The sequence below is a fragment of the Mariprofundus micogutta genome, assembly GCF_001895085.1.
GTDB lineage: Bacteria > Pseudomonadota > Zetaproteobacteria > Mariprofundales > Mariprofundaceae > Mariprofundus > Mariprofundus micogutta.
On the sequence record NZ_BDFD01000012.1, the window covers coordinates 1 to 57,671 of the forward strand.

At 48.6% G+C, this 57,671-nt stretch carries 44 protein-coding genes (1 of these 44 running past the window's edge); 15 read left to right on the plus strand and 29 right to left on the minus strand.

Features of this window, described 5'->3' with window-relative positions; genetic code table 11:
* Window positions 1–207, plus strand: a 207-nt coding sequence (locus MMIC_RS07470; RefSeq protein WP_143144910.1) for an IS3 family transposase, incomplete at its 5' end; no start/stop codon positions are given.
* 38 nt (window positions 208–245) lie between these two features.
* On the opposite strand, the gene MMIC_RS07475 is transcribed toward MMIC_RS07470, so the two are convergent.
* The 12 genes from MMIC_RS07475 to MMIC_RS07525 form a co-directional block, all read right to left on the minus strand.
* Window positions 246–530 (minus strand): PilZ domain-containing protein, encoded by a 285-nt coding sequence (locus MMIC_RS07475; protein ID WP_072659847.1) that lies wholly within the window; start codon window positions 528–530, stop codon window positions 246–248.
* A 247-nt stretch (window positions 531–777) separates the two neighbouring features.
* Window positions 778–2,085: a methyl-accepting chemotaxis protein gene (locus tag MMIC_RS07480; protein ID WP_072659848.1), complete on the minus strand. Its 1,308-nt coding sequence runs from the start codon at window positions 2,083–2,085 to the stop codon at window positions 778–780.
* A 12-nt stretch (window positions 2,086–2,097) separates the two neighbouring features.
* Complete coding sequence (locus MMIC_RS07485; protein WP_072659849.1) at window positions 2,098–2,940, minus strand: CheR family methyltransferase; 843 nt, start codon at window positions 2,938–2,940, stop codon at window positions 2,098–2,100.
* A complete protein-coding gene (cheB, locus tag MMIC_RS07490) occupies window positions 2,937–3,980 on the minus strand; it encodes a chemotaxis-specific protein-glutamate methyltransferase CheB (protein WP_072659850.1) in 1,044 nt (347 codons plus the stop codon). The genes MMIC_RS07485 and cheB overlap by 4 nt, the downstream gene beginning before the upstream one ends.
* A complete protein-coding gene (locus tag MMIC_RS07495) occupies window positions 3,977–4,360 on the minus strand; it encodes a response regulator (protein WP_072659851.1) in 384 nt (127 codons plus the stop codon). Before MMIC_RS07495 ends, cheB begins: the two co-directional genes overlap by 4 nt.
* Window positions 4,357–4,818, minus strand: coding sequence for a chemotaxis protein CheW (locus MMIC_RS07500; protein WP_072659852.1), 462 nt, complete (start codon window positions 4,816–4,818; stop codon window positions 4,357–4,359). Before MMIC_RS07500 ends, MMIC_RS07495 begins: the two co-directional genes overlap by 4 nt.
* Window positions 4,818–7,736 carry a hybrid sensor histidine kinase/response regulator gene (locus MMIC_RS07505; RefSeq protein ID WP_072659853.1) on the minus strand — a complete coding sequence of 973 codons (2,919 nt, stop codon included), beginning with the start codon at window positions 7,734–7,736 and terminating at the stop codon, window positions 4,818–4,820. Before MMIC_RS07505 ends, MMIC_RS07500 begins: the two co-directional genes overlap by 1 nt.
* 32 nt (window positions 7,737–7,768) lie before the next feature.
* Window positions 7,769–8,140, minus strand: a complete 372-nt coding sequence (locus tag MMIC_RS07510) for a response regulator (protein WP_072659854.1) — start codon at window positions 8,138–8,140, stop codon at window positions 7,769–7,771.
* Window positions 8,137–11,733: an ion transporter gene (locus MMIC_RS07515; protein WP_072659855.1), complete on the minus strand. Its 3,597-nt coding sequence runs from the start codon at window positions 11,731–11,733 to the stop codon at window positions 8,137–8,139. Before MMIC_RS07515 ends, MMIC_RS07510 begins: the two co-directional genes overlap by 4 nt.
* A gap of 95 nt (window positions 11,734–11,828) precedes the next feature.
* The gene (locus MMIC_RS07520; RefSeq protein ID WP_072659856.1) at window positions 11,829–14,081 is read right to left on the minus strand and encodes a methyl-accepting chemotaxis protein; all 2,253 of its coding nucleotides are present in this window, start codon (window positions 14,079–14,081) and stop codon (window positions 11,829–11,831) included.
* Window positions 14,082–14,097: 16 nt separating this feature from the next.
* Entirely contained in the window at window positions 14,098–14,220 is a 123-nt protein-coding gene (locus MMIC_RS12895; protein ID WP_265331367.1) for a hypothetical protein, read from the minus strand.
* A 35-nt stretch (window positions 14,221–14,255) separates the two neighbouring features.
* On the minus strand, window positions 14,256–15,512 hold the full coding sequence (locus MMIC_RS07525; RefSeq protein ID WP_072659857.1) for a response regulator: 1,257 nt from the start codon (window positions 15,510–15,512) through the stop codon (window positions 14,256–14,258).
* Between the two features lie 234 nt (window positions 15,513–15,746).
* On the opposite strand from MMIC_RS07525, the gene MMIC_RS07530 reads away from it, so the two are divergent.
* From MMIC_RS07530 to MMIC_RS07540, 3 genes are read left to right on the plus strand one after another with little or no spacing between them, the layout of a single operon-like run.
* Window positions 15,747–16,799 carry a type IV pilus twitching motility protein PilT gene (locus MMIC_RS07530; RefSeq protein WP_072659858.1) on the plus strand — a complete coding sequence of 351 codons (1,053 nt, stop codon included), beginning with the start codon at window positions 15,747–15,749 and terminating at the stop codon, window positions 16,797–16,799.
* A 46-nt stretch (window positions 16,800–16,845) separates the two neighbouring features.
* Window positions 16,846–17,994 carry a PilT/PilU family type 4a pilus ATPase gene (locus MMIC_RS07535; protein ID WP_072659859.1) on the plus strand — a complete coding sequence of 383 codons (1,149 nt, stop codon included), beginning with the start codon at window positions 16,846–16,848 and terminating at the stop codon, window positions 17,992–17,994.
* On the plus strand, window positions 17,994–19,085 hold the full coding sequence (locus tag MMIC_RS07540) for a type IV pilus twitching motility protein PilT (protein ID WP_072659860.1): 1,092 nt from the start codon (window positions 17,994–17,996) through the stop codon (window positions 19,083–19,085). Before MMIC_RS07535 ends, MMIC_RS07540 begins: the two co-directional genes overlap by 1 nt.
* Here the strand turns inward: MMIC_RS07540 and MMIC_RS07545 are convergent, their stop codons facing one another.
* Entirely contained in the window at window positions 19,086–19,721 is a 636-nt protein-coding gene (locus MMIC_RS07545) for a lysophospholipid acyltransferase family protein (protein ID WP_227819416.1), read from the minus strand.
* 231 nt (window positions 19,722–19,952) lie between these two features.
* Between MMIC_RS07545 and MMIC_RS07550 the strand changes: the two genes are divergently transcribed.
* Window positions 19,953–21,617, plus strand: coding sequence for a PAS domain S-box protein (locus MMIC_RS07550; protein ID WP_072659862.1), 1,665 nt, complete (start codon window positions 19,953–19,955; stop codon window positions 21,615–21,617).
* Here MMIC_RS07550 and glgB read toward each other — a convergent pair whose 3' ends face one another.
* Entirely contained in the window at window positions 21,618–23,804 is a 2,187-nt protein-coding gene (gene glgB / locus MMIC_RS07555; RefSeq protein ID WP_072659863.1) for a 1,4-alpha-glucan branching protein GlgB, read from the minus strand. It abuts the gene before it with no gap.
* Between the two features lie 40 nt (window positions 23,805–23,844).
* Window positions 23,845–25,476 carry an alpha-D-glucose phosphate-specific phosphoglucomutase gene (locus MMIC_RS07560; protein ID WP_072659864.1) on the minus strand — a complete coding sequence of 544 codons (1,632 nt, stop codon included), beginning with the start codon at window positions 25,474–25,476 and terminating at the stop codon, window positions 23,845–23,847.
* 127 nt (window positions 25,477–25,603) lie between these two features.
* Here MMIC_RS07560 and glgC point away from each other — a divergent pair, with 127 nt between their 5' ends.
* The 4 genes from glgC (at window position 25,604) to MMIC_RS07580 (ending at window position 30,907) form a co-directional block, all read left to right on the plus strand.
* On the plus strand, window positions 25,604–26,878 hold the full coding sequence (gene glgC, locus MMIC_RS07565) for a glucose-1-phosphate adenylyltransferase (RefSeq protein ID WP_072659865.1): 1,275 nt from the start codon (window positions 25,604–25,606) through the stop codon (window positions 26,876–26,878).
* A 198-nt stretch (window positions 26,879–27,076) separates the two neighbouring features.
* Window positions 27,077–28,768 (plus strand): glycoside hydrolase family 57 protein, encoded by a 1,692-nt coding sequence (locus MMIC_RS07570; RefSeq protein WP_072659866.1) that lies wholly within the window; start codon window positions 27,077–27,079, stop codon window positions 28,766–28,768.
* 48 nt (window positions 28,769–28,816) lie between these two features.
* On the plus strand, window positions 28,817–30,295 hold the full coding sequence (gene malQ / locus MMIC_RS07575; RefSeq protein WP_072659867.1) for a 4-alpha-glucanotransferase: 1,479 nt from the start codon (window positions 28,817–28,819) through the stop codon (window positions 30,293–30,295).
* A 21-nt stretch (window positions 30,296–30,316) separates the two neighbouring features.
* Entirely contained in the window at window positions 30,317–30,907 is a 591-nt protein-coding gene (locus MMIC_RS07580; RefSeq protein WP_072659908.1) for a DUF2238 domain-containing protein, read from the plus strand.
* 24 nt (window positions 30,908–30,931) lie between these two features.
* Here the strand turns inward: MMIC_RS07580 and MMIC_RS07585 are convergent, their stop codons facing one another.
* The 3 genes from MMIC_RS07585 to MMIC_RS07595 all read right to left on the minus strand — a co-directional run bounded on the left by MMIC_RS07585 (window position 30,932) and on the right by MMIC_RS07595 (window position 35,712).
* Complete coding sequence (locus MMIC_RS07585) at window positions 30,932–33,067, minus strand: hybrid sensor histidine kinase/response regulator (protein WP_171966474.1); 2,136 nt, start codon at window positions 33,065–33,067, stop codon at window positions 30,932–30,934.
* A gap of 120 nt (window positions 33,068–33,187) precedes the next feature.
* On the minus strand, window positions 33,188–33,820 hold the full coding sequence (locus MMIC_RS07590; protein WP_072659869.1) for a response regulator: 633 nt from the start codon (window positions 33,818–33,820) through the stop codon (window positions 33,188–33,190).
* Window positions 33,817–35,712 carry an ATP-binding protein gene (locus MMIC_RS07595; protein WP_072659870.1) on the minus strand — a complete coding sequence of 632 codons (1,896 nt, stop codon included), beginning with the start codon at window positions 35,710–35,712 and terminating at the stop codon, window positions 33,817–33,819. Before MMIC_RS07595 ends, MMIC_RS07590 begins: the two co-directional genes overlap by 4 nt.
* 447 nt (window positions 35,713–36,159) lie before the next feature.
* Between MMIC_RS07595 and MMIC_RS07600 the strand changes: the two genes are divergently transcribed.
* On the plus strand, window positions 36,160–37,311 hold the full coding sequence (locus MMIC_RS07600; RefSeq protein ID WP_143144912.1) for a lytic transglycosylase domain-containing protein: 1,152 nt from the start codon (window positions 36,160–36,162) through the stop codon (window positions 37,309–37,311).
* 77 nt (window positions 37,312–37,388) lie between these two features.
* On the opposite strand, the gene MMIC_RS12480 is transcribed toward MMIC_RS07600, so the two are convergent.
* Both MMIC_RS12480 and sixA read right to left on the minus strand, forming a co-directional pair.
* The gene (locus MMIC_RS12480; protein WP_171966475.1) at window positions 37,389–40,250 is read right to left on the minus strand and encodes an ABC transporter substrate-binding protein; all 2,862 of its coding nucleotides are present in this window, start codon (window positions 40,248–40,250) and stop codon (window positions 37,389–37,391) included.
* Between the two features lie 195 nt (window positions 40,251–40,445).
* Window positions 40,446–40,916 carry a phosphohistidine phosphatase SixA gene (gene sixA / locus MMIC_RS07620; protein WP_072659871.1) on the minus strand — a complete coding sequence of 157 codons (471 nt, stop codon included), beginning with the start codon at window positions 40,914–40,916 and terminating at the stop codon, window positions 40,446–40,448.
* 139 nt (window positions 40,917–41,055) lie between these two features.
* Here sixA and map point away from each other — a divergent pair, with 139 nt between their 5' ends.
* Window positions 41,056–41,808 carry a type I methionyl aminopeptidase gene (map, locus tag MMIC_RS07625; RefSeq protein ID WP_072659872.1) on the plus strand — a complete coding sequence of 251 codons (753 nt, stop codon included), beginning with the start codon at window positions 41,056–41,058 and terminating at the stop codon, window positions 41,806–41,808.
* Window positions 41,809–42,033: 225 nt separating this feature from the next.
* A complete protein-coding gene (gene typA / locus MMIC_RS07630) occupies window positions 42,034–43,851 on the plus strand; it encodes a translational GTPase TypA (RefSeq protein ID WP_072659873.1) in 1,818 nt (605 codons plus the stop codon).
* A gap of 38 nt (window positions 43,852–43,889) precedes the next feature.
* Here typA and MMIC_RS07635 read toward each other — a convergent pair whose 3' ends face one another.
* The 3 genes from MMIC_RS07635 to prfB all read right to left on the minus strand — a co-directional run bounded on the left by MMIC_RS07635 (window position 43,890) and on the right by prfB (window position 47,543).
* On the minus strand, window positions 43,890–45,143 hold the full coding sequence (locus tag MMIC_RS07635) for an RNA-guided endonuclease InsQ/TnpB family protein (RefSeq protein ID WP_307157488.1): 1,254 nt from the start codon (window positions 45,141–45,143) through the stop codon (window positions 43,890–43,892).
* 121 nt (window positions 45,144–45,264) lie between these two features.
* Window positions 45,265–46,329, minus strand: coding sequence for a PilZ domain-containing protein (locus tag MMIC_RS07640; RefSeq protein WP_072659874.1), 1,065 nt, complete (start codon window positions 46,327–46,329; stop codon window positions 45,265–45,267).
* A gap of 88 nt (window positions 46,330–46,417) precedes the next feature.
* Window positions 46,418–47,543 (minus strand): peptide chain release factor 2 gene (gene prfB / locus MMIC_RS07645; protein WP_143144913.1). Its coding sequence is split into 2 segments (ribosomal slippage): window positions 46,418–47,467 and window positions 47,469–47,543, totalling 1,125 coding nucleotides; the frame shifts between segments, so codons are not numbered across the junction.
* 123 nt (window positions 47,544–47,666) lie between these two features.
* On the opposite strand from prfB, the gene MMIC_RS07650 reads away from it, so the two are divergent.
* Entirely contained in the window at window positions 47,667–48,056 is a 390-nt protein-coding gene (locus tag MMIC_RS07650; RefSeq protein ID WP_072659876.1) for an RNA-binding S4 domain-containing protein, read from the plus strand.
* A 6-nt stretch (window positions 48,057–48,062) separates the two neighbouring features.
* Here the strand turns inward: MMIC_RS07650 and MMIC_RS07655 are convergent, their stop codons facing one another.
* Window positions 48,063–48,458: an RrF2 family transcriptional regulator gene (locus tag MMIC_RS07655; protein ID WP_072659877.1), complete on the minus strand. Its 396-nt coding sequence runs from the start codon at window positions 48,456–48,458 to the stop codon at window positions 48,063–48,065.
* A gap of 178 nt (window positions 48,459–48,636) precedes the next feature.
* Between MMIC_RS07655 and hcp the strand changes: the two genes are divergently transcribed.
* Window positions 48,637–50,295, plus strand: coding sequence for a hydroxylamine reductase (gene hcp, locus MMIC_RS07660; RefSeq protein WP_072659878.1), 1,659 nt, complete (start codon window positions 48,637–48,639; stop codon window positions 50,293–50,295).
* Between the two features lie 71 nt (window positions 50,296–50,366).
* Window positions 50,367–51,413, plus strand: coding sequence for a 2Fe-2S iron-sulfur cluster-binding protein (locus MMIC_RS07665; RefSeq protein WP_072659879.1), 1,047 nt, complete (start codon window positions 50,367–50,369; stop codon window positions 51,411–51,413).
* Here the strand turns inward: MMIC_RS07665 and recJ are convergent, their stop codons facing one another.
* The 5 genes from recJ to alaC form a co-directional block, all read right to left on the minus strand.
* On the minus strand, window positions 51,414–53,102 hold the full coding sequence (recJ, locus tag MMIC_RS07670) for a single-stranded-DNA-specific exonuclease RecJ (RefSeq protein ID WP_072659880.1): 1,689 nt from the start codon (window positions 53,100–53,102) through the stop codon (window positions 51,414–51,416).
* Complete coding sequence (locus tag MMIC_RS07675; protein ID WP_072659881.1) at window positions 53,099–54,004, minus strand: threonine synthase; 906 nt, start codon at window positions 54,002–54,004, stop codon at window positions 53,099–53,101. The genes recJ and MMIC_RS07675 overlap by 4 nt, the downstream gene beginning before the upstream one ends.
* Before the next feature lie 16 nt (window positions 54,005–54,020).
* Complete coding sequence (gene thrC, locus MMIC_RS07680) at window positions 54,021–55,079, minus strand: threonine synthase (RefSeq protein ID WP_072659882.1); 1,059 nt, start codon at window positions 55,077–55,079, stop codon at window positions 54,021–54,023.
* 10 nt (window positions 55,080–55,089) lie between these two features.
* On the minus strand, window positions 55,090–56,415 hold the full coding sequence (locus tag MMIC_RS07685) for a homoserine dehydrogenase (RefSeq protein WP_072659883.1): 1,326 nt from the start codon (window positions 56,413–56,415) through the stop codon (window positions 55,090–55,092).
* Window positions 56,416–56,509: 94 nt separating this feature from the next.
* A protein-coding gene (gene alaC, locus MMIC_RS07690; protein WP_072659884.1) for an alanine transaminase crosses the window boundary here: on the minus strand, window positions 56,510–57,671 show its 3' portion. The gene runs 17 nt beyond the window's last position; 1,162 of the gene's 1,179 nt are visible here — the last part of the coding sequence; its start codon lies beyond the right edge, outside the window — the gene reads right to left on this strand; its stop codon occupies window positions 56,510–56,512.

Here is a 57,671-nt window from a genome sequence, read left to right on the forward strand (position 1 = left end):
GCTGTTGGCCACTGTGGTGATAATGCAGCCTGTGAAGGGTTCTTTGGCATGCTAAAGCGAGAAAGGGTTCATCATCGCTTGTATTGCACACAGGATGAGGCAAGAGCAGATATTTTTGATTATTTGGAAAGGTTCCATAATCCAAGAATGCGGCGCAGACTAGCTGCTCAAGATATAAGGTTTACATCGTTTTTAAACCGTCCGTAGAAATGGGGTAGAACCCCTCTTTTTCAGTCTCAACCTAACTATGAAAGACTTAGACCAACTGCAAATTGACCTTTTATTTTTTCAAAAGGGGCGCACCAAGCAACAAGCCCATATAATTGAACATCAGCCTGCTCTCGTGTGATGGTAAGTCGGACCTTCTCTCCCGGAGCAACCAAAGTGGCCACATTAATACCTATACCACCATGAGAAACATCTCGAATACTTTTGACTTCATGGTTTTCATGTAAAGAAACCCGAAACACCTCACCATGCAAAATATCATTGCACGGACGACGTTCCGCTTTTCTCTGATTATCCCTCATAGGCCCCCACCATTCAAAGAATTACGCATATTTTTCAAAAGAATTAAATATTTATTACCTTATAGATTAAAAAACAATATATCACAATATTTAAATATATCGTCAAGATTATAAACGAGAGGTCGAGTCTTAATTGATGGTATTTATTGAACACCTAATAGTTGTTTGGTTAATATAATATCGGCCTCACTGAATTTCATTAATCAGCTCAACAGGTAGAGTGTGAAGTGACTCATCACTTCAAACCTCATTTACTCCGTAACTGTTCGAGCAGTGACACCACCTCACTGGAAGGAGCACCGACATTCTCCAGTACAGCGTTTGCACCTGCTTTATCGCCATTGTTATATTTTTCAACGATTTCTCGTGCAAGCCTGTGTACTTCGGCATGTGGCCGCTCCAGTGCAACAAATGCATCTTCATGACCATAAGTCTGCTGCCCTTCTGAATAGTACCATTTTCCCAAACGACAGTGGCGATGATCCGTAACATCTGAAGGGGAAATGTTTTCATGACCCAGAACCATATCAACCAGGCGTTTCTTCCATAACATGTGATCGGTCTTGGCCAGACTGAGAACACCCCGGGACACCTGGTTTTTCGACAGGTTATCGAGTTGCCCTCTGATACCTCCTTCCAGTTCCCGCATCTGCGTACTTGTATGATTGATCTCATGTGATTCATGGCTGACCAGTTCGGACACCTCATGTGTACGCTTGGCAATTTCACGCGATGCCTCGCCCTGATCGGATGCAGCCATTTTAATATGATGTACCTGCTCGGACACCGTACTGAAGGCAACGATCACATCCTGCATACTTCTGCCTGCATCTTCGGCCGCAGAGCCGCCGCGCTCCGCACGCTCCACATTTTCACTGAACAGTGTAACGACGCTGTCGATTTCACCTTGTAACTGGCCGATTTTCTGGCTGATCTCGCTGGCGGCCTTGGCAGTTTGCTGGGAGAGTGCTTTCACCTCCCCTGCCACTACGGCAAAACCTTTACCGGCATCACCCGCCCGGGCCGCCTCAATCGTGGCATTGAGCGCCAGCATATTGGTTTGCCCTGCAATGCGCTGAATCGATGCAACGATGGTTCCGATATCGCTGGAAAAGTTTACCAGCTTCTCCACCTCACTCATCGCCGAGCGAGCGCGCTCTGCCATTTCACTCAGCACAGACAGAGCACTTTCAACCGAAGCTGAACCCATATTCGCCGCTTCAACTGCCTGCGATGCCAGTGCAACCGCTTCATCGGAACTGCCGGCTATTTGCTCATTGGTTGTAGCCAGTTCTTCTGTCGCAGCTGCCATGGAGAGCGTGCGCTCATCCATATTACTCATGCCATCAGTCATGCGGCTCATGGTGGAAACCACTTCGAAAATATTGATACAGTTGCCAACCTGTTTTTCCAGAAGATCCTCAACCATCGTTTCCAAATTGAGGCCAAGCTTGTCAACGGCTTTGCCCATTGCATCCTGACCGCCTGTACGGGCTGTAAAATTGCCTGCTGCGAACTGTTCCAGTGTGCTGGTTACTTTATCTTTATTGCTCATATGCAACTCCTGTCAATGCTTTGAGACCAGTCGCCAGACAGGTCTGTTTTCAATACGCTGAACGCTCCAACTCGATCGATTCCCTGTGACCATTTCACCTGCACCTGTAAACAACCAGCCACCGACCTCCATCAGTTGAGCGATGGAATCAATCACCTGTTTACGCTGCTCTACATCAAAATAAATCAAGACATTCCGACAAAATACAATATCAAACGGGCCATCCTGTTGCAGGGCAGAGACCAGTCGAGGGGAAATCAGGTTTTCCTGTTGAAATCGAACCATGGACTTCAAATTCGCTTTCACCTGCCAGTGATGTGAATCCTGCTGTTCAAAGTGAGTCACAAGCGTTTGAACCGGAAGTCCACGCTGCACTTCCATCTGTTTGTACAGCCCCTGTTTCGCATAAGCAATTGCAGCTGCTGAAATATCCGTAGCTGTGATTTTTACCCGGCTCTCGGCTGCAGGCAGACACTGCTTGGCAGTCATGGCGATAGAATATGCTTCCTGACCTGTAGATGCCGCCGCCGACCAGATCCGTATGCGGCCTGAAAAGCCTTTCTCTCTGCCCAGTGAAGGGAACAGTTCTTTTTCCAGCACTTTAAACGGATAGGCATCTCGAAAAAAAAGTGTTTCATTGGTGGTCATTTTATCCAGCGCCATCCTGGCCACCTCGCCTTTTTCATCCCGGCGAATCATATCTATTAATTCATCCAGTGATGCAAGTCCCTGAGCACGAGCCATCGGTAACAGCCGTGTGCGGATAAGGTAGAGTTTGCTATCGTCAATGGCCTGACCAATTTCTCTTCGCACAAAGGCTGCGAAATATTTCAGTCTGTCGCTGCTTACTGTCATTTTGATAATCCCAGAGCGATGCGATTGATTGCATCACCGATCTGCTGAAGCGGTAACACCTCGTCAGCCGCCCCGAGTTTTACAGTTTCACCCGGCATGCCCCAGACCACGCTACTTTCCTTGTCCTGCGCAATCACGCTGGCTCCGGATTTGGATAATGCAGCCGCCCCGGCAGCTCCGTCAGCTCCCATACCTGTGAGTATCACTACCAACGCATGTGTCCTGTCAGCCAGTTTGTGCAAGGAACGCAGAGTCACATCCACGGCAGGCTTACAATGGTGTTCGGCTGGCCCGTCATTCAATCTGGCGATGAGTTGACCCGTCGCATTCCTCTCTACCATCAAATGTGCTTCACCCGGCGCAAAATAAATCTGCCCGGCCTGCAGGCAAGTCCCATCTTCAGCCACACAGCAATTTAACCGGGTATCCCGATCCAGGCGTCTGGCCAGTGATTCCACAAACAGTTTCGGCATGTGCTGCACGACAACAACCGGACAGGGAATGTCAGCTTTTACCACGGTCAGAACATCATGCAAAGCGGCCGGCCCCCCAGTACTTGAACCAATAGCAATAATGTCGGGGGTAAAACGATTAATACTTTTGCGCGGTCGCCGTATTACCGTTTTGCCGGGCATGCTTTGCATACGGCCCGCTGCCGCTCGAACTTTTGGTCCAAGCTCATCTGTCAACGCTTTCACTGGTGCACTTTCACTGGCTTTCGGCTTTAAGACAACACCAAATGCACCGGCCTCCAGCGCCAGCACACTACGTTCAGCATCGTCCCGGGTTTCAGCAGCGACAATAATTGTTTTGACTGCAGGATGCTGCACAGACAAGACAGCCAGAGTTTCCATACCGTTCATGCGGGGCATATTCATATCCAGCGTAATCACATCCGGCTTCAAGCGGGTAATTTTCTCCAGAGCATCCTGACCATCCACCGCCTCACCTACGATTTCGATATCATTGCAACCGCTCAGAGCCCGGGCAAGCAATCTTCGATATAGTTTAGAGTCGTCTACCAATAACAATCGTATCATGACTGGTACGCAATTCCGACAATATCCAGTTTACTTTTGATGATTGCCTCATCAAACGGTTTCATCACATATTCGCTTGCACCGAGGCTGATAGCCTTGAGTATTGAAGATGTCTCTGTTTCAGTGGAAACGATGATAACCGGTGGCCGATCTGTTGCTGCAAAACGCGACTTGAACTCTTCGAGAAATTCCATTCCCCCCATCACCGGCATATTAATATCAAGAAAAATAACTTGGATATCCTGTGAGGATGCGTAAACCTCCAGTGCCTGTTCACCATTTGCAGCTTCCAGCACGTCATAACCACACTTTCTCATGATTCGCCCTAATGAGATACGCACGACCCTGGCATCATCAATGATCAGCACTTGCCCTGTCATGATTCTGTCACCGGCATACTCATTTGAATGATCTTCTCTACATCCAAAAGGATTAAAATCCGTTTTTCCTGTTTTAACACCCCGTGACAGATCTTCTTCCAGTTTGTTCCAAGTGATTCAGGCGTACGCTCAAACGCATCTGTATCCATATCAATCACTTCTCCCACAGCATCGACAGTTAATCCGAAATTTTCTATCCCGTCGGATTCAATAATAATTGTACGATAGTCATTCTGATTCTGATCCGGATCAATATGGAGAATCTTGCGCATATCCAGCTCGGTGAGAATTTTCCCACGCAAATTGATCAAGCCATTCACGGCCTCCGGTGCCAGAGGAATTACCGTTTTCATCTGTGCTGTTACCACTTCAGACAGTTGTTCTACGGGTAGTGCCAGCCACTGCTCTGCAACCCTGCAGGTCAACAGCCGGGAACGCATTTGTAGTGATTCAGACATTATTCACCCCCTCCAGCGATTGCATCATGGTTAACTACCTCGGCATCGATAACCGCTTTCGCTACGCCTTTGTCACGCGGCTTTCGCCCTAGCAGGCGGGTTAATTCATCAAGCAACACTTCACGTTCAAATTTCTTCACACAGGCTTGAAACAATTCGCTCCGCGCGCCGATATCTGAAGGCTCCAGACTGGACAATGATACCACCGGCAGTGAGGCGATAGCCGGCTGTGTGCGTACCCATTCTGCCAGTTCAAAGCCATTGACTTCAGGCATTTCCAAATCTGTCAGAATGAGGTCCGGCTTGTGATGGGAGAGAATTTCCTGCGCCTCGAGCCCATTACGTGCGAGCAGAATCTCACAACCCAAACCTTCCAGTGCAGGCAGCACCAGATTTCGATAAAATATTGCATCTTCAACATACAGAATCCGTTGCTGTCGTTTGCGCCGATCACCGGAGCTGTTAAACCAGTTTGGAATCGCCTTTTTAATCACTTCGAAAATATCAATGACTTCTGTTGAGCGTCCATCAATCACAGCTGTGCCAAGAAAACAGTCCTCTGAACTATCAAGATGTATCTCCAACTTCTGCTGAACAATATCGACAATTTCATCCACCTGAATACACAAACGCCTGCCCTGATCAGCAATAATCAGACATGGTTCAATCTCACCTTGTTCTATTGGTTCAACGTCCAGTAATTCTGCAAGCCTGAGAACAGGAATGACCTGATCACGATATTGCAGCACCTCTCGTCGACCGGAAGCTTCAATACTATCGGGCAAGATCTCCTCAATACGTTCAACAAGGGCCATCGGAATGGCATACCATTTGTCACCCAGTGAAAAAACGAGGATATACTGGCTATCTTCAGATGCGGCAGCGGTCACATCTTCACGGTCAGCTTTTATGATTTCGGCATCATGTCCCTGACGCAGCTCTTTGGTCAGTCCGACGCAATCCAGAATCGGCACCACCATACCATCACCGAGTATGCTGCATCCGCCATACAGATCGAGATGCTGGAAATGCAGGCCCAGTGGTTTCACCACAATCTCTTCAGCGCCTAATATTCCATCCACTCCGATGCCAAACTGATGCTCGCCTACATTGATAACGACAACCGTGCACTTTTCTCCATCAGAGGCCTGCAAACCCAGCGCATCGCTAAGAAACTGAATCGGCAGCAATCGGCCACGCAGGCGATAAAATGAACGGCCAGCCACATATTCCCAGTCATCAGAAGCCGGAACTATCGAAATCAGCTCCTGCACCATCATCTGCGGAATGGCGAAATGCTGTTCGCTACTGGATACAATCAGCGCCGGAATAATTGCCAGCGTCAGTGGAATACGAATATGCAACGTTGTTCCACTACCCAGTTCACTGTCAATTTCAACGGTGCCACCTACCCCTTCAATTTCAGAGCGCACTACATCCATACCAACACCGCGCCCTGACAGATTGCTCACCTGCTCTGCGGTAGACAAACCGGCATGAAAGATCAGCTGCAAGGCTGCTTTGTCACTCATCTTGCTTGCCTGCTCTTCGGTGATAACGTGCATTGAAACTGCCTTGTTGCGGATTTTATCTGCCGGAATTCCGCCTCCGTCATCATGAATATCAATCATGATAAAACCGCTTTCCTGACGTGCTGACAGTGAAATCGTACCCTCTTCAGATTTGCCTTTCTGCTGACGCAGTGCCGGCAATTCAATGCCGTGATCGCAGGAGTTACGAATGATGTGGGTCATCGGGTCTTTCATGGCCGCCAGAATGGTGCGATCCAGTTCTGTCTCCTGCCCATCCATCTTGACGTTGATCTTTTTACCCAGTTGCTTGCCTATATCTCGCAACAAGCGTGGTACAGTGCTCCACAATGTTGAGATCGGCTGCATGCGTGTATGAAGTAGTTTTTCCTGCAGCAAGGTGGTTGTTTGACTAATATTGCGACAGGTACGTACCAGATCACTCTGCTCGCTCTGACCTACCAGTCGAAGCAGACGGTTTCTCGAAAGAACCAGTTCACCCACCTGATTCATCAACTCATCGAGTAGCGCAACATCTACTCTGATACTGCTTTCTGCTGAAGGCTTCCGCGTAGCTTTTACCGGTTTTTCCTGTTCCCGTTGAACTGCAACGGGGGCTGTAACCTCTTCAGGTTCAGACTTTTCCGGTACCGGTTGTGGTGGTTCAGGCTCTGATTCTGCCTGTTCCTGCAGTTCGACAGTTTCCTGCACTTCAACAATGCTCTCAGGCTCTGCTGTTTTTTCCTTGCTGATCTTGCGGCTTTTGGCCAGACCGAGAATCTTCAAGGCTTCCGCAGGTTTCAACCCGTCTATATTGCGCAATTGTTCAAAACCGGCATCGAGTACCGATTCAGGTGTAGAAAAACCTGCCCCGGCAAGCAGGGCCTGTGCATTTTCACTGAGTCCTTCCAGCCAGGCCAATGCGTCTGACACATCCTCAGCTGCTACACTGTCCAGCTGATCTGAAGCAGCCTCCTGCTGTTCTGATGAAGCCGCCCCATCCAAATCTATCAAGCGTTCGGCAGCAGACAATCGAACGCACAGGTCTGAAAAATCAAGCACAGGTTCCACGCCATTTTCCTCCAGACCGGCTATCAGCGTCTTGATCGCATCACTGTTTTCGAGCAGCAGCGAGACCATATCCCCATCCACGTGATAACCCTTGGACCTTATTTTACCCAGCAGATTTTCTCCGGCATGCGCCACTTTCTCCAGCCCCTGAAGACCGAGAAACCCGCAGTTCCCTTTGACCGTATGAATCACCCTGAAAATTGCACCCAGTGTTTCAGCATTTCCCGGATCAGCCTCAAGTTTAAGCAACTCCTCTTCTATCGAAGAGAGGTTTTCGTTACTCTCGGTAAGAAATTCGGCTAGTAGCTCTTCATCCATGTTTTAACTCCTCTCTCAAACGAACAAGCAAATCAAAACAACATGCTGCCGACCACTTCGATCAGGTGATCCGGTTCAAAAGGTTTCACCAGCCATGCCGAGACGCCTGAGCCATGACCTACCGATTTCTTTTCTTCGCCCGACTCTGTCGTAAGCATCACAATAGGTGTCTCAGCATAAGCAGGCAGTTGGCGGATATTTTGAATCATTGTCAGACCATCCATATTCGGCATATTCAGATCCGTCAAAATGAGGTCAAAACTTTCCGCCTGAGCCATGGCAAGGCCTTCAGCCCCGTCTTTGGCTTCTACTACTTCAAAATCGACACTGGTCAGTGTTCGTTTCACTGTCATACGAACCATCATCGAATCTTCAACGATTAAAATTCTAGGTGCTCCACTCATAACTCATCCCTCAATACCAGTCTCTCTTCTTCCATCACATAACGTTTCTCAACAGTTTCTTTCCAGGCTGCATCACCTGTATCCTGATCCTTTGTCGCCTGAGACCACTCATCCAGGCAGCTTCTGACATTATGTAATCGCTGCATCACACGGTCGATATTCTGCAATTCCGTTAACGCATCCATGATATCCCCTTCAATTTCCGTACCAGCTTCTTTCTCAAGCACTTCTGATATTTTCATCAGTCCATTTTCGGTTGACTCATTCAATAGATTCAATGCGCCTTCGACCTGGCGGGTCAGCACCCTTAACAGGCGTGGATCAGCATTTTTAGGCCATATCTCTTGCATGACTTCTCCTTCGAGAACCGGAGCGGCCAATTCTCTTTTTTGTTCTTCGACTTGTTCTTCGACTTGTTCTTCGACTTGTTCTTCGACTTGTGCTTCGACTTGTGCTTCGACTTGTGCTTCGACTTGTGCTTCGACTTGTGCTTCGACTTGTGCTTCGACTTGTTCTTCGACTTGTGCTTCGACTTGTTCTTCGACTTGTGCTTCGACTTGTTCTTCGACTTGTTCTTCGACTTGTTCTTCGACTTGTGCTTCGACTTGTGCTTCGACTTGCGCTTCGACTTGCGCTTCGGCTTGCGCTTCGGCTTGCGCTTCGGCTTGCGCTTCGACTTGCGCTTCGACTTGTTCTTCAATACTGTCATCTTCCTGCAGCAATACACCTCTGCGACAAAACAGCGTCATTGCTGAAGAGGCTGGCATTTCAAATTCATCAATCAGGGCACCGGCCAACATATGCAGTTGTGCACCTGCTGCCGAACGTTCAATGGGAAACAGACGGTCAACCAATCGGTAAAAGTCCCGTTGGGTCTGCTGTGACAACTGCAATCCATATGCCAGAGGCACCCAACCCCGCCTTAGTCCTTCCCGATAAACCTCCTGCCATGTGGCATCCGGCTGTTCGAGCAAACGAGCTGTCTCAACGCTCTCAACCAATACCGCATCCCCAAGCAGCATATTCATAAATTCAAACGTTTTATTCTCCTGGGCATAGCCATGTGGATCAGCCTGACGCTTGGCAAAAGAGAGTATTTTTCTTGCCATATACACATCATGAAATGCATCCGGAGAACCGACATCAATTTTCAGTAAAGGATATTGTTCACTGGAGCGGATAAAGTTTTCGCTGTTACTTCTCTGGCGCGGCAGAATCATTATCTTCGGAGGTGTCCACCATTTCACTTCCTGTTTGCGGTTGGAGAGCAGGCCTGCAACGGCATGATACCACATCTCCAACAGTGAATCCTCGGTATCCTCCTGCATCTCTGTTGGGTAGAGCATGATGACCTTGCAGCCACGCAATAATGGACTCACCTGAGTCACATCCAGGCCATCCCATGCATGCATCTGCACTTTCAGATCACATTCGCCCCTGGCAGTTACTTTATCACAGGCTGCTTCCAGCCTGTTCTGCTGATGTTCAAGATCAACCTGTGCTGACGGATTGAGCACATTCACAGTCAACTGATGGTGCTTTTCGGCCATTTCAACAATCATGGCAGGCAAACCTTCATGCCAACCGATAAACAGCAGGTTCAGGTCCCATGAATCGGGCCATTGGTAGGTTTTTAATACCGATTTGCGTAAATCCGGTGCATCCTGTTTAAGTAACTGCTGCATTAAACCCGGCCACAATGCCGGCTCCCTGCCCAGCGCAACCACATCCACCACATCAAAGCCCTGTTTCGACGCAACCAGATCACTGAGCAAGCGATATTCCCCGGTCTCACTTCTCAATGCCAACACATTGACGCCGGCATTGAACAAATCTGTCGCCCAATCCACCAAGTTGGCTTTCGACGTTTCCGATATTACATAAGAACCATTGTCTGCAGGCTCGATATGTGCCTGCCAAGCCACGGTAAACAGCCCGGTTTCCCCTTCAATAGCATCCAGCATCTCTATGCCCAGCTCCGGCATGAATGAACAGTGATGCATCTGGTACAGCATCCGCGCAGTCACCGATGCAGAATGAAACATCTCAGCGCCAAGGGTATGCTGGTACATTCCCTGCAACTGCTCTGTCATTCCTGACTGGCTGAACAGAGACACCCCAGCTTCCATATTTTTCAGCCGTGCTTCCTGGACTAGTGCATGGTGATCCACCATTGATTCCGGACGCGTAAACTGACGGTGAAAGAAAATCATCTCCCGCACACCATCGAGTTTGAAATGCTTCAGCACACCCCTGCTACCTTCGTTTGCTTGCCGGATATTCAACCAACTGCCAAAGCCTGAGACTACCCTGTCCTTTTGATCAAAAAATACCCATGCAGAGAAATAGGAGCGCCGCATGCGCGCGCACATCTCACCAAACACTTTAAGAATAGCTTCCGCCTTATCATTTTCACCGGATATCAGTAACTGAACGCGCACAGAAAGCGGACTGTTGGTCAATTCACGCAACAGAGCGGCCATCACATTCGTTCCAAGCCCCACCAGTAAAGCAAAGAAGAAAACGCCGGTCATGGCAACAAACATGGTCAACAGCATCAAGCCTGGTGTATAGGCCTCTGAAGGCGTGGTGCCCGGATCTATGAGCCATGTGAAAGCAAACAGTATCACCTGCATAACAGTGTAATCGGATTGTCCCACCACTCCGTCTCTAGAAAGGTCCATATGCGGATAGACAAAATAGATCAACAGGCCTGAGAAAAGTAATAACAGTAACATCACTGAAATCAGCATGCCTGATTCCTTGCGCACTTCATGCATCTGCGACACTTTATTTATGGCAAGCATCAGACTGGCCAGTGGGTTCAGCATCACCAGCACCCTGACTACACGCAGTAAAACCAGCCACTGCGGAACAAACTCAACTAGCTGAAACAGCGACAAGGTCACGACAAAGTCCAGACCGGCAAAACAATACTCTGCAGTTTTTCGATTACCCGCAGGCAGTACCTGTGTAATTGCAACCACTCTGGACACCAGTTCGAGCAGCAATGCAACCGCTATAAACAGCAAAAGATCAGGCATACCCAATGCCGCTGCACTCAGCGCAATGGGAACCATGGCCAGCGGCAGAGAATAGACAAATGTTTCGTATGTCAGAAACCGAAAAACACGTAACATCCTGAGCATGTACATGCCGCGCAGTAGTCTGACCAAACGCAGGTACATGGAGTTGGCAAACAAGCCGGCAGGGACAAACAGAATCAGATACAGGCCCACTGTAGCCAGCGCATCAAGCAGTATGAATACAAGCTCATGGCGATCCCGCCAGCCCTTCTCCTTCTGCAACCAGATTCTCAGCACCAATTCGGCGGTAAAAAACAGGGTTAAAGGGGCAATAACAAACCAGTAGCGCTCAAAAGCACACAGCAACAGTGCAGCAAGAATCAACAGTGCATAACGCGGATGGGAGAAAACCCGTTCAGCAAGATACATCCATTCACGTCTAGAATGACCTTCATCCACAGGGAGTACCTGATGGGCGACTGCGTTGTTCACCGTAGCGCCGTCTTCACAAGCCAGAGACGAATCTGCTACAGACAGATCGGCAGCAGGCTGCTCCTTTGCTTTCACAACAAAACCGTCAAGGCGGGAAATGCCCTGTGTGTTGTAAAGCGGAATAGATCGCTGATGTTCCTCATCTGCATCCGGTTCACGTCTGCGCCCCTCTACCGGCGCAATGCGGCCAAAAAATCGCTCACCCGTGTCGAGAGATCAGTCCCTTTCTGGGTTAACCCATTGGCTACATCGAGTACACCTGCAGCAGCTTTGCCTGTTTCTTCAGCCGATTGGCTCACGCCGCTGATATCCTCACTGGCCTGATGCGTTGCTTCAGATGCAAAATGAACACTTTGAGCAATTTCCCGAGTAGCTTCATTCTGTTGCTCGGTCGCCGATGCAACTGATTGATTGATCTCATTCATACGCTGAATGACTGAGCCGATATGTGAAATTGCCTCAGCAGCACCACCGCTCTGACGCTGAATCGCACCGATCTGCTGGGAAATCTGTTCGGTTGCTCTGGCAGTCTGATTGGCCAGCTCCTTGACCTCTCCGGCAACCACGGCAAACCCGCGCCCGGCTTCTCCTGCACGTGCAGCCTCAATGCTTGCATTGAGTGCGAGCAGATTAGTCTGCTCGGCAATTTCAGAAATCACGCGCACGACTTCTCCAATCTGCTCTGACAATGCTGACAACTCGGTTACAGTTACATTGGTACTATCCGCTTCCTGCACTGCAGCTGCAGATATCTGCACCGCTTCATGCACCTGACGGGTAATCTCGCCAATTGATGCTGAAAGCTCTTCGGATGCGGATGCAACCGTCATTACATTATCACTGGCCTGATGCGCACTGCCGGATACAGCTTCAGCCTGCGCTGAAGATTGCACAGCCATGGCCGACAGCTGCTCCGCAGCCTGCTGCATCTCATTGCCATAAGCCTGTATCTCTTCTACCACCCCGCCCACATTGGTTTCGAAGTTACTGGCCAACTGAGAGCGTTCGGTCACATCATGCCAGGAAACCATCACCGACTGCCATGCACCTGCTGCATCGTAAATCGGGTAGGCATCGAACTCAATATTTCTACCTGCAATCGTAAAGCTCGCATGGTGAGGAAGGTTGGCTGAGGTGGACAAAAGCTGACGCTGATGTGACGGTTTACGATGGAATATATCAATATTCTGACCAACGATTTCATCTGCCTTACATGGCAACGCATCTTCGATGTTGCGGAATAGTTCCACCGCAGCAGGGTTCATATAGTTCACGATCAGACTGTCTTTATCAGCCAGCATCGTCGCCTGCGGTGAGGCCTCAACAATCCCCTTCAATTCAAAGGCTTCTTTGACCGTTGTGGTTAATTTATCATATGACTCAACCAACTGGCCGATCACACCCTGCATCTGAATATTCAGATGGATTGATGTATCTCCATCATCAAGCGCATCCATGGCTTTTGAGATTTGACGCAGCGGATTCACGACCGAGCGAACAATCAACCACAAAGCAATCATGATAAGCAACAGCAATGCCAGGCTAATGCCCCAGAATACATAACCCTGAGATTGGTGAATGGCATCCATATCGGCCCGTGCACTATCAAGCTCCTTCTCCAGCGTATCATCCATGCTGATCAAACCCGGCAGCAACTGTTCATTGAAGATACGGCCAAACGCCTTGCGATCCTTCTTCATCAGCAAGCGCTGTTTGGCAACTTCCTTCAACCCCTGACGATATTGTTCCAGATCGCTTTTAAATGCCCTCTTGTCTGCGGCTGCCAGCTTGGACTTCTCCAGCAGGTTGGTAAAACGGACTGCTTCAGCTGCATGTTTCTTTAAGTATTTTTCATCACTCCTGAGGAGAAAATCTTTTTCATGACGTCGCATCATCAGCATGGATACCATTTTCTGATCTCCGCCGATTTGTTTCAAACGTGATTCAATAGCATGCACTGCAGCTCGGAGCTCTCCGCGCAGTCCCTGCTCAGCAGTCAATCCCAACGTTTCTTTTGCTGTTGAAAACTCTCGAACCTGCTTGTCAAACTGCTGCATGGCATCTGACTGTCTGGCTGCCTGCTCACGCAAAGTTTCTGATAACATATTGTCCTGTAGCAACTTCAGGGACTTTTCATTTTCATGCCGGACATCCTCATAATCCTGGCCCAGCATCCGTTCGCCTTCAGCCAACCTCAACGCCAGCGCATCCTGCCACTTGGTCTGCCCGGCCAGTCTGCCCATCACTTGCATCAAGCTTGATACGCGCTCGGCCTTGATATCGACTTCGTCCATGTCAGAAATCGTTTTTTCATGTATCAAACCTGCAAACAGAACGGCAAGCACCGTCAAAATACCTACCAGCATCATTCTGTGGGCAACCGTAAAACGGTCATGCCACGCTGCGTTCACTGAATCTGTCATGCCTGAGCTCCCTGAGTCATCTATCTTCTGATCCGGTCTGACGCTTCCAGCAGGCAACGGCAGCCATCTCTATCGACTCAGTAAAAGCAAAACGCATGCCAATATCAGCGCAGCAGAGCTCTGCAAAATCGCCCTTCACAAACAGCGTGTAAATTGCAAGTTATCGCTTGATTTTCAGGTGATTTTTATGCGGTTTCGGCCGTTTCTCTTGGCCTTATAGAGATTGTTATCAGCCATTAACATCATGGCATCAAAATCCAATACTGAATCGCAACAGGCTCCTATACTGACTGTAATTCGAATCGATGTGTCATTGTGGGAAACCATGATGTTTTTTTCGATTTTACTGCGCAGATCATCAAATAGAATCGCCGCCTGCTCACGGTTACAATTCTCCGCCACGATGCAGAACTCCTCTCCGCCCGTACGGGCAAGGATATCCGACTCACGCAGACGCAATTTCAATTCTGAAGCCAGCGATTTTAGAACCATGTCACCAGCCTCATGCCCCAGACTGTCATTAATCTGCTTGAAATGATCAATATCCAGCATGGCTACAGCATAATCCTGCTTATGACGCTTGGCATTGGCCTGAACTCTTGGGATCGAAGCCATCAAAAAACGCCGGTTATGCAGACCGGTGAGAAAATCCTGGTTTGAGGCATCCCTGTAGGTACGAATATAGTCCTGCATATTAAGATTCTGCATCACCCGGCATAACAACTCCTCCTGTGAACAGCTTTTAGGGATATAATCATTGGCACCACTCTTGAGGAAACGCGAAGCCAGTCGTTCATCACCCACACCTGAAAAACCGATAATGATCAGCTCTTTATGGTTTGGCATATCCCTGAGCATTTTGCACAATTCAAAACCATTCATGCCAGGCAGGTTATAATCGATCATGACCAGTTCGATTCCATCCTGTTCTTTGAGCATAATCAAAGCATCTTCAGCTGTAGCAGCCTCATGGATTGTCAACATGGTGCGTTTAAGCTTGTTCACCACCCGCTTTCTACCCATGGATGAATCATCCACAATCAGTGCCTCAATATTCCGGTTTTTCTGCAATCTGTTGATCAGCGTACCCAGATAGTTAATTGAATAAACGCTGTCCTTGTTCACATAATCGATCATTTGTGGATGTAGTTCACACATGGATTTCATATCTTCAGATTCATTAGCAGAAAACACAACAAAAGGAATATCGTGTATGGAGATATAATCAACAATCTCACCATTCGGGGCATCGGGAAGATTCAGATCGAGCAGAGCCACGAAATAATACTGCCCGTCACGCTCCACAAGCTGCATAGCCTCTTCCAGATTATGGGCAACATCAACTTCCATATCCACGTGTATGCCCAGATGTTTGTGCACTGTCTTGCAGATAAACAGTGAATCATCCACAAGTAATACCTTCTCTTGCATAAACAATGCACCTCCAGCTGTTGAGTAGCCGTTAAAGCATAAATCAGGCCAGACTCCATCCGGGTTTATCAATCGCCCCCATACAAGCATCTACCGGAAACCCGAACTGTTGTTTAAACATGGCAAAGAATTTGCATATGGCTTCAAAGCATCAGAGATGCGCTTGCGGCAAGTGTGCCGCCCTCGTATGCTCTGCTATGCACTCTGAATGCGGAGAAACAACCGGGAGGCTTCATGGAAGTATCTGAACTATTGGCATTTACCGTCAAAAACAATGCGTCGGACCTGCATCTCTCTGCCGGTGAGCCTCCCATGATCCGCATCAACGGTGATATGACGCGCATTAAAATGCCTGAAATTGATCGCCGGGAAGTGCAAGGCATGGTGTACGACATCATGAGCGATGTGCAGCGCAAAGCATTCGAAGAGCACATGGAACTCGATTTTTCCTTTTCGCTTGGCGACATTGCCCGATTCCGTGTCAATGTGTTCGAACAGCGCCGAGGCATGGCTGCTGTATTCCGTGTGATTCCGAATGAGGTATTAACACTGGAACAACTCAAGTGTCCGGAAATATTCAAGGATATTTCCATGACACCACGTGGCATCTGTCTGGTCACGGGCCCGACCGGTTCGGGTAAGTCAACCACCCTTGCTGCCATGGTCAACCACCGCAATGAACATGAAAAAGGTCATATTCTGACCATTGAAGACCCCATCGAATTCGTACACAAATCCAAGGAAAGTCTGATCACACAGCGTGAACTCGGCCCCAACACCCACTCCTTTGAAAATGCCCTGCGCAGCTCACTGCGTGAGGACCCCGATGTTATTCTGGTCGGTGAGTTGCGTGATCTGGAAACAATCAGGCTCGCCCTGACTGCCGCGGAAACCGGACATATGGTATTCGGAACCCTGCATACCTCATCCGCACCGAAAACAATTGATCGTATCATCGATGTGTTCCCTGCTGCAGAGAAAGAGATGGTGCGCTCCATGCTCTCTGAGTCCATCCGTGCAGTCATCTCCCAGACCCTGCTTAAAACTGCCGACGGTATGGGCCGCGTGGCTGCACATGAAATTATGATCGGCACACCGGCCATCCGTAACCTGATTCGTGAAAACAAGATTGCCCAGATGGTTTCAGTCATGCAAACCTCCCAACGTGATGGCATGCAGACACTGGATTCCAATCTGCAGAAGTTGGTCACCCAGCGTAAAATCAACCAACAGGCAGCATTGGAAAAAGCCAACAACAAGAAACTGTTCGGTGGTGGTGTCATCTGAGGCGTTACAGAGAAAGCATGATAAATGATAACGGAGTCTCAGAACCATGAGTGAAGTAACACAGCTAAGCATCAAACAGTTATTGATGGTGATGGATAAACAACAGGCCTCCGATGTCTATATCACCTCCGGCATGCCGCCTTCGTATCGCATCAACAGCGTGGTGCATGCAAGTTCACAAGCGCCATTGTCTGGCGCACAGTGCGAGAAGCTGGCCAACTCATGCATGAATGAGCGGCAACGAGCGGCCTTTGCTGCTGAATTCGAGATGAATCTGGCCATCTCCTTCAAGGACATTGGCCGCTACCGCGTCAATATTTTCCGTCAGCGCGGCAGTGTCGGCATGGTCATTCGCAAGGTAAACACGGAAGTACCAACGCTTGAGGATCTGGGTTTACCGGAAATCTTCAAGGACATCGCCATGTCAGCACGCGGACTGGTATTGATGGTCGGTGCAACCGGCTGTGGTAAATCCACATCACTGGCTGCCATGATTGACCACCGCAACAGTAATCAGGCCGGTCACATCATCACCATTGAAGATCCGATCGAATTCATTCACAAACATAAAAAGTCGGTCATCACTCAGCGCGAGGTCGGCACCGATACACTACAATATCAGACTGCCCTGAAAAATACCCTCAGACAGGCACCCGATGTAATTCTGATCGGAGAAATTCGTGACCGGGAAACCATGGAACACGCTCTGACTTTTGCCGAAACCGGCCATCTCTGCATGGCAACATTGCATGCCAATAATGCCAATCAGGCACTTGAGCGCATTATCAACTTCTTCCCTGAAGACATACATCCTCAGGTGAGTCTGAATTTGGCACTCAATCTCAGGGCCATCCTCTCCCAACGGCTGGTCAAATCACCAGAGGGAAAACGTCTGCCAGCTATAGAGATACTGATTAACACGCCGCGCATCACTGATCTGATTGGCAAATGGGAAGTTTCTGAGATCAAGGATACCATGGCAGCCGGTAAAAACTACGGCATGCAGACCTTTGATCAGAGTCTGCTCGAGTTGTGGATGGCTGGCCAGATTACCGAGGATGAGGCACTACGCCATGCCGATTCAGTGAATAACCTGCGTCTGCAAATAAAAATGGTGAATCTGAAGGATCAGGGTGGTGATGCTCACGACCTGGATCAGCTTTCTGACATGGGTTCAGGAAACCTGAGCATCTGATGGCCAACAGACACCTGATTGATGAGCTACTGCTCGTTGCCAACAAAAATGGTGCTTCTGATCTGATAGTGCGAACCGGTGATCGCGTACGTATGCGTATCAATGGTGCTATCGTCACGGTTTCGCCGGACCGAATTCCGGAAATCAATCAGCCGCAGGCTATAGATATGATCCAGCACCTGTTGCACGATTTACCTTATAAACCGGATACCGCCACACTAAAAAGTTTCGACTTTCACTATTCTCTCGCCAACACATCACATTTTCGTATTCATATTATGCGAACGAACAATAATTTCGGCATTGTCGCCAGGCTCATTCCTCAGAAAATACCGGAATTTGAAGAACTGCGCCTGCCACAGGTCTTTAACGATATCATCCAGTACCGCAACGGTATCATTCTGATGGCGGGCGCAGCTGGCTCGGGGAAAAGCACATCTCTGGCTGCCATGCTCAATCACATCATCCAACAACGGCCTGTACATGCAGTGACGCTGGAAGACCCTATCGAATTCCGTTATGGCACGAAACACAAGGGCACGGTCAGCCAAAGAGAAATAGGCATGGATGTGGAAAGTTATAAGCAGGGTCTTGTAGATGCCATGCGCGAAACCCCCAATATCATTGTCGCAGGTGAAGCGCGCGGCCGCGAAGAAATTCAGCTGGCGATTGAAGCCAGTGAAACCGGCCACCTGGTTATGGCTACAGTTCACGCCACCACTGCTATCGGCACGATGCAGCGCATCATGGCCTCTTTTGGTAAGGATGAGCAGGCAGGCATCCGTGAACGACTGGCCGAGAATCTGCGTGCCATCATTGTGCAAAAGCTGTTACCTCTGAAAAATGGCAAAGGGCGCATCGTTGCTCTGGAAATCATGATCAAGAATTCTGTTATCAAACATTTCATTCTTGATCAGGATCACTGGAGTGAAATTCCACGTGCCATGGAAGAGGGTTTTAACCTCTATGGATCACAAAACTTTGATCAGCATCTGCAGCTACTGGTGGAAAATGACCTGATTGATTATGAAGAAGCTGTCGTGAATGCTGTGTTCCCTGAAGATTTCGCTATCCGCATGGGGCATGACTGATCATAGATCAGGACTGACATCGAAACGGCTTAGATCACGGATGGCGTGACGAATCACCTGAGTATCGGCCAATATCCCCTCTTTTCCTTCTTTCTGATCCCCCATGAGCAATGGATTCCCGACAACAATTCGGGCACGGCTGCGGCGATAGAACGGACGCCACATATGGATATGATCAAATGGCCATACACCTGAAATTCGGAATGGGATGATTGGAGCGCCAGTCTCCCGTGATATCATGGCAGCGCCGGGAAGTATCTTGTGCAATGGAATCGGCGGATTGGCGGCTCCTTCCGGAAATATACAGAGCACATTGCCCTGCTCCACTACTTCAATGGCTTTCTGCAATGCCTGTCTGTTCGCACCACCGGGACTCACTGGAATAGCTCCGACCATGTCAAAACCCCAGCGTATATACCACATGCTCTGATAATATTCGCGGGCCATAAGAAATGACAGAGGTCGATTCACTGTTGCCTGAATCAGTATAGGATCGAGGCCGCAGATGTGATTGCCAACAAGAATCAGAGGTCCATCGGGCAGTTCAACCCTCTCTTTAGCAAGACGGTGCCAGCCCTGACTAAACAAGCGGGCAATCGCGCGTAAAAACACATTTGGTCCCTTCGATTCAGACACGCTTTTCTTCATTCCGTTTCATTGCTTAGAGAGTGCCTCGGCTGAAATTTATATCAATACTGCAGAGAGTTTTTGATAGTCATTCGAATCTATTTTACCTGTACCTCTCCCATAGAATAATCATCTCTTTTCTTAATATAACTTGCACATTGAAAAATCTTTCACTATACCTTGCCAGCTAAGCACATAAATATTATGTGTTTATGGCTGATCACTTCGGGAGCAATAGATATGGTGAACGATTCGCAACAGCGTGTTCAGAAACTCCTGAACACGATTGATAGCCTCTCCGCATCCGGAGTCAGTGAACAGGTTAGAGAATTACTCGAACTCAACCAGAAATTGCAAAGTGAGATCATCGAGCGCGAAAAAGCTGAATCAGAGCTATTGAAATTATCACAAGCTGTTGAACATGCCGGTGATGCAGTACTCATCACCGATCGCAATGCCAATATCGAATATGTTAATCCGGCCTTCACACTTGTAACCGGTTACAAAGCTGAAGAAGTGATTGGAAAAAACCCGCGCATTCTCAAAAGCACAGCTCAGGATGAGTCAGTTTATACTGATCTATGGCAAACGATTTCGAACGGAAAGACATGGCGCGGTTCGATGATAGAACGGCGTAAAAATGGTACTTTTTACCCGGCAAACATCTCCATTGCACCGATCAAAAACCATAATGGTGAAATTACCCATTTTGTTTCTATTCAGCACGATGCTTCCGAGCGCCAGGAGCTGGAGGAGCGCATGCGCGAGTCGCAAAAAATGGAAGCTCTGGGCGTACTCGTTGGCGGAATCGCCCATGATTTCAACAATATGTTGACTGGCTTAACAGGTAACCTGTTTATAGCCAGAAGAAAGTTGAAAGACAACGAAGCAGCATCTGACAGCATTGCCAATGCCGAGCAAATTACCAAAACCGCATCTGAGATGGTAAAACAATTATTAAAGTTTGCCCGTAAGGATGTTATTCAAGTACACCCGTTCGAATTCAAACCTTTTATCCGGCAAGCCATTCAATTGGCAGAAATCAGTATTCCCGATGACATTCAGGTTCTGTTCAAGATTTGTGATGATGAGCTGATAGTTCAGGCAGATACAACACAACTTCAACAGATCATTATGAATCTGTTTAATAATGCCCGCGATGCATTGATTGAAAAAAGTGATGCACAAAAAACAATATCACTGACTGTAAGCAGCTACAAACCTGACTCAGCATTTAAGCAGCGTTTCACGTGCCTCACTTCTGACAAAATGGTACATTTAACTGTTGCAGACAATGGCTGTGGCATTCCTGCTGAACATATCAATAAAGTGACAGAGCCCTTTTTCACCACCAAGGGCGTAGGCAAAGGCACGGGTCTTGGACTGTCCATGGTATACAGCTCAATCCGTTCACTTGGTGGTATTCTGGACATCACCAGCACAGTGGGTGAAGGCACAGTATTCCATATTTATCTGCCGACGATTAAATCCGATGCCCTCTATAACCATAGTGAAAATGATAATCACATCAGCTATGGAAAAGGTGAAAGCATCCTTATTGTAGATGACGACCCGGTCGTGCGCATGTCCGGCCGCAGTGTACTTGAAAGCCTGGGATATAAAGTATTTGAGGCCAGTGACGGGTTTGAAGCGGTACAAACATTCAACCGTCACCAGCATGATATTGATCTGGTCATTCTCGATCTGATCATGCCCCGCCTTGGTGGTGTGCAAGCCGCTGAACGCATGCGGGAAATCAATCCCGCACTTCCAACAATATTTGTCACAAGCTACGAACAAAAATCACTGCAACAGCATCAACCAAAACCCGGATCAGTTACGTTATCCAAACCCTACTCGATCCACAATCTGAGTCAGACCCTACGCAGCCAGTTACAAAACTGATTATTCAGCCTCTGGTTGCAGGATCACGCAGGAGAGCGGTGGCAAGGTCATCAAGATCGAATGCGGCTGATTCATCCAGCTTTGATTATCCGCAGTTACGCCACCGGCATTGCCAATGTTGGTACCACCATAGATCTCCGAATCAGTATTCATAATCTCTTTATACAGCCCGGCTTTTGGCACGCCTACTCTGTAATCATGACGAGGTACCGGCGTGAGGTTCATCGCCACAACGACGATTCCACCGTTTTTGTCACGTCTCACATAAGAGAGCAGAGAGCGGTCTGCATCGTTGCAATCCAGCCACTCAAAACCACCGCCATCAAAATCAACCTCATGAAAAGCAGGTACATCCTTATAGATATGATTCATGTCCCGCTGCATCAGTTGCAGGCCACGATGCGGCATAAAGTTGGCCTGATCCCATGACAAAGAACTGTCGAAATTCCACTCCGGCCACTGACCGAACTCCAACCCCATGAACTGTAGCTTCTTGCCCGGATGTGAATACATATACGCATATAGCAGGCGCAGATTGGCAAATTTCTGCCAATCATCACCCGGCATTTTCTCCGGCATTGAACCTTTTCCATGCACGATTTCATCATGTGAAAACGGCAGAATGAAATTCTCGGTGAAGGCATAGACCATCGAAAAAGTCAGTGCATGGTGATGGTAGGAGCGATGCACCGGATCATTCTCGAAATAGGACAGGGTGTCATTCATCCAACCCATATTCCATTTCATGGTAAAGCCAAGACCGCCAAGATAGGTCGGGCGACTAACCATAGGCCATGACGTTGATTCTTCCGCCATGGTTACAGTGCCCGGAAAACGCTCGTGCACGAGATGGTTGAACTGTTTTAGAAACTCAACGGCCTCAAGGTTTTCACGCCCGCCATATTTATTCGGCATCCACTCACCATCTTCACGCGAATAATCCAGATAAAGCATTGAAGCCACGGCATCAACACGCAGGCCATCAATATGAAACTCATCCAGCCAGAACAGCGCCGATGCAATAAGGAAGTTGCGTACTTCATTGCGACCGAAATTGAAGATATAAGTTCCCCAATCCTTGTGCTCGCCGAGACGCGGGTCTTCATGTTCATACAAAGGTGTGCCGTCGAAACGTGCAAGCCCGTGTGAATCTTTCGGGAAATGAGCCGGCACCCAGTCAAGGAAGACACCGATATCATTCTGATGACAATAATCCACAAAATAGCGGAAATCATCGGGAGATCCGAAACGGCTCGTTGGTGCGAAATAACCGACAGTCTGATAACCCCAGGAGCCGTCAAACGGATGTTCTGTTACCGGCATCAGTTCGATATGGGTGTACCCCATCCACTGGCAATATTCGACCATCTGGTGCGCCAGATCGCGGTAGCTCAAATAATCAGCACCCGCCCTGCGCCATGATCCCAGATGTACCTCATAGATATTCATCGGTTTATCTGCAGCCTGTGTTTCAGGCAGCGATGTTACCCAGGCCTGGTCGCCCCACTCATACTTGCGTGGATTATGCACAACACTGGCTGTGTTCGGTCGTACTTCCATCTGCTGCGCATAAGGATCGGTTTTTTCTAGAATATCACCGTCACGGGTACGAATTTCGAATTTATATACCTCGGATTCACATAAACCCGGTGCAAATACTTCCCATACACCTGAAGAACCACGCATACGCATCTGATGCTCACGTCCATCCCAGTGATTGAAATTTCCCACCACACTGACACGCGTAGCTGATGGTGCCCAAACGGCAAAAGCAACACCCCGGACACCCTCATGTTCACGCACATGTGCGCCCATGATATTATATTTTTCGAAATGGTTGCCCTCTCCGATCAGATGCAGATCCATCTCACCCAGAGTCGGAGCAAAGCGGTACACATCCTCTTCTTCCCACTGATGCCCATCTTTATTTTCAATACGAAAACGATAGTCCGTTTCAAAATCGCCTTTTTTCCAATGCAGTTTGAAGATATCACTACCTTCGATCCGGGGCATGGCAATCGCTTTCTCATCAGCAACAAGAAGCCACATCTTCTCGGCGCGGGGTTTAAATGCACGCACCACCACGCCACTTTCAGCATGATAATGTCTGCCCAGCCAGCCGAAAGGATCGTGACTTCTGGATTCTACAATGGCCCATGCTTCGGGGGGTAGGATAGGACGTTTCATTCAGTTCCTCGCTTATTTGAACTCAGTTTCAACCAACGCATCAGGTAATCACGGTCGGTTTGTCGCGACCTGACAGTTTTTGCAGTCCGGAGATATCATCGGCAGCTGCAATAAAACCGGCCAGTGCATCCTGGGCATCCATGCCCTGCTTGCCTGTGTCCGCTTCAAAGGATTCCAGGTAGATACGAATCGTGGCGCCACTGGTGCCCGTACCGGAAAGTCTGAAAATTATTCGCGAACCATCTTCAAATAATACGCGAACTCCCTGATTCTCACTGACACTGCCATCAACAGGATCGGTATAGGAAAAGTCATCACAGCTTGCAACCGTGCGCCCTGCCAACTCCGTTCCGCATAGAGAAACAAACTGATCACGCACATTCTGCAACACCTGTGTTGCTGCAGCAGAATCCACACCCTCATAATCGTGACGTGAATAATAGTTACGCCCAAATTTAGCCCAATGCTCGGTGATAATCGCCTCTACAGACGTTTTGCGTGCGGCAAGAATATTCAGCCAGCACAGTACTGCCCACAGACCATCTTTTTCACGCACATGATTTGAACCTGTGCCAAAAGATTCTTCGCCACACATGGTAACTTTTCCATCATCCATGAGATTACCGAAAAACTTCCAGCCCGTTGGTGTTTCATAGCAGCTTAAACCCATGGCCTCAGCCACACGATCAGCGGCCCCGGATGTCGGCATGGAGCGGGCAATGCCAGCGATGCCCGCCTTGTAACCCGGGATCAGTTCAGCATTGGCAGCAATAACTGCCAGAGAATCACTTGGTGTAACAAAGAAATGATTACCCAGAATCATATTCCGGTCGCCATCACCATCAGAAGCAGCACCAAAATCAGGTGCATCTTCACCATACAGCACATCAACAAGTTCATGGGCATAAGTCAGATTAGGATCGGGGTGTCCACCGCCGAAATCCGTTTTCGGTACACCGTTCATCACAGTACCCTTTGGCGCACCCAGCATATCTTCAAAAATAGTTGTGGCATACGGACCTGTAACCGCATGCATGGCATCAAAAGCCATGCGAAAATCACTCGCCAGCAGATCGCGGATCGCATCAAAATCAAATAGCGATTGCATCAGCTCCGCATAATCGGCAACTGAATCAATCACTTCTACCGTCATGCCGGCTATTTCTGTAGTACCTGTACTGGAAAGATCCACATCATCGCACTGGATAGTCTGATACCACTCGATTTTTCCGGTCTGTTCAAACACAGCTTCAGTCACTGATTCCGGAGCCGGACCACCATTTCCCATATTGTATTTAATACCGAAATCTTCTTCCGGACCAGCAGGGTTATGGCTGGCAGAGAGAATCAGCCCGCCGTAGGCATTGTATTTGCGAATCACACATGATGCGGCTGGCGTGGAAAGAATACCGTTCTGGCCTACCAGCACTTTGCCGAATCCACTGGCTGCCGCCATCTTGAGGATAGTCTGGGTCGCTTCGAGATTATAAAAACGTCCATCGCCACCCACTACCAGTGTTTGGCCGCTGTAATCGCCGATACTGTCAAACACAGATTGCACGAAGTTTTCCAGATAATGTTCCTGCTGGAACACTTTCACCTTTTTGCGCAGTCCGGACGTTCCCGGACGCTGACCTTCAAAAGGCGTGGTCGCGATTGAATGGATGAGCATGTATCTCCCCCTGATGAGTATTTCGCAATGATAACGAAGATGGCACAAAAAAAACATCACCACATACATGCAAGATGGCTAAAACGGTGATATACTTTAGCCCATCTATTAAGATGGGAGGGTGTACATGAGTCCAACTCAGGTGGAACGCAGTGAACGCAATATCAGTAAGTTAACGTCTAATACCGTTGCTTTGGTATTAGCTGGCGGTAAAGGTTCAAGATTAAAAGATTTGACGCAGTGGCGAACCAAACCTGCCGTACCGTTTGGAGGCAAGTTCCGCATCATCGACTTCCCTATGTCAAACTGCATCAACTCAGGTATTCGTCGCATCTCGGTTCTAACACAGTATAAGTCTCACTCCCTGCAACGTCATTTACAACGTGGATGGTCCTTCCTCTCCGGTCAGTTCGGAGAGTTCATGGAAGTACTTTCTGCCCAGCAGCGTACCGGTGAAGGCTGGTACGAAGGTACTGCTGATGCGATCTACCAGAATCTGGACATTATCCGTCATTATGATCCGGAATATGTACTCATTCTTGCCGGTGACCACATCTACAAAATGGATTACGGTAAGATGATTGCCGCTCATGCTGCCAGAGGCGCAGATATCACTGTCGGATGTATTCCGGTTCCCCTTGCAGAAGCAACAGAGTTTGGGGTTATGGATGTGGATCACGAACATCGTATCACCGAATTTGCTGAAAAACCTGAAAATCCAAAGCCAATGGCTGACAAACCTGACAAGGCCCTCGCGTCGATGGGCATCTATGTGTTCTCGGCAGACTTCCTGCGTGAACGTCTGCTTGATGATGCCAAGCTCTCCTCATCCAGCCATGATTTCGGTAAGGACATCATTCCAACCGCCATTGAAAATGCCAATGTGTTCGCCTACCGCTTTATGAATGCCAACACAGGCGCACCGCAGTACTGGCGTGACGTAGGTACCCTTGATGCATATTGGGAAGCCAACATGGATCTGGTTACCGTTCAGCCTGACCTGGATATGTATGATAAGGACTGGCCGATCTGGACGCAGCAGGAGCAGCTACCACCAGCGAAATTCTATTTCGACGATGATAGCCGTCGTGGATATGCAGTGGATTCACTGGTTTCAGGGGGCTGTCTGATTACTGGCTCTGCCGTTCGTCGCTCGGTGCTCTTTTCCAATGTGCGCGTGCACTCTTATTCTGAAGTTGAAGATTCAGTAATTCTGCCGGATGTTGAAATCCGTCGAAACTGCAAGATCAGGAAATGTATTATCGACAAAGGTACGGTCATTCCTGAAGGCATGGTCATCGGGTATGACCTTGAAAAAGATAAAGAATGTTTCGAAGTATCTGCAAACGGCGTGGTTCTGGTTACACCGGACATGCTTGGTCAGGGATTGCATCAGCTGTAATCTAAACTACGAATATAACAGGGAATGGTAGCAAGAGACTGAAACATCTGTTTCGTATTCTTTAATACCGTGAATAGCAAAGGGTTGCCAATGGCAATCCTTGCTTCATTCTTCCCGACGCGAAATTCATGCACATGGACGTGCTATAAATATTAACCCCGGAGGCGGCCGCCTCTACAAACCAGGAGGTTCTCAACCATGTCTCAGCCCTTATCCGTTGTCTTTTACTGGCATATGCACCAGCCATTTTACTGTGAGGCTGACACAGGTCGCTATCACCTGCCCTGGGTTTATCTGCATGCCATGAAAGATTACACCGATATGGCAGAGATTCTTGCTCAGCTACCCCGCGCTAAAGCGGTAATCAATTATGTGCCATCTCTGACGGCACAGATTGAAGATTATGCCAGCCACCTCAGAGAATTCCTTGATGGCACTGCATCCAAGTTGAATGACCCGCTGCTGGCATCTCTGGCCGATAAGTCCGGTCAGTCCGATCAATCTTCTCGAGAATATCTGCTGGAAAGCTGTTTCCGCCTCAACCACGAACGTAATCTGCATCGTTATTCAGCCTACTCGCGTTTATGGAATATGGCTGAACATGCCAAAAACAATGATGCTCAGGATTACCTTGGCGACAGCTTCTTTACCGACCTGGTTACCTGGTATCATCTTGCCTGGCTTGGGGAAACAGTACGAAACCATAACTTTGTTGCCAGAAGATTGATTGAAAAGGCCCGTAACTTCTCCTATCAGGATCGACGTGATCTGCTCACGCTGATTGCATCACTTCTGTCCGAGATTCCGGCTATGCATCGCCGTCTGGTGGAATCCGGCAAAATCGAATTAACCACAACACCATACGCCCATCCGATCATTCCGCTCATGCTTGATTTTAATACAGCACGTGAAACTGTGGCTGATGCCCTGATTCCCGATGAACAGTATCCGGGTGGCCGCGAACGCGCGCTGGACCACATCACACTGGGTCAGAAAACACATCAGCAAACCTTCGGACACGCTGCCAAAGGCTGCTGGCCTGCTGAAGGTGCCGTTTCCGATGCAACGCTGGCTCTATTGGGGCAATCCGGGTTTCAGTGGTGTGCAACCGGTGAATCGGTATTGCACCACTCATTGAAATATAATCTGCGTGAACAACAGGGGAACCGCGATCTTTACCACCCCTGGCTGGTCGGTGAAGGTGAAGAAGAGATTACCTGTTTCTTCCGCGACGACCGTCTTTCCGACCTGCTCGGCTTTGAATACAGCCGCTGGAACACATCTGATGCAATCAACAATTTCATGCATGAACTGGCCGGTATCCGCCACAGAACCATGGGCATGGATGCACCCGTAGTCGCCATTATTATGGACGGTGAAAATGCTTGGGAACATTACCATGAGAACGCCCTGCCATTTTTGACCAAACTGTATCAAAGTATTTCTGAGCATGATGAATATGAACTGACCACATTCAGTGAGTATCTGGACAAACATCCGGCCACAGAAAAACTGCCTAAACTGACTGCCGGTTCATGGGTATATGGTAACCTTTCCACATGGATCGGTGACAAGGCCAAAACCCGTGCCTGGGAATTGCTGATTGAAGCGAAAAAAGCCTTCGATGCACAGCAGGGTCATCTCAACGAAGAACAACTTGAAGCTGCAACCGAACAATTGCGTATTTGCGAAGGTTCGGACTGGTGCTGGTGGTTTGGGGATTATAATCCGGGTGCTGCAGTGCGCGATTTTGATAACCTGTACCGCAGACATTTAAAGAAACTGTACCTGTTGATCGACTCTCCGGTTCCTGCCTCTCTGGATGAAACCATTTCACAAGGTGGTGGTGATGCAGAAGGTGGCGGCACCATGCGTCGTGGCGGAGCTTAAGCAGCGTGCCCATGAATATAACAACCCACCCATTATAAAGGACTGAATATGAATGCATGGCTGGATCACCGAAGCTCGGCAGCACTTCTGCACATTACATCCCTACCCGGCCCGTTCCATAAAGGTGTATTGGGTGCGGAAGCACGCTCGTTTATCCAGCATTTGCATGATTCCGGATTCCGGATCTGGCAGTTCCTGCCATTAGGGCCAACACATGGGCATGGTTCCCCGTATGAGTCACTCTCCTCTTTTGCCGGTAACCCTGAACTCATTGACCTCAGAGAATGTGTTCAGCATGGCTGGCTCTCAGAAGATGATCTCAGCCGCTGCGACACTGCACAACTGCATGAAGCTCTGCGTTACAAAGCGGGCAAACAGTTCTGGGCGCAGGTTGAACAGCAAGCTGAAATTGCTCAAAAAGTTGATAATTTCAGCAATACCAACAGTTACTGGCTGGATGATTATGCCCTGTTCTTTGCACTGAAAAATGCATTCCGTGATCGTGCCTGGTGGCAATGGCCGCAGGAGTTGCGTGACAGGAAAAAGAAAGCGCTAAAGCTGGCAAAAACAGAGCATATCAAACAGATCAGGCAGGCCATATTTGAACAGTACCTGTTCGATTGTCAGTGGCAGTCTTTAAAGAGACATGCAGAAGCACACGGAATTCAGCTATTCGGTGACCTGCCCATTTATGTAGCACACGACTCCGCTGATGTCTGGGCGAATCGCGAGTATTTCACGGTCAATAAATATGGCCTGTGCGATGAAGTTGCCGGTGTGCCGCCTGACTATTTTTCTGAAACAGGGCAGCGCTGGGGAAATCCACTCTACCTATGGGACAAACTGCAGGCTGATGATTTCAGTTGGTGGGTGCAGCGCGTAAAACGGCAACTGGATCGTATGCATATGCTGCGCATCGACCATTTTCGCGCCCTGGAAGCATTCTGGGTCATCCCCGGTGAAAGTGAGGATGGTATCATCGGTGAGTGGCGGGAAGCCCCTGGAGATGCACTGCTGCAAACCCTCAACGACAAGCTGGGCAAGCTGCCGTTAATCGCAGAGGATCTTGGCATCATCACTGATGAAGTGACTGCACTGCGTGAAAAGTTTGAATTGCCCGGCATGAAAATTCTGCTGTTCGCCTTTGGCGGCGATGAAAGCAATCCGTATCTGCCGGAGAATCACGAAGAAAATAGCGTGGTGTATACCGGCACGCATGATAACGACACGACACTGGGCTGGTTCGATCAGGCCGATGAACATGTGCGTAAACATGCGCTTACTGTTCTGGGTGCCGAAGAGGAAGATATGCCATGGGCCATGATTGAATGCGCCATGGCTTCAGTAGCCAGGATGGCTGTGATTCCGATGCAGGATCTGCTGGAACTGGGTACAGAGGCGAAATTCAATACGCCCGGCACACTGGAAAATAACTGGTGCTGGCGCATGTCTTTCATGCCTGAAGCAGGCAGTCTGTGCTGGACTCAGTCCAAAAAGCTGAACGTGAAATACGGACGCTGCGATTAACAGGAGAACGCCGGCATGATAATGAAATATTATCCCCACCTGCTGGCTGCTGTTTTCACTGTTTTCTTCATAGTTCTGGCCAATGAACCTGTCTCACGCGAGGTGTGGTTTGCGGAAGTAATTCCGGTGGTGATTATCTTCCTGTTTCTTGTCTTCACTTATCGAAGATTCAGCTTCAGCCCTATTGCATATACGTTGATGGCCATCTGGCTTTTCTGGCATACCATCGGCGGCCATTACACCTTTGCCAATGTTCCTTTCGAATGGCTGCATCACTTACCCGGCAGCGATGGTCGCAATCATTTTGATCGTATTGGTCACTTTGTGATCGGATTTTATGCCTTTGCCATGGCCGAATGGTTGATGCGAAAGCAGCATTGCAGTCTGAAACTGGCCACTGTATTCAGCATCTTTTTCATCATGAGTGTGGCTGCCGGATATGAGATCATTGAATGGTGGTATGCTGTACTTGAAGGCGGAGAAGCAGGTATCGAATTTCTTGGCTCTCAGGGTGACATCTGGGATGCACAGAAAGATATGCTGGCTGATACGCTGGGAGCCATCACATCCATGATCCTGTTCTGGATTCTGAGACCTGATCTGAAGCGATAGGAAACCTTGAACTGCTTTGGCCCTCTATGCCACAGGATCGTAGTCCCTGACTTGCTTTAAAGACTTCAAGGTTTCATTCAACTGTTCCATCTGCCATGGCTTTTGCAATAAAACCGGTTGTTCACGACACGGCCACTCTGATAACAACGAACCATCCAGGTCATAACCGGTCATAAGCACTGTTTTCACCGTATCGCCACTGTGCTGCCAGATCTTCTGTGCCACTTCAACACCACCAAGCTTCGGCATCACGCAATCGAGTATTGCCATGCGAATATCGGCTTTGTGCTCCATATACTTTTGCAATGCCTGTTCCCCATCAAATGCTACAAGAACCCTGTAACCGGCTTCCTCGAGAACTTCACATACGGATTCGCACAGAGTGACATTATCATCTGCCAGCAAAATCCATTCGCCTCTCCCCTGACAGATTGCATGATCAGCGGCTTCAATTGCTTCAACATCCACCTCGTTCAGGGGCAGATAGATATCAATGGAAGTGCCCTTCTCCGGGCTGCTTGTCAGCCCAATCCAGCCACCATGCATCTCAACACAACCCATCACCATTGGCAGCCCCAGACCCGTTCCCCGACCTGCTTCTTTGGTTGTAAAAAAGGGCTCAAATACCCTATTGCGTGTTTTCTCATCCATACCCAGGCCATTATCGGAGACAGAAATATGTGCACATTGTCTCACGCTTGCAGCGCCACTTGCAGAGATGATCTCTCTGATTTCTCCACTCACAGCATCCACAGGAACCGCGTAGACCGACAGATTAATCACGCCTGCAATATTGGCATGACTCTGTGCATCTTCTATCGCATGACGGGCATTATTAACCAGATTGAATATACAGCTTTGCAAAAGCGACGGATCGCCAAACAGCATCATACTAGTCGTATCAATATCCACGTTCAGGCTAATATCTTCAGGCGTACTGGTTTGTAACAGCTTGCTGATTTCTTTGCCCAGAATCTGCAAATCCAAATTTTGCCGGTCCACTGTTTTTTTGCGTGCAAAGACCAGCATTTGACGAATCAGATCAGCACCGCGGTGTCCCTGCGCCTCAATCGATTCAATACGGCGAACGACATCATGGTCTTCATGCATACTTTTTTTCAGCATGTACAGGTTACCCATCATCGCTGCCAGCATATTATTAAAATCATGGGCAATGCCTCCAGCCAGCACACCGACCGCCTCCATTTTCTGAGCCTGGACAAGCTGATTGCCAACTTCGATCTCTTGAGTCATATCCCGAATCACCGCGATATACATACGATGCTCATCATCACCCATTACAACAGATATATTGGTCATGGCTTCGTAGGGTTCGCTATTTGCCCGCTGCCACTGATTGCGCCCCAACCATTGACCATTCAGGTCCAGCGCCTCGAGCACAGCAGTATGGGAACATGTTTCATCGCACCAATAGTCCCAAATCAATTGTTTCTTAAGCTTTTTATTGTTTAAACCGATCTGTGTTGTAAAAGCCCTGTTAGCAAAATCAATACGGCCCTGTTGATCAAAAATACAGATCATTTCACCAGCCTGTTCGACTGCACTTACCAGATGTTCAACCTGCAAATTCAATGCTCTGGTTTCTGACACGTCATGCAGCAAGCCCAACCAGTATCTTGGAGAGTTTCCGTCGAGCTGAATCGGGCTGAGATGAAAATCATTCCAGAAAACCGTACCGTTCTTGCGCCTGTTTTTTAACAGTGCATGAACAGGTTCAGCCCCCTTCATGGCAAGCATAATTTTATCCTCATCAGATTGATGATCCAGTCCTGTAGTCAGAAAATGAATATCCCTGTCTTTCGTCTCTGCCATGGAATAACCAGTCATACGACTGAATGCAGGGTTGGCATATACGATGGCGTTATCTCGTGCCGGATCGGTGATGATGATGCCTGCATAAGAATCCTCGGAAATTGCCCGGAATAACGCATCCTGCTCTCTGGCATCCGCCAGAGGTCGCACAATCCACAGTTGCGCAACAACGGCAGTGATCAGACCCAGCAGAACAACATCAAGCATATCCAGCAACCACGGAGATGCATCATCCGTAAAATAATGGAGACCGGACATAATCAGTAATTCTGTAATCACTACGACGCTAAGTAGTTTAATCACTGGGTGGTATCGGGATATCTTCATACAGCCAATACTCTGCATACCACTCAAAAATAATATGCGTCAATTTACCATTCAAAGATGCGGAATTTCCTGACATCTCCTGTTTGAACTGAATAGTCTACTTACAGATTATCCTGCAGCTTATGCTTTAATGATACCCAGGCGAATGGCCAGACGAGCCAGTTCAGCGCCTGTTTTTACCTGCAGTTTATTAAATACCCTTGTCTGGTGTGTACCAACGGTTTTCGGGCTTAAATGCAAGGCATCAGCAATCTCTTTGCCGTCCTGACCAAGGGCCAGAAGCACAAACACCTCAAACTCTCTGGAGGTCAGAATTTCGTGTGGATTCTCATGCCCTGATCGATTACTGCCGAACAGCTGTTGCGCCAGTTTCGGAGAGGCCCAGGTCTCACCTGCAGCAAGGGCACGAACTGCCGGAGCCAGAAGATCCGGATTATCGGACTTACTGATATAGCCCATTGCACCATATTCCAGAGCACGTTTTACAAAAGCTACATCATCAAACATGCTCATCACCAACACCTTCGCATCTATATCGCGTGTCAGCAGACGCCGTATAAAACCCAGGCCACCTTCGCCCGGCATGGATATATCGGTGATAACAACATCCGGCTGTAGTTCAAAATAACCGCTATACGCCTCTTCCCCACTGGCCGCCTCACCGACAACCTGAATGTCGCATTCAGCATCGAGAAGACTGCTAAAACCAGCCCTTACCACGGCATGGTCATCAACCAGATAAACGGAGATCATATCTTCATCTCCAGTGGCACTTTCACGCTGATACTTACCCCTTTTTTCAATGCTGAAGTAATGTTGATTTCACCATTTAGCAATTCAGTTCGCTCACGCATACCTAACAGACCCAGTCCACTCTCCTCGATTGTCGCCATACCACAGCCATCATCACTGACCAACAGATTAAGCCTGCCTTCTGAAGGATTCATACACACTTTCACATGTTGGGCCTGAGCATATTTAGCTATATTGGTCAGAGCCTCCTGCACAATTCGATACAGGTGGATATTCTGGCCATCGCTTAATCGGGGTAATGCCGACTCGCAAACAAACTCACATGTGATGCTTTCGCGCTGAGAGAATTCTTCCAACATATCCTGTACAGCAGCACTTAAACCCAGGCGATCAAGACTGGCCGGCCTCAAATCATGCAACTGGCTGCGCACTGATTTCTGGATATGAGTGGTGATATCTCTGATTCGCTGAACATTTACTCCGACTGTTTCACTGCTTTTCTCTGTTAATGATTTGCCAATCGCTGCTGCATAGGCCTGAATCGATGTTAATGACTGTCCCATATCATCATGCAGTGCTCGCGCCAATGATCTTCGTTCAAGTTCCTGCAGATTCAACTGCTGTCGCAACAAGCTGCGTTTTGTCTGAAACACCTGTTGCAGCTTTAAAAAAGCAGCCGCACGTCCCGACTCAGCTCGTGCCCATAACCAGGCTACAATCATCCATAATATCAACATAAGCAGATTCACTTTTACAAACATCTGGAAAGAATTCTCTGAATCTGCAAACAATTCAGCACTGGGCACATGAGAAACTATAACCCAGTCATCTGCACCTGATCCTTGCGGCTGATCCTGACTTATGAGTCCATAAGGAGACACCGTAGCAAAAGTAAATAGCCCATCCTCTGAGAGAATCTGCCCGTCTCGTGCCTCAACGATTCCATTCCATATGTCGGGGAAACTGTTTGCAAAACTATGATCTTCCCTCGAGTCCAGCATGGAGCCCCAGGTTACATTTTCATCTTCAGCATGGATAAAAAAACTATTGGCATTGAGCAACATATTCTCACCCGCCACATCGGTAGCATCCAGATACCTGTCGATCAATACCTTGCCTAGAAAGTTAATCACGACCACGCCGATTTTTTCTCCATCGCTATCTATTACGGGGGCAGCATAACGGATCACCGGCTTGTACGGTTGCTCGATGCGTCCATGTTCAACATTCAAGGTCAGGTCGGAAATAAACACGTTTTGATCTGGCAGATTGATGGTCTGATTAAAATAGTCATGGTTACTTTTATCCTGCAGATGTTCTTCTTGGGTCAATGTTGCCTCACCATCTTTGAAGTTGGCTCGTACAACCTCATAGCCATTTCGATCCAATAAGCGCACCTGATCGTAGACACCCATATATTTGGCAAATGAATGGAAATCGTGGCTTAATTCATCAAATGCATGAATATCGTCATTTTTCAGTACTTCAACAACCTCGCTATGCTTGGACAGAAATTTGACATGTAAAACTGCCTGTTTGACTTCCACACGAATATTCTTGGCCTGACTTTCGATATGATGAGCCGTTTCAATACGCACTGTGTCCAGATGCAACTGCTTCTCAGACTGTAAAAAAAGATAGCTACTTAACACAAGAATTCCCGCCACAGGCAGAGCAAGCATCAGAAATCTGCGCCATACTCCCCTGTTAGATTTCTTATCTAAGATATCGGTTATTTCATGCATCTGTTGTTGAACGCATAAAGCATGCCATGAGGGGTATGAATCCGGTTTTACAATGCGTTGACTCGTGCAGGAAATACCTATGGCACGCTTAAGTGCCAGAGGGACTGATGCATTCAGTGCTACGGAATTGTGATTCGGCACATCCATGTGCCTCACCCTCCGGGCTCGCCTGAAGGCGAGTCCATCATTGTGTAGGATAGCACAATGACACGTCTCAGCGCCCCGAAGGGGTGGAGCACACGGATGTGCGACATGAATTCCGCTCTCCTGCGGATTTGTGATTCGGAGACCCTGTCCCTCGCCTTTCAGGCGCGCCGTTGGCGAATCCATCATTGTGCAGGATAGCACAATGACACGTCTAAGCGCCCCGAAGGGGTGGAGCACATGGATGTGCGACATGAATTCTGCTCTCCTGCGGATTTCTCACCCTTCAGGCGAGCTAAAGCTCGTCCAAATCTTCAGCTCTGATAATTGTGACTCGGGGCTCCTGCCCCTCGCCTTTCAGGCGCGCCGTTGGCGCGTCCAATTTGGCAGTCCTGCCAAATTGTGACCGGCATCAATGATTGGATGGGATTGAGTATCTAGCGTGGCGGCATGTTGAATACCTTTAGTCCAACCAGCCTGTTCAGAACCCTGCTTATCGTAGCCTCCATGAGCCTGATCTCCTGTGCTCAATTCCAGCAGCCTGAAGTAAGCGCTGAAAAACCGGTAAAGCCGGAAACAGTGCAAGTTATCAAACCAAGCAACCCGTTCCTTGCAGGGCTCACAGATCGAGAAATACAAAACATTAAAAATGAAGCATGGCGCGTATATGGCCGTCACTGGAAGCCGGTTGCTGCCCGTTCACGTTATGTGCGCCAGCCATTAATCGAAACTCTGGACCGTTTCGGCTACCCAAGAGAGCTACAGATGGTGCCTGTAGTAGAATCAAGCTATGACCCCTACGCACACTCCACTGTTGGTGCTGCAGGCTTGTGGCAACTGATGCCTGTCACAGCCAGTGACCTGAACATCAAACACAGTAAATACATCGATGGTCGCCGTGAGATCCGTACCAGTACTCGTGCAGCAGCCAAATATCTGACCCGCCAATACCGTCGTTTTGGCAACTGGGAGATGGCTCTGGCTGCCTACCATCTGGGCCCATCAGCAGTACAACGCCGCCTGAACCGTCGCCCATGGAAACCCGAAGACGGGCTGCGTAAAATGCCCCTGCCACCGATCACTAAAACGTACATTCGCCACATCATCGGTCTGATCGCACTGCATCATGACGGTCTGATTAAGTTTCCAAAACCGTACAGAACTGAAACGATCAAGGTGCAGACACCCATCGACATTAATGCCCTGCAAACCAGAGCGGAACTGCCTGAAAACCAGATTTTCCGTTTCAATCCTCAACTGAAATTGAACCAGTATGTGGATGGCAAGCCTAAAGCCCTTAAACTTCGCATTTCCAAGACCCGCGTGAAAAAGGTTAAACAGAGCATTGCATCTATCGAGCGTAGTCATATGACTATCACCATCGCTAAAGGTGATGATCTGAGTGACATCAGTAGCCGCTATAACACCTCGACTCATCTGATTCGTGCAAACAATCCGGGGCTTCAAACACCACTGGCAACCGGTCAGAAACTGCGTTTACCCGTCAAACTGCTTAAACGCGCAGATGCCGAAGAAAATCCAATGCTTAAAGATGTTTCCAAACAGAAGATGGTAGCGGACAACAGCGGTACTCGAATTTAGAATTACCGAAGCAACCGTTCGGGCTTTCTCTATTCAAGTTTGATACTGCCATGCAACCTGTTTTCGATTATTGATTCTCAGGTATTTAGTTGCTGCTGGAGCAAATGGCTCAGGTCTTCAATCATATACGGTTTGCTGAGCACTGTTTCATTTTTCAGTTTGCCGTCATTATCTTTATCATAACCTGTCGAGAAGATTATTTTCACCTGCGGATTGATCAACCGCATACATTGAGACGCCTCAATGCCTCCCATCCTGGGCATGACAACATCCAGAATAACCAGGTCCAATTTATCTGCATGTTGCTTAAATGCCTCAACAGCCTGATCACCATCTGAGGCTGTTAATACCTGATAACCAAGCGATTCAAGCACCTCTCTTTCTGTCGAAACAATCTGCTGCTCGTCATCAACAATCAGAATCATTTCACCATTTCCTTTTACCACTTCCTGATCACGTCTGGATTTCTGAGTATCATCCTCTGCATCTATCAACGGGATATATATGCTGAATATTGAACCCTTTCCTTCAACAGAATTCACCCTCACGTAACCTTGATGCGTTTTAACCGCACCAAACACCATAGCCAAGCCAAGTCCGGTTCCTTTACCCTGCTCCTTGGTAGTGAAGAATGGTTCAAACAGATGTTCAATCTGACGATCCGGAATGCCGCAACCATTATCATCCACACTGATAAGCGCATAGGGCGAGATATTGAAATATGTGTGCACTCGCATGAATTCATCATCAGGTACAAACAAATTCAGCTTGATCTTGATTTGTGGCCGATCTATCCCATCAAGTGCATCTCGTGCATTATTTACCAGATTCATCATTATCTGGTGAAGCTGAGTGATATCGCCATTCACGGTTAATGCTTCGCTGCAAAGGTCATGAACCAGATCAATATTTTCCGGTAAGGATGCGCGAAGAAACTTGATGGTCTCCTTCATAAAGGGATTGAGCGCTATTGCATTCATGCTGACCTGATCCTTACGGGCAAAGGTAAGCAGTTGATGAATCATATCCGAAGCTCGAAAAGAGAGCTTTTCAATATTATCGAGACTTTGAATCACCGCGGGTTGCCCCTGAGAGCGCTGTTTGGCCAGATAAAGGTTACCGGTCATGCCTGCCAGCATGTTATTAAAATCATGTGCGATTCCACCGACAAGCGTACCAACAGCTTCCATTTTCTGGGCCTGTCTGAATCGCTGCTCCATATCTTCCAGCTCGGTCACATCGAGAACTACGGCTACAAACACCTGTTTGGACTGCAGTGCTGATAGCTGGAGGTGAACCCTGACCGGATATCGGGATCCGTCCTTACGCTGATGCACTGTCGAAAATTGGATTTTCCTTTGCTCACCACTTCGCAGGGGCTCAAGCAGAGCCATGAAAGCTTGTTGATCAATCTCAGGTGTAATATCTACAGGTGTAAGCTCTCTGAGTTCATCAAGATCAAAATCCAGATTCAATCGCCCCCCATAATTCACCTGAATGAACTTCAATGTCTCAGCATCGAAGATGTAAATTTCATTCAATGATTCTTCAAGAATATTGTTCAGTGCCGTGGCTTTTGCTTCTGCCTGCTTCCGGGAAGAGACATCATGAACAATGGAATAAAGCAACTGTTTCTGTTTCCAAACAATTGGCCCGGAATAAACTTCAACATCTCTGATTTCGCCGTTTGACAAACGATGTTTGAAAATAAAATGGTCCCGTTTTGCAAGCCGGGCGAGTGCCATTTCTTCGTGAATCTGATCATTTGCAAAAGTGTTAATAGCTGAAATATTTAATGCCAACAGCTGTTCTCTATTATATCCATAAAAAACTGCTGCTGCGTGATTAGCTTCTACAATTTCGCCATTATCCGGATCAATAATAAGCTCCACACATTTATTTCTTTCAAACAGCTCTCTGAAACGTTCTTCACTCTCTTTCAATTTGGCCGTTCTGACTTGTACTGCCCTGCGTAAGCTTATGGAATGCAGAGTAAGCAGAATGCTAATTAGAGCCAGTAGAATTATGCCAATTAACCAGCGATGTTCTTTGATAACGTCTAAAAAACTTTCATCCGGAAGGTAAATAACCTCTGAAGCTGGAAAGTCTGCTGGCAGAAGCCCCTGGGTAATATAGATATCAGCAATATCAACCCAGCGTTGTTCCCGCATATAACCGATCTGAACCACATCAGATTCAATCATCTCTTTGGTTTTTTGGGCCTCAAATACCAATTGTTTTCTGGAAAGGTCCTGATCGTTGTATTTTTCTTTAATCACATCAATGGTCTCGTCAATATGATCAAGGGCATATTGCCAGCCGCGCATGGATGCCTGAGTGAACGCTTTCACCTTTTCAGGTTGCTCTGTGATGTTCTGTTCAGAGGTGACCAGAACATCTCCATAGAAATCAATTCCCTCTTCCCTTGGATGGATGATGCGAGAGCGAACCCCCATTAACCTGAGTTGATGCGGCTGATCGGTTTCATAACCGGCGAACGCATCTGTGTTTCCGTTAACCAGATCGCGAATATCAAAACTTGTGTCCTGTCTGGTGAAATCATCCGCTGTAATACCTGCAGCACCCAGAGCGGCTTCGATATCAGCGTTAAGGCCCGGCACCAGCATAATGCGTTTACCACGCAGATCGGAAAAGCGGGTAATGCCTGAATTTTCCCTGACGATCAGCGTCAATGGTGAATGTTGGAAGATTGCCGCCAGAACCTTAACCGGGGCACCCTTTGCTCTGGCAAGCAGGATACCGGGATCGGCCACAACATAATCGGCATGGCCATGGATTAACTCATCAGCAGGAACCTTGCCCACTTCACCGGCACGAATCTCAACTTGAAAACCGGCATCATGATAAAAGCCTTTCTCGGCAGCCATATAAAATCCGGCAAACTGAAACTGATGTTTCCACTTTAATTGTAGTGTCACGGAATCGCCAGCTGCTTCTGAGAGAAAAGGAAACAGACATAACACTATGGCGCAGATTAGCCTCCTAATCATACGATAAGCTGTCGAAAAGTAGCTTGCTGGTTTTGCCTGCAGGCCATGGCATTGCTCCTCTTTGAACTTAATGAATACGCACCACTGAAGTTCAAAAATATTGAAGCAAGTTAGCCGCCAAACTTAATCTTCACCGTAGAAAAGTGTCGGGTTGATCTGCCATAGTACCGCCCAGCCGGATTCCCTTTTTTCCAGACAGAGCACGCCACCATTACGAAAATGCACAACCTCACGATTTACATCACCGGAAAGGAGTAGCCCTGCCAGGCGCTGCATATACGGCAGATGCCCGACCAGCATGACATCGTCTGACATCGATGCGAAATGCGCCGACCATGTGGATGGATCATCATTCGGAGCCAGATCGAGCGTCTTCTCAACCGGCAAACCGCCCCAGGCTTCGGCAAACATCTCGGCAGTTTGCAGGGCACGTAATTTACCACTGTGCAGAATTCTTGCTGGCCTCGGCTTCTCAAACAGACTCAGAAACCCTGCAGTACGGGTGACATCTTCCCTGCCCTGTTCCGATAATGGCCTTGCTACATCTTCACTCTCGTCTTTTGCCAAACCATGTTGCACCAGATATACCCGCATGATTTTCTCCTTATACAAACCGACTATATTTCACCACAAAGCACGTAGTAGATGTTCTATTTAATAGCAATAATGACCTTGCTGACAGATTAGGCCACAATACGGGCATCATTCAACTGTTACCCGGAGAAGCGTAGGCATGGTAAAAATTAAAACCCCTGAAGAAATCGAAGCCATGAAACCTGCATGTCAGCATGCTGCAGATACACTGGTGATGATTGAGCCATACATTAAAGCAGGGATAACTACCGATGAGATCAATGATCTGGTGCATGAATTCACCATCAAAGCTGGCGGCATTCCTGCGCCGTTGAATTATCACGGCTTTCCTAAATCGGTCTGCACTTCGGTGAACCACGTTGTCTGTCATGGTATCCCAAGCGCCAAAAAGCTCTCGAATGGCGATATCATTAATGTTGATGTCACCACTATTCTTGATGGCTGGCATGGCGATAACAGTAAAACGTTCTTTGTTGGTGAGCCCAAGGTTCGCGCGCGCAAGGTTGTTGAAGTGGCTGAAAAAGCACTGCAGATCGGAATCGATGTCGTGCGCCCCGGTGCCACTCTTGGTGATATCGGTCATGCCATTCAAAGCTATGTTGAAGGCGAGAAGTGTTCAGTTGTGCGCGAGTACTGTGGCCACGGCATTGGGCGCGTCTTTCATGAAGAACCGCAAGTATTGCACTACGGCAAACCCGGCACAGGGCTTACGCTGAAAGAAGGTATGGTATTCACCATTGAACCGATGGTGAATGTGGGCAAAGCTGCAGTAAAACTTCTAGGCGATCACTGGACTGTCGTCACACGTGATAAGTCACTTTCTGCCCAATTCGAGCATACACTGACTGTCACCAAAACCGGCTGCGAAATACTTACTATTCCAAGCGCTTAACCTTTCACCACAGAAGACATCAGGTGAATTTCGCCTAGGGGACGAAGAGCTCGAAACAAGTCAGTAGAAAGCACATTACCTTTGTTCAATCCGCACTATTTTCTACTTTGTTTATTTAATTTTTGTGGCCTTCGTGATCTTCGTGGTGAATAAATAAATCATATTACTTCCATAAAGGTGGTGAAGCGCTACTATGCGCGCCACTTTTGATTCGAGGTACACAATATGTCCCGCAAGCTACGTAACATCGCCATCATCGCCCACGTGGATCATGGCAAAACAACTCTGGTTGATGAACTGCTCAAGCAGTCCGGCACGATGGATAGTCTGCGCGCCGACATGGAAACATGTGTCATGGATTCTAACGACCTCGAAAAAGAGCGTGGCATTACCATCACCGCCAAGAACACTGCCATTCGCTATGGTGACACCCACATCAACATTATCGACACCCCTGGCCATGCCGACTTCGGCGGCGAAGTGGAACGTGTACTGAATATGGTTGATGGTGTTGTCCTGCTGGTTGATGCCCGTGAAGGTCCGATGCCACAGACCAAGTTTGTAACCTCAAAAGCTCTGGCGCTGGGCCTGAAGCCAATTGTTGTAGTTAATAAAATCGACCGTGAAGGCTCTGATCCCGATGCCGTGGTTGATCTCACTTTTGACCTGTTTGCATCGCTTGGTGCTACAGATGAACAGCTGGAGTTCCCGGTTGTTTATGCCTCCGCTAAAAACGGTTACGGCATGCTTGATCTGAATGAAGAGTCCGACAATCTGATCTGCCTGTTTGATACGATTCTTGAGCATGTTCAAGCGCCTGAAGGCGATTCCGAAGCACCATTGCAGATGTTAGCCACCACTCTGGACTGGGATGAATACATTGGCCGTATCGTTATTGGCCGTATTGCAAATGGTCGCGTCAAAACAGGTGAAGAAATCACTGTTGTGCATGCCGATTCTTCAAAAGAAAACTTTAAGGTCACCAAATTGCTTGGTTTCCTTGGCCTGAACCGCATTGAAATTCAGGAAGCAGAAGCCGGTGATATTGTTGCTATTGCGGGTATCGAACATATCAATATCGGTGAAACGATTGCTTCCAAAGAGAATCCCATTGCACTGCCGGTGATCCACGTGGATGAACCAACGCTGTCCATGGAACTGCATGTGAACAATTCTCCGCTGGCTGGTACTGAAGGAAAATTCATCACCACACGTCAGATCCGTGACCGCCTGATGCGTGAAATTCGCACCAACGTAGCCATGCGTGTTGAAGAAACCGACTCTGCAGATGTCTACAAAATATCCGGCCGTGGCGAACTGCATATTGGTATTCTTCTGGAAACCATGCGTCGTGAAGGCTTTGAAATGGCTGTATCACGTCCGACAGTGATTATTCGTACGGTTGACGGTGTTAAACAGGAACCATACGAACATGTAACCGTTGATGTGGAAGCTGAATTTCAGGGTGCAGTTATTGAAAAACTGGGTAAACGAGGCGCTGAAATGACCTCTATGGAAAGCAATAAGGATGGCTCTACCCGTATTGAGTTCATGTCCCCTACCCGCAGCCTGATCGGTTATACATCAGAATTCCTTACCGATACCCGTGGTACAGGCATCATGCATCATGTATTCCACTCCTATGGCGCATATATCGGTGCCCTGCCGGGTCGTACCAACGGTGTATTGATCTCCATGGAAAATGGCGAATCTGTTGCCTTTGCCCTGTGGAAACTGCAGGAACGCGGCAAGATGTTTATCGGTTCCGGCCAGAAACTGTATGAAGGCATGATCATCGGTATCAACAGCCGTGACTCAGATATGACTGTGAATCCGATCAAGGAAAAGAAACTGACCAATGTTCGTGCATCCGGTAAAGATGAGTCCATTGATCTGGTGCCACCTCTGAACCTGAGTCTGGAACGAGCAATCGAATTCATTGCAGATGATGAGTTGGTGGAAATCACTCCGACTTCGATTCGTCTGCGCAAGCGATTCCTTAAAGAACACGAACGCAAACGTGCAACACCTAAAGGTTCTTGACATCCTCCCACGAATAAATATGGGATTCCCAAAACCGCTCATGCAGCTAATGGAAGAGGTCGCATCGCTGCACCTCTGGTTCCTGCTTCGTTGGGAGCGTAACCGCCTATCCCTTCACAGGCTTGAACGGCATACCCTGCCGCTAGAATATTTTTTGCAGCGTTCACATCGGCGTTTTCAGTATGGCCACAGGCCATGCATGAAAACTGTGCTTGGGTTTGTCGGTTCACCTTGTCGGTGAACCCACAGGCCGAGCATTTCCGTGATGTGTTACGCGGATTAATCAGAATCACCTGACCTCCGCGCCAACGCTGTTTGTACTCCAATTGCCGGTAAAACTCGAACCAACCCATATCGAGAATGGATCGGTTGAGTCCTGCTTTCTGCCGGACGTTGGTGCATGGCTCATCGATTGAGCCTTTTGCAGATGCCGTCATGTTTTTTGTACGCAGATCTTCAAGCACGATTACCGCGTGGTTTTTGCTGATAATCGTTGTTGCCTTGTGGATTGCGTCATTTCGGGCATCTGCGATTTTGATATGCAGGCGAGTGATCCGTTCGCGCTGCTTTTTCCAGTTGTTTGAGAATTTAGTTTTGCGGGCAAGCTTACGTTGCTCTCTGGCCAGTTTTTTAGCGAGCCTTTTAAGTGGTTTTGAGCCTTCAAAAACTGAACCGTCGGACAGGGTTGCAAGATTCACCACGCCCCGGTCAATGCCGGTTACCATTGAAGATTGATGGATCGGTTCAGCGATTTCTCTCGCTGTCAGGATAGACACAAACCAGTGTTTCCCGCGCCGGGAAACGGTTGCGCTTCGGATTAAACCTTCAATGGGGCGAGACTGGCGAAACCGTACCAATCCGATTTTCGGAAGAAAGACACGATTTCCCTCAACCCGGACAGATTGTGGGAACCTGAATGAATCATTTGATCCTTTTTTCTTGAATCTAGGCATACGCTTTAGCGGCTGCTTGCGATCAAAACCATCGCTGAAAGCCCGGTCCAAATCCTTGAGGCACTGCTGCAGGACTTGCGATTGAACTTGCGCCAGAAAGCCAAACTCATCCGATTTCTTCCAGAGAGTGAGCCACCAGGCTGATTCGTTATATCGCATGATTGGCTGCTTATCCGTGAGTCGCTGCAAGTTTATGGAAAGCATTTTATTCCAGAGGAATCGCCTACATCCAGCGAATTCAGCAAACGATTGCCGCTGACTTTCAGTTGGCTCAAGTCTGAACTTATATGCTTTCAAAATCTGCATGGTGTACGATCGTACACCATGCCAAAACAGCATTCAAGAGCAAAGGCACACCTTTTATACCCCACAGATAATAGCCGCTTCGGGGCTACACTGATCAGTGGGCTTTACGGTGTTTTTATCATAAATAACAAGAGTGCCTTCAGGGGCGCCCTTTTTATTCGTCTGCATCACATAGCTCAATGGGATCTTTCATCCATGATGGCATTTCAAGTTGCTTGAGCCGGCCGATGATTGCCTGTTCCTGCACAAAGATAAATCGATAGATGGTCTCCCTTTTAATCGTCGCCGGTTTGAACCTGATACCCAGTCGGTATTCCGAATCCACTTCTTTTGCCCAGCAAACGATAGCCTCTCCACACTTCATCAGCTCGCTACCCAGTTTGAATGCACAACTAAGTTTTTCGTTATGTAACAGAGCTGCATTCTCATCAATTAATTTCAAGCCAAGACCGGTACAGGAGAGATCTATAATATTGGCATGGATAACTTCACCACGGTGATTCAATGAGATAGGTAAGGCCCTGGCCAGTTTTACCCGAACATCTTTTCTGCGCTCTCTAAGACTTACCTCAGCGCCGGTAATCTCCAGACATATCTTATCTTCAAATTTGTTCACACCACAAACCATCAGGTTATGTGCACGATCCAGACTTGAAATCAATGCAGTGTTGGAACCCGCTGAAGCTGCAAACATGGTGATCAGATCTTTATTCTGGGAAACCCAAAGGTACTTCTTCTTATCAAAACCTCTGAATTCAACTTTCGCTGCAACCGGAATCTCATCAAAGTAGTTGTGCAGGCGAACTGTACCGGTCTGTTGCCAATTCAGTTTCAGTTCAGCCAACACCCTCTGCTTCACCTCTTCATCGAGCGCCCCCTGCCAGCGCTGATCAGCAGCATCGATAATCGCGGCTTGCAGTATATTGAAGTGCTCAACAGATTCGGAAAACAGTCGCACCTGCTTTTTAATATTGCCTGTATCTGTTGTTTCGATCAGATGCTGAACACTGAGCCACTCACAGCGCAACAGGGCTGAGAGTATATGCCCCACCGAGACATTGGACTGCAACAGAGATACCGCCAGGCTGCCCATGGAGCGCTCCACCTCTTCGCCCAGAATCACACGTGCAACCATCTGGGTCGTAGATGACTGTACAGCTGGAAGCTCGTGCTCCAGATTCTGAATGATATCCTTCAACATTTTAGCACGTATTGTCATTGACTCGGGTTACCTCACAGGGCTATCCCAAGTCTTTAGCATGCCTTATGCCATCTTTGGCGGATTATACAGAAATCATTGCCGGGATTTATTCGCTATTTTCGCCTCTGCGGATGCCCATCAGCTCTGCATTGATAAATGCATCAATATCACCATCGAGAAAAGCCTGTGTATTGCCCGTTTCCATTCCTGTTCTTAAATCCTTGATACGGGATTGATCCAGCACATAAGAACGAATCTGGTGGCCCCAACCGATATCAGTCTTGGTATCTTCAAGGGCCTGTTTCTCGGCGTTCTGTTTATTGAGTTCATGCTCATAGAGGCGTGCCTTGAGCATACTCCAGGCAGCAGCCTTGTTTTTATGCTGTGAACGGTCATTTTGACACTGCACCACGATATTTGTTGGCAGATGCGTCAGACGCACAGCTGAATCGGTTTTATTAATATGCTGACCACCGGCACCACTGGCACGGTAGGTATCAATGCGCACATCAGACGGATCAATATCAATGTCGATTTCACGATCAATATCCGGATAGGCGAATACCGATGAGAACGAGGTGTGACGACGGTTGCCCGAATCAAATGGAGATTTGCGCACCAGCCTGTGCACGCCGATCTCGGCTTTCAGAAACCCATAAGCATATTCGCCCTTGATCGATACCGTCACAGATTTAATACCCGCCTCTTCTCCGGCAGTGCATTCCATCAACTCGGTCTTGAATCCCTTGCGCTCAGCCCAGCGCAGATACATACGCAGCAGCATTTCAGCCCAGTCCTGTGCCTCTGTGCCACCTGAGCCGGAGTTGATATCGAGGAATGCCGATTCGGCATCGGTTTCACCGCCGAGCATCTGGGCAAGTTCAAGCCCTTCCAGCTGGGGTTGCACACCATCGAGCACTTCAACAGCTTCAATCTGGGAATCGCGGTCACCCTCTTCCACTCCCATTTCAAATAGCGTGGATGCATCATCGAGTTCGCTGAGTGCCTGCTTGTATTCATCAAGTACTTTTTCAACACGCGCTCGATCCTGCATCAGGCGCTGTGCCTCTTCGGCATTATCCCACAGCGTGGGATCTTCGATGCGAGCGTTTAATTCGCGCAGATCCTCTTCTTTGGCTTCGACGTCAAAGTGACCTCCGCATGGCATCCAGTCTGCTGGCATAATCTTCCGCCCGCGTTCTGAATCCTGAAATCTGATCTTCGATGCTCATCGTTTAACTCCAAAAAAGCTTGTTTCTCAAAGGAGGTGGAAGTTACCTGTTCGCCGTACCAAATCAACCAGCGAATGCAGATCAGGTATGGCATACAGCACTTACGCACTCTAGCGTTGCGGCATGTCCAAAAACTCTGTACGTATCGACAAATGGCTATGGGCTGCACGTTTTTTTAAAACGCGCGGGCTGGCAACTGAAATGGTTAGTGGCGGTCATGTACAGATGAATGGTGAACGCGTTAAAGCATCGCGTGCTGTGAAAATCGGGGACCGCTTAAACATAGTACGCAATCAGGAAACCTATGTAGTCACGATAACCGCTTTGGCTGAAAAACGCGGCTCAGCGACTATTGCACAAACGCTGTACCAGGAAACCGAAGAGAGTCAAAAGTCCCGGGAAGAACAAAACCAGTTGCGCAAGCTCAATGCTGCCAGCGCCCCCGCGCCGGACAAACGCCCTGACAAAAAAGCCCGCCGCCAGATTATCCGCTTCAGAAGACGAGAAGATTAACCAGAGTTATAGAATATCTGCCAGAGACTGCTCTTCGAGCACCTGCATAAAAGCCCGCCGCGCTTTATATAATACGCCCATTAAGCTGCAGTTATCAATCAGCGGACAGGTATTGGTATCACGAGAAAAACATTCCTGAATATTCATATGGGGTTCAGTCAGAATCACCACATCCGCAATCATGATTTCCTCCGGTTTTTTTGCCAGACGCATACCGCCCGATTTACCACGCACAGTCTGAATAAAGCCGTGCGCCCCCAGATTATGCACCACCTTCACCATATGATTTCGCGACACGCCATAGTGGTCGGTGATTTCTGAAACCGTAACCAGTCGATCCGGGTTTTTGCCGATATAAAGCAAAGCACGGAGCGAGTAATCGGTATATGAAGTAAGCTGCATAATCGAAACATATATTCTATTGACAACTTTTCCAAGCGTCTTTAACTTGCACGCCTAATGCATCTTTAAAGGAAGTGAAGAGCATCTGTCAACCAGTCACACCAGTGCCACATGATCAGGCAACAAATGATCGCACAGCATGACTTCCAACCACTTAATCTAGAGGAGTTAATCGCTTATGTTTTGTTATCAATGTGAACAGACATCCCACGCCAATGGTATTGATGGATGTGCTTCTGCCATCGGAAACTGTGGCAAGGATGCCCAGACATCGGATCTGCAGGATCTTCTGATCTATGCAGTAAAAGGTATTGCCCAGTATGCCAAACGTGCACGCAATCTTGGCGTAAGCAACAAAAGAGCTGATGAGTTCATTCTCTACGCCATGTTCACGACCCTGACCAATGTAAACTTCAATCCGGCACGTTTCACCAGCATGCTGGCGGAAGCTGCTGAAATTCGTGCTGAACTTCAGAAAGCCTACGCAGATGCAGCCGCTGCAAAAGGTGTGGCAGTTGAAACTCTGAGCGGCCCTGCTGCATGGAATATTCCGGCTGATAGTAACGAATTGCTGGCACAGGCTGAAATGGCTTCTATCAAAGCCGGCGAAGCCGAAGCAGGCGAAGATGTTATCGGTCTGCGCGCTTTGATCCTTTACGGTGCCAAAGGCGTATGCGCATACGCATATCACGCCCTGATGCTGGATCAGCAGAGTGATGAGGTTTATGCAGGCATCGAAGATGCGCTCGACTTTCTGGCTTCCGATCCTACCGATGCAGATGCACTCGTAGCTCAGGCTCTGGGACTGGGTAACCTCAACCTGACAGTCATGGCAATGCTTGATGCGGGCAATACCGGCAAATACGGTACGCCTGAACCATCATCAGTACGCATCTCCCCTGTTGCAGGCAAAGCGATACTGGTCAGTGGTCATGATATGGCCGATCTGGCAGCCCTGCTGAAACAGACAGAGGGAACAGGCATCAACATATACACCCATGGTGAAATGCTGCCTGCTCACAGCTATCCTGAATTGAAGAAATATTCACATCTGGCCGGTAACTATGGCGGTGCGTGGCAGGATCAGCAGACTGAATTTGCCAACTTCCCCGGCCCGATTCTGATGACCTCCAACTGCATTATTGAACCGGCTGCATCCTATCGTCGCCGTATCTTTACAGCCGGCCCTGTTGGCTGGCCGGGCCTGCGTCATATCGAGAACCATGATTTCTCAACCCTGATTCAGGCTGCCAACGCCATGCCTGGTTTCGCAGTCGATTCAGAAGAGAAAACCATCACCACAGGTTTCGGTCGTGACGCGGTACTTGGTGTTGCAGACACAGTCATTGGCGCTGTGAAATCCGGTGCGATTAAACACTTCTTCCTCGTTGGTGGCTGTGACGGCGCAGCATCCGGCCGTAACTACTATTCTGATCTGGTTGAACAGACGCCGAAAGATACCGTCATCCTCACACTTGGCTGTGCCAAATACCGCTTCAACAAACAGGATCTGGGTGATATCGGTGGTATTCCACGCCTGCTCGACATGGGCCAGTGCAATGACAGTTACTCGGCCATTCAGGTTGCAGTGGCACTCGCCAATGCCTTTGAATGTGAAGTGAATGATCTGCCACTATCGCTGTTCGTCTCATGGTTTGAGCAGAAGGCTGCAGCAGTACTGCTGACGCTTCTGGCACTGAATATCAAAGGTATTCACCTCGGCCCGACTCTGCCGGCATTTATCAGTCCGGCAGTACTGAATATCCTGGTTGAAAACTTTGACATCAAAGCCAACTCAACACCTGAAGCCGATCTGGCTGAAGTGCTGGCTGCATAAAATAGCACAAAGCCGGAGCGATCACTGATCGCTCCGGTTCTCTTTTTATCCCAATCATAAAGGAAGATCCGATGAGCCAGACCTACTCCATTCAACTGAATACTCAGGATGGTAAAGTGATTAGCTTTGACTGTGCAGCCGATAGTAATCTGGTGGACGCTGCAGCTCAGGCCAATATCACATTGCCGGCTGTCTGCCATGAAGGAAACTGCGGTGCCTGTCATGGCCACTGTAAAAGCGGCGACTATGAACTGAAATCACACAGTGCCGGCGCCATTTCCAGTAATGATGAAGAGCATGGTGGCATCCTGATGTGCCGTACTTTTCCACGCGCTGATATGACTGTTGAAGTAGCATCGGACCTGGCCCATATCACTTCCGGTCCGGTTCCCGAACCCGTATGCGAAGTGCTGGCACTCGATGACATGGGCGGCAAAGTACGTCGCTTGCTGCTGAAGGTTTTGCCGGACGAGAATGGGGCAGTCAATTCGGAATTTGAACCCGGACAATTTATGGAACTGGAAATTCCGGGAACTGATATCCGTCGCGCCTACTCCATCTCCAATGCTCCCAATTGGAATGGAGAACTCGAGTTCATGATTCGCCTGCAGCCGGATGGGAAATTCTCCAGCTGGTTGGAAAATGATGCAAAAGTCGGTGACCAGCTCAACACCAAGGGCCCTGAAGGCAGTTTTTTACTGCATCAGACAGGCCTTGCTCCACGCCGTTTTGTCGCCGGCGGCACAGGCATCGCACCCATGCTCTCCATGTTGCGCCTGATGGCAGAGTTCGGCGAAACACATGAATCTCACCTCTACTTCGGACTTACTACAGAAGATGACCTGTTTGCGCAGGCTGAAATCGAAACACTAGAATCTTCGCTACCCAACCTCACGGCTGAAGTATGCATGTGGAAACCGGGCAATGCCTGGCAGGGATTCAAAGGTTCGCCTGTTGATGCATTTAAACGTGACCTGCAAGCAGATATTGCCAAAGGCATCAAACCCGACGTTTATCTCTGTGGCCCACCGGGCCTGATCGATGCAGCTGAACTGGTAGCAGAAGAGCTTGGACTGCCTCAAAGCAGCCTGTTCAGTGAACGTTTTCTGCCGGGATAGTTATTCTGCCACGATAACATCCCGCACAAGCAACTGAATTGCTGAACCACCACGGTAGTCATCCTTCTGCAGCTGGCCAATGACTGAAACAGTCAAACCGGCTTCAATGGCGTCACTCATACCGTTGGCACCGAACACAATACCATCAACCCAACGACTGCCGTCGGTCAGCTTCAATCGAACAACGCCGCCTTTGAGGTTGCGACGCTCTGCAATATGAATATCCCTGATCAACCACAGGCATGCCGGGTTGCCTTTTCCGATGGGTTCAAATCTGGACAGGCGCTCTGCCAGTCCAATATGCAGACAAGCCAGATCAAGTTCGCCATCAACCGCCAGACTCAGATGATCAGAAACATGCTCAGCCTGCTCATCGATGACTCGGGCAAAGCTTGAAGCAAAAGCATCCCATTGACCTGCTTTGATAGTGCCGCCACCAGCACCCGCATGGCCTCCGAAGCCCTCCAGATGCTCGCCACAGGCATTTAACAGGTCCCCGATATGGAATCCCGGCCTGCCGCGCAGAGAAACACGCACAGAGCCATCAGGAGTAACGAAACCGACTGCAGCTGGTTTACCATGTTTACGTGCCAGTCTACCGGCAGCAAGACCAACAACGCCTGCATGCCACGCATCATCAAAGACCGCCAACACATTGGATCCGGCAAGCTTTGCCTCGCACTGCTTGAATACTTCAGCCTCAACCTGTCGGCGCTGTTTGTTTGTGACATCCAGCTCTTCTGCAAGCCCTGCCGCTTCATCTGCATCCGGAGTGGATAACATACGCATGGCAGCTTCGCCATGCTGCAGACGACCGGCAGCATTGATTCTCGGGGCAAGGTAAAAACCAATCGTTTCAACCGAGACAGCCTTTTTCACTTTGGCGACCTTGAGCAAAGCCTGCATGCCAATGGATGGTTGCGTATTAAGTCGATGCAGGCCGTGATAAACCAGCACGCGGTTTACTCCCACCAGATCCATGACATCAGCAACAGTGGCAACAGCAACACGGTCAAGCAGCTGACGCAAATCAAAATCAGGACGCGAACCTTTCTCGCCCAATAGTTTCCACACAGCCATGAGCAGGAAAAATGCAACACCTGTACCGCATAACTGACGACCAGCAAATCCACAATCGACCCGGGCCGGATTGAGCAGAGCGAATGCAGCAGGCAGTTCTGCTTCAGGCAGATGATGATCGGAGACAATCAGATCGAAACCGAGTTTGTTCGCCTCATTGCAGGCATCAAAACAGGTGGTGCCGGTATCAACACTGAGACCCAGTTTACAACCAGCTAAAACTGCCGCACGCACAGACTCCACGCCAATGCCGTGCCCTTCATCAGCCCGGTGTGGAATAGAGAATGAAACCTTTGCTCCGGCTGCTCGCAGCGCTTCCACCAGAATAGCTGTTCCATTTACACCATCCGCATCAAAATCGCCAAACACATGAATCGCTTCGCCATTCATCACAGCATCACAAACTCGCCCTGCTGCCCTGTCCATATCAATCATCAGGAACGGATCCGGAAGATCACTCAGACGCGGTGAAAAAAACGGGTCGGATTCACTTAAATCCCGAGCCTGAAGCAGGCCCTGCCATGCACTGGCAGGATCATCTGCTGCCAATGGCGCATTTCGCCAGACAAGCTTACAGCCTTTAGCAGTTCTGAGATCGGGCAGGTTCAAGAAACAAAGCCGCCCAGAGTTGCAATCAAAACCTGTTCATCTTTGGCGGCCTTTGGATGCCATGAAACCCTGGTAAACTTTGGCAGCAATGATTTCGTCAGCAGCACCGCATAACCTTCACCGGCCAGAATAATTTTTTTCGGCAGAGGAGCATCAGCCTGCAGCAGTTCGGACAGTCGTTCAGCTTCCGAAATAATGAGTGTTGCACCCTGTCCGTCCACCAGCGACTGCAGTGCCGGGTTGCGCGTCGCAACCGGCAGGGCCGGCATTCTCATATCTACAGGCCAGTCGCTTGGTGCCCAGAGCCAGAGACCATTCACATCCACATCGCCCCTCTCATGGCGTTGAATAGATGGCTGCTGAAACATAAGCATCTGAATCTCGGAAAGCAGCCTGTTCAAACGTCCGCCATCAGCACCCTCATGGTGCTTGTTCGGCAGTAATTTTCCCGAGAGTTCACCGAAGCAGATTGGAAAAGCATCCATCTTATCCCGGCATGTCAGCAACAAAACAGCTCCTGCGCTGCACAACTGCATACCCTCTTCAGTCAGTAAGGGGTTGAGCACCTCACACAGGTAGTCGGCATCTGCAACCGACCATGGCAACAAACCTTCAGGGTACACACGAAGGGCATCACGAGTGAGCTGTGCATGGTATGGAGAGGCGATCCAACACTGTTGGGTAGAGGCAGGAATATCTTTGCAGAGCGAAGCCACAAAGCCAGTGCAGGAAACACTGGCAGCCGTGGCATACCATGCCAGAGGATTGCGCGTCGTACATTCAAACCATTGCTGTTTGCAAGCTGAGAGCTGTTTCTCCCAGGAAAAAAGATCAGGATGAAGGGTCACTCCATCCTGATTACTTATTAATGCCTGACTGACGATCAGTGTGGAAGCATGCATGCTTCGAAAACTCTACTTATGAATCCAGAGCCCTGCGTACTGCATCCTCGGAAGCATCGATAGTTACCGGTGTCGCTATACCTTTCATAGCGGTGTCCGGATCTTTCAGACCGTTTCCGGTCAGAGTACACACAATGCTCTGACCCGGCTGAAAATAACCGGCCTTGTTCAGCTTGATAATGCCGGCAACTGATGCTGCTGAAGCCGGCTCACAGAACACACCCTCAAGACAGGCCAGCATATTGTAAGCTTCGAGGATTTCCTCATCGGTTACCGCATCAATACGTCCGCCGGATTCATCGCGTGCAGCTTCAGCCTGCTTCCATGAGGCAGGTTTACCAATACGAATCGCTGTAGCAATGGTTTCAGGGTTATCGATCGGATGACCCATAACAATCGGTGCAGAACCTGCAGCCTGAAAACCAAGCATGGTTGGCAGAGTCTTGGAGATACGTTTTTCGTGATACTCTTTATAGCCCATCCAGTAAGCAGTGATATTGCCTGCATTACCAACAGGTAACGCGTGAAAATCCGGCGCAAAACCGAGTTCATCTACAATCTCAAATGAAGCCGTTTTCTGACCCTGGATACGGTAAGGATTCACCGAGTTCACCAGTGAAATCGAACCGTCTGCGGAAATCTCACGTACCAGTTCCAGCGCATCATCAAAGTTGCCACGAATCTGAATGACCTTGGCACCATAACGCATGCCCTGACTCATTTTGCCCAGTGCAATCTTGCCATCGGGAATCAGTACATAGGCCTCCATACCGGAATTGGCTGCATAAGCTGCAGCTGAAGCCGAGGTATTACCGGTAGAGGCGCAGATGATTTTGCGTGATCCGGCGTTATACGCCTGCGTCACAGCCATGGTCATACCACGATCCTTGAATGATCCGGTCGGGTTCAAACCTTCAAATTTCAGGAAGATATTCAACTCAGGGTTGATGGCATTGCGCAGATTATGCGATTCGTGCAACGGCGTGTTGCCTTCATAAAGCGTGATGACCGCATCATCCTTTGCTATGGGCAAAAATGCACGGTAACGGTTAATGATTCCTTCGTAACGAGGCATAGTAAGTTCCTTATGCGACGGTTGATTCTTTACGCAGAATCAACACATCTTCTTCTACTGCTTCCAGTCCTACAATGCGGCTGATTGCTGCCTGCAGGTTACCTTCTGTGGTTTCATGTGTGAGCATTACAACGGCTACAGCATGACTGGCATGGCGTTCTTTCTGGTTCAGTGCTTCCAGACTGATACGGTGATCAGCCAGAATTGCAGTGACTGATGCAATCACACCCGGTTTATCTTTCACCATCAGACGCAAATAATACTCACATTCGATATCGGCAACAGACAATGTTTGCAGATCCCGGCGCTCTTCGGCCACATAAGCCATGGGTGGTGCAAGATACTCAACACCATCCGGTGAAACCCGGGCGATATCCATAATATCGGCAACCACAGCAGAGGCAGTCGGACGCTCACCGGCACCACGGCCGAAATACATGGTATGCTCTACAAAATCGCCGGATACCTGTACTGCATTGTAAGAGTCGGATACCTGGGCAATCTGAGAGTTCACTGGTACCAGTGTCGGATGCACACGCATCTCGACTTTATCAACCACAGAACCATCGCCATGCGGCTTGGCAATACCCAGCAGCTTAATGCGATAACCCAACTCGGATGCAGACTCAATATCGGCCGCAGTGATTTTGCTGATACCCTCAGTGAATACCTCATCAAACTTGATCTTCGAGCCATAAGCCATAGCAGCCAGAATGGACAGTTTGTGCGCAGTATCAATGCCTTCAACATCAAAGGTCGGATCAGCTTCAGCATAACCCAGTTCCTGGGCCTCTTTCAGTACGTCGGCATAATCCGCGCCTTCATTTTCCATCTTGGTAAGGATGAAGTTACAGGTTCCGTTAAGAATACCGTATACCGATTCAACAGCATTGGCGGCACAGCCTTCACGCAAGGCTTTCAGACAAGGGATACCACCGCCCACAGCGGCTTCAAAGCCAATCGCTACGCCTTTACTGGCTGCCAGCGGAAATAGTTCTTCACCATGCTTGGCAATCAGTGCCTTGTTTGCAGTAACAGCATGTTTGCCGTTCTCCAAAGCGGTTGCCACAAAAGTACGAGCAGGCTCATAACCGCCAATCAATTCAACCACCAGATCGATATCATCAGCAGTAACTATATCGCTGGCATCATCTGTCAGGCGCACGCCAGACAGGTCAAGGCCACGCTCTGTCTTCAGGTCACGGTCTGCTGCTGCAACCAGACGTACATTTTTCCCAAGCCGGCGGGAGATCAATTCCTGCTGCTCAATCAGAATACGTGCAACACCCGTACCTATCGTTCCCAGACCTAACAGTCCAACTCTTACTTCATTCATTCAAACTCCAATTTTCCACCACAATGTTCACAGAGGGCACGAAGAAACAATTAAAATGCTTCGTGATCTTCTCATCCTTCGTGGTAAACCTCTTTTATGCCCCAGTATTTAAAAACTGGCGCATGCCGCGCAGTGCCTGGCGTGTTCTGTGTTCATTTTCAATCAGTGCGATACGCACATAGTGATCGCCATAATCACCAAAACCGATGCCCGGAGAAACAGAGACTCCACCCTCTTTCATCAGTCGCTTGGAGAACTCAAGCGAACCCATGGCTTTAAACTCATCAGGAATTTCTGCCCATACAAACATCGATGCCTTGGGCTTTTCAGCCATCCAGCCCATCTGATGCATTCCGTTAATCAGCACATCACGACGAGATTGATACATCGCACGAATATCTTCCACGCAATCCTGAGGACCGTTGAGCGCCGCACATGCTGCAATCTGTAATGGCTGGAATGTACCGTAATCCAGATAAGACTTGATCTTACCCAGGGCACCAACAATCTCACTGTTACCCACCATGAAACCCATACGCCAACCCGGCATATTATAGGTCTTGGATAGTGAGTAGAATTCCACTGCCACATCCTTGGCACCCGGCACCTGCATGATAGACGGGCACTGATAACCATCAAAGGTGATCTCCGCATAAGCGATATCAGAAATGACAATCAGATCATTCTCGCGCGCAAAATCTACTAGCTTCACATAAAAATCGAGATCCACGACTTCAGCAGTCGGATTGGACGGGAAATTAACCACGAGAATCTTCGGCTTGGGCCAGGAATCTTTCACAGCCTTCTGCACTTCTTCAAAATAATCGTACCCAGGCCCCATCGGTACATGGCGGATATCAGCTCCGGCAATAATGAAACCGTACGGATGAATCGGGTATGCCGGGTTGGGGGTAAGGATGAGATCACCAGGGCTTGTAATCGCAACAGCCAGATGCGCCAGCCCCTCTTTAGAACCGATTGTAGCAATAGCTTCTGTTTCCGGATCGAGATCAACATCAAATTTGGTTTTGTACCAGTTACAAATCGCCTTGCGCAAGCCCGGAATACCCTTGGACATGGAATAACGGTGATTGCGTCCATCCTGGGCAGCTTCACAGAGCTTATCGACAATATGTTGTGGTGTCGGCTGGTCCGGATTACCCATACCCAGATCGATAATGTCTTCACCGGCATGGCGAAGTTCCATTTTCAACTGGTTTACAACTGCAAACACATAGGGAGGAAGACGTTTGATC

Coding starts and splice junctions, on each gene's coding strand:
- MMIC_RS07475 (WP_072659847.1), bottom strand. CDS start 530: ATGAGGGATAATCAGAGAAAAGCGGAACGTCGTCCGTGCAATGATATT.
- MMIC_RS07480 (WP_072659848.1), bottom strand. CDS start 2,085: ATGAGCAATAAAGATAAAGTAACCAGCACACTGGAACAGTTCGCAGCA.
- MMIC_RS07485 (WP_072659849.1), bottom strand. CDS start 2,940: ATGACAGTAAGCAGCGACAGACTGAAATATTTCGCAGCCTTTGTGCGA.
- cheB (WP_072659850.1), bottom strand. CDS start 3,980: ATGATACGATTGTTATTGGTAGACGACTCTAAACTATATCGAAGATTG.
- MMIC_RS07495 (WP_072659851.1), bottom strand. CDS start 4,360: ATGACAGGGCAAGTGCTGATCATTGATGATGCCAGGGTCGTGCGTATC.
- MMIC_RS07500 (WP_072659852.1), bottom strand. CDS start 4,818: ATGTCTGAATCACTACAAATGCGTTCCCGGCTGTTGACCTGCAGGGTT.
- MMIC_RS07505 (WP_072659853.1), bottom strand. CDS start 7,736: ATGGATGAAGAGCTACTAGCCGAATTTCTTACCGAGAGTAACGAAAAC.
- MMIC_RS07510 (WP_072659854.1), bottom strand. CDS start 8,140: ATGAGTGGAGCACCTAGAATTTTAATCGTTGAAGATTCGATGATGGTT.
- MMIC_RS07520 (WP_072659856.1), bottom strand. CDS start 14,081: ATGACAGATTCAGTGAACGCAGCGTGGCATGACCGTTTTACGGTTGCC.
- MMIC_RS07525 (WP_072659857.1), bottom strand. CDS start 15,512: ATGCAAGAGAAGGTATTACTTGTGGATGATTCACTGTTTATCTGCAAG.
- MMIC_RS07530 (WP_072659858.1), top strand. CDS start 15,747: ATGGAAGTATCTGAACTATTGGCATTTACCGTCAAAAACAATGCGTCG.
- MMIC_RS07535 (WP_072659859.1), top strand. CDS start 16,846: ATGAGTGAAGTAACACAGCTAAGCATCAAACAGTTATTGATGGTGATG.
- MMIC_RS07540 (WP_072659860.1), top strand. CDS start 17,994: ATGGCCAACAGACACCTGATTGATGAGCTACTGCTCGTTGCCAACAAA.
- MMIC_RS07550 (WP_072659862.1), top strand. CDS start 19,953: ATGGTGAACGATTCGCAACAGCGTGTTCAGAAACTCCTGAACACGATT.
- glgB (WP_072659863.1), bottom strand. CDS start 23,804: ATGAAACGTCCTATCCTACCCCCCGAAGCATGGGCCATTGTAGAATCC.
- MMIC_RS07560 (WP_072659864.1), bottom strand. CDS start 25,476: ATGCTCATCCATTCAATCGCGACCACGCCTTTTGAAGGTCAGCGTCCG.
- glgC (WP_072659865.1), top strand. CDS start 25,604: ATGAGTCCAACTCAGGTGGAACGCAGTGAACGCAATATCAGTAAGTTA.
- MMIC_RS07570 (WP_072659866.1), top strand. CDS start 27,077: ATGTCTCAGCCCTTATCCGTTGTCTTTTACTGGCATATGCACCAGCCA.
- malQ (WP_072659867.1), top strand. CDS start 28,817: ATGAATGCATGGCTGGATCACCGAAGCTCGGCAGCACTTCTGCACATT.
- MMIC_RS07580 (WP_072659908.1), top strand. CDS start 30,317: ATGAAATATTATCCCCACCTGCTGGCTGCTGTTTTCACTGTTTTCTTC.
- MMIC_RS07585 (WP_171966474.1), bottom strand. CDS start 33,067: ATGAAGATATCCCGATACCACCCAGTGATTAAACTACTTAGCGTCGTA.
- MMIC_RS07590 (WP_072659869.1), bottom strand. CDS start 33,820: ATGATCTCCGTTTATCTGGTTGATGACCATGCCGTGGTAAGGGCTGGT.
- MMIC_RS07595 (WP_072659870.1), bottom strand. CDS start 35,712: ATGGATGTGCCGAATCACAATTCCGTAGCACTGAATGCATCAGTCCCT.
- MMIC_RS07600 (WP_143144912.1), top strand. CDS start 36,160: ATGTTGAATACCTTTAGTCCAACCAGCCTGTTCAGAACCCTGCTTATC.
- sixA (WP_072659871.1), bottom strand. CDS start 40,916: ATGCGGGTATATCTGGTGCAACATGGTTTGGCAAAAGACGAGAGTGAA.
- map (WP_072659872.1), top strand. CDS start 41,056: ATGGTAAAAATTAAAACCCCTGAAGAAATCGAAGCCATGAAACCTGCA.
- typA (WP_072659873.1), top strand. CDS start 42,034: ATGTCCCGCAAGCTACGTAACATCGCCATCATCGCCCACGTGGATCAT.
- MMIC_RS07635 (WP_307157488.1), bottom strand. CDS start 45,143: ATGCTGTTTTGGCATGGTGTACGATCGTACACCATGCAGATTTTGAAA.
- MMIC_RS07640 (WP_072659874.1), bottom strand. CDS start 46,329: ATGACAATACGTGCTAAAATGTTGAAGGATATCATTCAGAATCTGGAG.
- MMIC_RS07650 (WP_072659876.1), top strand. CDS start 47,667: ATGTCCAAAAACTCTGTACGTATCGACAAATGGCTATGGGCTGCACGT.
- MMIC_RS07655 (WP_072659877.1), bottom strand. CDS start 48,458: ATGCAGCTTACTTCATATACCGATTACTCGCTCCGTGCTTTGCTTTAT.
- hcp (WP_072659878.1), top strand. CDS start 48,637: ATGTTTTGTTATCAATGTGAACAGACATCCCACGCCAATGGTATTGAT.
- MMIC_RS07665 (WP_072659879.1), top strand. CDS start 50,367: ATGAGCCAGACCTACTCCATTCAACTGAATACTCAGGATGGTAAAGTG.
- MMIC_RS07675 (WP_072659881.1), bottom strand. CDS start 54,004: ATGCATGCTTCCACACTGATCGTCAGTCAGGCATTAATAAGTAATCAG.
- thrC (WP_072659882.1), bottom strand. CDS start 55,079: ATGCCTCGTTACGAAGGAATCATTAACCGTTACCGTGCATTTTTGCCC.
- MMIC_RS07685 (WP_072659883.1), bottom strand. CDS start 56,415: ATGAATGAAGTAAGAGTTGGACTGTTAGGTCTGGGAACGATAGGTACG.